The organism is Nocardia sp. NPDC050408, assembly GCF_044458905.1.
In the GTDB taxonomy this organism is placed as follows: domain Bacteria; phylum Actinomycetota; class Actinomycetes; order Mycobacteriales; family Mycobacteriaceae; genus Nocardia.
On record NZ_JBITIL010000016.1, the window covers coordinates 112,259 to 169,339 of the forward strand.

Genomic DNA, 57,081 nt, shown 5'->3' on the forward strand with positions numbered 1-57,081 from the left:
TCGAGGACCGCCGGTCTCGGGTGCTGGCGTATTCGAGGCCGCAGCAGCACCTCGACCCCGCACGGGTCGAGACGATCCTGAGCCGGGAAATGCCGCAGTGGTTGCGGGACTTGTTCGACGCGCGTGGTGTCTTCGCACATTTGGCGGCCTCGGAGGAACCGTTGTTCGTTCCCGCGCAGGAAGAACATAGTGTGACGGGGCGGATGGTCGTGGCCGTGCGCGTGGGCCGGCAATTGCTGGGCTCGGTATGGGTGTCGTGCCCGGCACCGTTGCACGGGGCTCGACGGATCGCCTTGGCCGACGGCGCGCACACGGTGGCCCTGCATCTGTTGCGGTCGCGGGCCAGCGCGGACCTGGAACGTCAGGTGGAATCCGAACTGGTGATCAGTTTGCTGGAGGGCGCCGCGGACGCGGCGACGGTGGCCAGCAGGCTGGGGTTGGCGCCGGAGACTTTACGGGCGATCGCGCTGCGCGCACGAATCGCCGACGAGCAGCACGCCGCGCTGCTCCAGGTTTTCGAGCGAGCGACAACCGGATTCGGCTGGTCCCGTTCGAGCCGCAGCGCCTTGGTCGGTGACACCATCTACACCGTGCTGCCCGCCGATCAGGCGGCGACCGCACGACGCTGGATAAGCGAGCTACAGGCGGCGCTGCCTGCGCAGATAACGGTTCTGGCCGGCATCAGTGGTGTCGCCCGGGCCACGGAATTGGCGTTGGCACGCCGAGAGGCCGACGAATGTCTGGCGCTGCACGAGGCCCGCTCAGCGGATGCGGTGCCCCCCGCCTATGACGAGTCGTGGGACGAGATCCTGCTGCAACGGTTGCGCGCCGCGGGGCTTTCTGAACGTATCCCCGCACGGGGGCCGGTGTCGCAGTTGCGCCGCCACGACCGCGCAAACTCCACCGAGTACGTGGCAACGCTGCGCGCCTGGTTGCATGCCCAAGGCGACCCCGCCCAGGCGGGCGCGCAGCTCGGCGTGCACGAGAACACTGTCCGTAACCGTCTGCGCAAGATGGCAGAGGTGACCAACCTCGGCTTGGACGACCCCCGCAAACGACTCGCCATGATGATCGAACTCGCCGTCACCGACAACGACTGACCGTGCTGTGCCATCGCCACAAATCTCGACCCCGCGATTGTCGGATCAGCGCAACTGATCGCCTCGACAACCACGCCATCATGGAGTTGACAGGAACGCCGCAGGTAGCAGGAGCGACATGGTGAGCATCGATCGGCCCGATAACCGACCATAAGCCAGCCAGTCGCCGAAGACGCAGCTACGGACCGGACACGCCGCGCGAATCGATTCGGCACGAGCACCGCGAGAGCCGTGGATCCCGGGACTCAGACCCGGCCCGACATCAGGGCCTGCGCGTTGTCAGGGGCGGCACCGCCGCCTTGGCCCGCCCCTGACGACAAACTCCAACCCGTCTTATAAGGAAGGACACAAACACGTGACCAGCACCGCAGCTGTCTGGATGACATCTCGAGCCCGTAATCGGCTTCAGACCGAATTGCAGGAACTGCTCGCCCGACGCGACATCGAGCCCGATGGGGACAGTGACGATTACGCACGCAACCAGGCTCTACAGTCCGCGCGCCAGGCACGCATCGGCCGGATCCACCATCTGCTCAGCAACGCCCTCATCGGTCGCAACCCGCCCGACGACGGTATCGCCGAGCCCGGCATGGTCTTGACCGTCCGCTACGACGACACCAAACAGGTCGAGACGTTCCTGCTCGCAGTACGCGAAGCCGAAGACAACGAAATGGAGGTCTACTCCACGCAATCGCCACTGGGCAGTGCCATCGCCGGAGCGCGACCGGGCGAACGCCGTATCTACGACACACCCAGCGGCGCGACCATCGCGGTGACGCTGCTACACGCGGTCCCCTACGGACTGACGAACCCAGCCCCGGAAAACACGAGAACAGTCCAGCGAAGGATCTGCCCTGTCGTGCCCAACCGGTAGCTAGCCCTGAACGGAGTTGAACGGAATGAAGAACATGCGGGTATGCGAGGTCATGCAACGACCGATCATCGCGGTGCGGCACAACAACACGGCACGCGAGGCGGCGCTGATGCTCGCCGAACTGGGCTACGCTGCGTTGCCCGTTCTCGACCAGGACGATCGCCTCATCGGGGTAGTGACCAGCGGTGACCTCTTGCGGGCCGGCGAACTCAACGACCCGGTCAGTGCGGTGATGACCACACCAGCGATCTCGGTCCCCGATAACGCGGCACTGGCCGAGGTCATGGGCAGGCTGGTAACGCACGGACTGCGCAGTGTGCCAGTCGTTGATGCCGAGGGCCGCGTGATCGGCATGTTCAGCCGTGGCGACGCGTTGCGAATCATGCTCACCCCCGATGACGCACTCGCCGCCGGTGCACAAAACCTCCTCGATCAATACACCGGCGCACGGCGCTGGCACGTCACCGTCGATGAAGGCGACGCCACCATCTCCGGCCGGTTCGCCGACGAATCCGAACGGCGAATCACCGTCGCCCTCACCCGCACGGTGCCCGGCATCCGCACCGCGACCATCGCGACCAAACCGGTTGCCGCGGCCGCCGCAGCCGTGCACTAACCCGCAACCGCAACAGTCCGAATCCAACCTTGACGCAAACGACGTGACGCCACATTGATGGATTCAGGACTGCAGCACCGAACGTGGACAGATTGTGGCACTACGCCATCCGCGCCGGGCTCATCGAACCCTGACCACCACACCAGCCCGCACAGGATCAGGTTGTCGGCACCTTTCGCCGGTCGGCCCACACCATGATCGGCTCCACCACTCGCGCTGCGATCGGACCGAGCACCGCCATCAACAACACATACGTGGTCGCCATCGCTGCGAACTCGGCTGGTAGCGCGCCGGCGGTGACAGCGAGACCGGCGATCACGATCGAGAACTCACCGTGGGCGACCAGCGCGGTTCCCGCGCGTGCCCGCCCGTACCTGGCTACCCCGGCCTGCTTGGCCGCCCACCATCCGGTCGCGATCTTCGTCGCCACCGTCGCCACCGCCAGCACACACGCCCAGCCCAGCACCGGAGGGATACTGGCAGGATCGGTACTCAACCCGAAGAGCACGAAGAACAACGCCGCGAATAGGTCCCGCAGTGGTTCGAGGAGTTTGGTGGCGTTGTGGGCGGTCGAGCCCGAGATCGCGATTCCGAGCAAGAACGCACCCACCGCCGCGGACACCTGCACCGCGGAGGCGACACCGGCCACCAGTAGCGCGGAGCCGAGGAGTTGCAGCAGGAAGATCTCGCGGTCCTCACTGTCGACCAGCATCGACACGTATCTGCCGTACCGCAATGCGACGATGAGTACGATCATGACCGCTGCCAGTGCGATACCCAGGGTCTCGAGTCCGGCGAGGAATCCGAGTCCGGCCAGGACCGCGGTCAGCACTGGCAGATATCCGGCCATCACCAAGTCTTCGAACACCAGGATCGACAGGATCGTCGGGGTTTCCCGGTTACCGAGGCGACCGAGATCGTTGAGAACTTTCGCGACGATGCCGGAGGAGGAGATGTAGGTGACACCGGCCATGGCGATCGCGCCGGTGATACCCCATCCGAGCATCAGGGCGACCATCACACCAGGGGTGGCGTTGAGCACGATGTCGAGAACACCGGCGGCCCAGGATCTTCGCATGCCGGTGACCAGTTCGGCGGCACTGTATTCGAGGCCGAGTAGCAGCAACAGCAGTACTACGCCGATCTCGCTACCCAGGTGGATGAACTCATCGATTTGCCGCAGCTCGACCAGCCCACCGGAGCCGAACACCAGCCCCCCGACCAGATACAGGGGAATCGGTGACAAACCGATCCGTGCGGCGACGCGGCCCAGCAGACCCAAACCGAAAATTACCGCGCCCAGCTGAATCAACGCGAGCGCGGTTTCGTGTGCCACCATCGGATCAGCCGTCGGTCAGAATTCTGGCGGCGGCGTCTAGCCCCTCCGCGGTACCGACAATAACCAGCAGGTCCGCCGCAGTGAAAACGAAATCGGGGCCGGGCGAAGGTAACGGGTTCCCAGCCCGCATCACCGCCACGATGGATGCCTTTGTGCGCGTCCGCATCTCGGTATCACCGAGGCGACGCCCGTCGTAGGGGGAACCTTTGCGGACCGGCAACTGCCGGGTAGTCACTCCATCGAATTCCCGATGCTCCTCCCGCAACTGCGCCACCAACTGCGGGGCCCCCAGGAGGTTCGCCAGTGCCGCGGCTTCCTCGGCGGCAAGCGGAATCTGTTCGGTTGCTTCGGAGTTGTCGGCCTTGCTCACGATCAGATCGATCGAGCCGTCTTTGTGGTCGATGATTCCTATCCGGCGGCGCCCCCCTCTGAGCGGAAAATCTTTGCGTATACCGATACCCGGCAAGGGAGTCACCTCAACGTTCACCCGAACCACCCTAGCTTCCACTAGGACAGAAGTTTGTCCGGTTTGTCCGGTCCTGTGTGGGGGCCGAATGGACGACGGGTTTGTCAGTTCGGTCTATCGCCTTTCAGCTATGAGTCGCGGAAGTTCCCGCCGAACCCTGTCGTTCGCGGTGAATGCGTTCAGGGCTTCCACAAGGCGGGGTGATACTCGGGGCAATGCCGCGCTTACGGCTTGATCGGCATGGGCGCCGCACTGGGCGGCGATCCATCGTGTTCGAGCACCAATGACCCGCCGCCGGCTCGTCGAACGGATCGACGTCGCCCGCGTGGTACGGGAACGAGCCTGGTGCGCCTGGCTGCTGCAACCTACGGGAGGAACGGAAATGACCTCACCAAACCTCGTCGCAAAGGTGGGCGCCCGCGCCCTGCAGACCCGATGGCTGGCGCGCGCACCCATCTGGCTCTACCGAGCCGGGCTCGGGTTCCTGTTCGGCACACGGATGCTCATGCTGCAACACATCGGGCGCACATCCGGCGAACGCCGATTCGTCGTACTCGAGGTCGTCGACCGGCCCGCGCCGGACGAGTTCGTCATCGTCTCCGGGTTCGGCACGAAAGCCCAGTGGTACCGCAATATTCAGGCTCATCCACAAGTCCGGCTCTCCACCGGCCTGCGGCGCAACATCGCCGCGATCGCGACTCCGATGACCGACGACGAGTCAGCGACCGCGCTCGAGCGTTACGTCGACCACCATCCCGGCGCTTGGGACAAGCTGCGCGAGACCATCGAACATGCAACCGGCAGGCCGGTCGCCACGCTGCCGATGGTTCGGCTGAATGTATTGACCGCCGCGTCCTGATCACGAGGCGGATGATCAACCGCGTTGGCGATCACGGTTCCCTGGGCAGCTCACCACCCCGGCCGGCAAGACACCACGCTGCGGAGCGCAACGACTCCGACGGCTGCGCCGCAAAGCCCAACGCGTAGTCCAGGTACTCGGGGTTCCGGACTGGCAGGGCCCGGTATTCAAATAGGCGGAATTCGGACTCGTTGGGTCTGGCTACATCGGTGAACCGTGACGGTCGTTCATCGGAGAATCTCGACGGCGGTGTCGGCGGGCAACGTCACGATCGGACTTGACAGTCGTCGGTGGCCGTTTCGAACCGCGCACTATGCGGCTAGTTAGAGACTGGTGTCGGTGCATTCCTCCGGAATTTCGCCGTTCGGGGTGCTCCCCTGTCAGCGTGGGATCGTGAGGAGGACGCGGCCGCGGCTGCCAGCATCTACGCGGTCGTGGGCTTTGGCGATGTCGGTGAGCGGGTAGCGGTCGCCGACATCGACGGTGAGAGCGCCGACGGCGGCCGCAGAGGTCAGGTCGCGGGCGGCCAGTCGCTTGGCGGCGGTGGGGAAGTCGTCGCTGCCCATCAGGCGCAGGGTGACGTTGTTGAACAGCAAGGTCCAGAAGGGGATTTCAGTGCGGTCGGCGCGAGTTGCGTACGCGGCGATGGTTGCACCGTTCGCAGCGACGGCGTTGTCCAGGTCGGCGTTGTCAGACAGGGACACCTCGATGATCCGGTCCACTCCCCCGGGGGCGTGGGCGCGGATCCCGGTGGCGGGATCGTCAGCGTCGAGGGCGACGGCGTGGGGGACGACCGACGGATCGACCCGGTCCAATTCGGTGGCGCGGCGGACGGTGCCGATGACGGTGGCCCCGCCCCAGGCGGCGAGTTGAGCGGCCAGTGACCCGACCCCGCCGAGGACACCGTTGACCAGAACGACCTTCCCGTCGACCGGGCCGTCTGCGAACACGGTGCGGTGCGCGGTGATGCCGGGGATGCCCAGGCTTGCGCCCAGATCGTCGCAGACATGGTCGGGCAGCAGGACAGCCAGGTCCGCGGGTACGACGGCGTACTGGGCGGCGGTACCGAAGGGCCGGTAGGACTGGGCGCCGTAGATCCACACACGCTGCCCGGTACGGCGCGCCTCGACGCCGGCGCCGACCGCGTCGACAACGCCGGCGGCGTCACTGTGCGGGATCACCCGCGGGTAGGGCATACCTGACCCTGTCCAGCCAGCGCGCTTCTTGGTGTCGCCGGGGTTGACACCTGAGACGGCGACGCGGACGCGGACCTCCCCGGGGCCGGGAGCGGGGTCGGGCACCTCACCGACCTGCAGTACCTCAGCGGCGGGGCCCTGTTCGTCGTACCAGGAAGCAAGCATGGTGGTGCCTTTCGTTGTCTGCAGCTCGCCGATCCGCTCAGCGGCGAGGAGATCGTGTGGGTTGGCCCTAAGGGTCTGGCTGGGGATTGCCATCGCCGAGGACCTCGCGGATCCAGATGCGTTCAGCTTGGCTGGTGGCGCGGGCGGTGAGCAGCATGCCGCGCCGGTAGGGGTCACTGACATCCTCGGCGCGCAGCGGCCTGTCACCGTCGTAGAAGAAGCTCGCCGATTCCTCCAAGAAGGCCAGCCGACGTCGGAGTACCGCGTGCTGGTCGGCGACATCGGGCAACAGGGACAGGAACGCCAGGATCGTGAACCAGCGGGAGAAGTCGGTGAGCTCATGCGCGGCCGGCTCGCGCAGGCGCCGAAGCATGTCCTCGTGGCCCGCGTCGGTCAGATTCAGCACATACCGGCCGGCCCCTGCTTCCGGCGCGGGTCGCCGCTCGATCAGTCCCGCCTTGACCAGGCGGTTGACCGCCGGGTAGAGGGTGCCGTCGCTGACCGGCCGACTGTATCCGGTGAGCTGCGTAATGCGACGGCGCAGCTCGTGTCCCAGAAGGGGGCCGGCGGCCAGGAATCCGAGGAGGGAGAGTTCCAACACTCCTCCAGTGTCGCACATCGATTCGATGTGTACATCGAATCGATGTTATCGTGGCGATGGTCCTGCCGGGTTCGTTTCGAACACCACATCGCAGGCGGGGAGAGAGAAGTGCTAAATGTCGTCGAAATCTGTTGAATCAGTGATGCATCGCTTCGTCGAGTTCATCAACACAGCCGATGAGGATCTTGCCCGGGAGGTCATCGCTCCCGACGCGGTGTTTCATGCACCCAGTCACGCCGAACCCCTGCGCGGCCCTGCGGGCTATCTGGAGATCATCGCGATGATGCGCGGCGCGTTTCCTGATGTGCGGTGGACGCTGGACGAGAGCGTCACCGAGGGAAGCACAGTGGCCGCGCGGTTCACCATGCGCGGAACCCATGAAGGCGAGTTCTTAGGGGTCCCTGCCACGGGCAACAAGATCGCGGTCCAGGCCATGAACTTCTACTACCTCGCCAACGGCCGGATCGTCAAAGAGCGGGGCCTGCCCGATCTGCTCGGGGTCATGCAACAGATCGGCGCCGTACCAGCGCCGTGAGGAAGCTTCAAGCGCGGAGGGCTTACTCGGTGTCAGGCGGTACCGCTTCACCTGCGACAGATCCTCAACCCCTGCGTACGAACGCATCACGTATTTGATATGCACGTGCCATCAAAAATCGATGCAGCGACACCGCCCGGAGAGGGCACGATCATCGGCAGAAGAGTGCGTTCGACAGCCGCGCCGAACGATCAGGACATGCCAACTGGCGACGTCAATTTTAGTCGATACCAACGGATCCCGACTGTGCTGCGCGACGTCACAGTTGGCCGATGATCGACGTCCGATCTCACCAGCACAGCCATTGGGTCGGTAACGATCAGCGAATGTGGTCGCCTGGTGCGTAGCGGTTCCAGGTGCCGCCGACGTGGTCTCGGTGGCGGTGGGCGGTCGTGTAGTGGATGCCGAGGGCGTCGGCGATGACAGGTGCGGGTACTTGCAGGACGAGCTGCCGCAGGGCGGAGACCGTGTAGAGCGAAGTCGTGGACGCGTGCTCGTGGCCGACCTGTTCCTGGACGAACCGCGGGTCCCAGTTGTCCTCGATCAGATGGGTGACATAGGAGCGACGCAGCGAGTGGAAATCGAGCGCCGGGTCCAGCCCGACCGCGTCACGATAGGCGGCTAAGCGGGTGTTCATCCGAGTGAACCCGATCCGGGCGCTGCGTTCGGATGGCCAGCATGCGCCCTGGGCTGCAGTGGTCAGCAGTGGCCAGACCTCCTCCTTCCACTGCTCAAGGATCTCGGCCGACCAGGGCCAGACCGTCAACACGCTGCGTCGTTTCGGCGGGGAGCCCTTCTTGGCCTTGCCGTGGCGGACATAGACGACGCCGTAGTCGCCGAACTCCGCGCCCTCGGGGTTGCGCCCGAAAGTCGACCGCGTCGAGCATGCGAGTTTCGTTGCGGCGCAACCCGAATGCGTAGGCGGTCTTGAACAGCACCGCGTCCCGGAACGCCGGAAGCCAGCCCTTGCGGCCGCGGCCGCGGACCTCGTCGATCTGGGCGTCGGCATGGTCGAAGAACGCCTGCAACTCGTCTCGGGTGAACGCTCGCTTCCCGGCATCGGCCTCGGCCTCCTGGACGTGCACGGCGGTATTCCATTCGTGGACAACCTGAATCGGATGTGTGCCGAAGCGCTGCTCGCACTCGCCAGCCCATTGATAGGCGGGATCGATCAGGTAGGCGCAGAACAGGCTGATCGAGTTCTGGTAGTTCCGCAGTGTCGACCGCTTCAGATTCCGCAGCGCCCGCAGGTCACCGAGCCATTCGTCGGCTATCTGCGAACGGATGGCACCCCGGTGCACTACCCGCGTGACGCCCGTGCAGCCGCGCGATGTCTGTGGGCAGGCTGAGCTGGAGGACCGCGCACGGTGCGCTCAGTGGGAGTCCGATCTGGGGATGCGGATACCGGCAGCGCGGAGCTTGGTCTCGAACAGCGCGGCCGCCCGTGTCGTGGCCGACGTCTGCTCTTCGCCGTGGCGGGCGATCAGCGTGTACCGGGTCGCGGCCTCGGTGCGGGCTTGCAGGGCGGTGACGATTTTCAGGTGAGCGGGGTTGGCGAGGTAGTGGTCGGCCATCGCAGTGGCGAGCTCGGCGATGCGAGGGTCGTCCGGTTCCCAGGCCGCGGCCTGGGCGGCGCGCTTGATCAAGGCGACGTAGCGGGGATCCTCAAGGGCGTGCTCGAGATGGGTGAGGTAGTCGTCGAAGCCTTCCGGGACCAGGGCCTTGGCCAGCACCCAGCCCTCCCGGGCGGTCGCGATCTCGTCCGCGGGGAGGCCGAGGCCGGCCATCCGTTTCAGCAGCGCCACGGCGCGGTCGCCCAGCAGCGCCCGGTCCCCGTCGGTGAGCCGGTGCAGGGTGTCACGCCGCGCGATCATCTCCTCGATCCGTTCAGTGAGCTGACGCTCGACGTCGGCGAGCGCGGTCGCGAACGACACGGCGTCGGCGGCGAGCAGGGGCCCGATCTCGGCCAGCGGCACCCCGGCGGCGGCCAGCGTCCGGACCTGCACCAGCCGCGACAACTCGGCCGATCCGTACCGCCGGAAACCGGAGCTGTCGCGTTCGGGCTCCGCAACCAGGCCGAGCTTGTGGTAGTGCCGCACCGTCTTCACCGTGACACCGACGAAGGCCGCCGCCTGCCCGATCGTGACTCCGTTCCTCATCTGCTCAGCCTTCCTTGTGCTCGCAACCCCTGCGCCACTAGATGAGGTTCAGCGCAACCGCGATGGTGCCGAGCGTCGCCACTATGGAGGTCACGCCGACGTGCATCCCAATCGACAGCCGGATGTCCTTGTGCCGCCAGGCGAGCCAGTATCCCGGGAACGTGAAGATCACCCGCGACACGAACACCCACGGCGACCAGAAGTGGTACAGCGCGAACAAGACCGTGCTGAGGACCGGCGCCCAGCTGCCCAGATGGGCGATGCGGGGGAGCAGGAAACCGCGGAAGTACAGCTCCTCGATGAGCGGGAGGGAGATTCCGGTCAGCGGCAGGCAGATCACCATTGTGGTGAGCAGCGTCGAGTGCGAGTATCCGTCGAGGTCGAGGTAGGTGTTGTTGCCGCTGCCGCCGGTGTCCGCGTACGGGAGCCATGAGAGGAATTCGAAGACGAAGTTGTTCAACGGTGCCAGCGCGAACCCGAGCGCCATCATCCACAAGATGAGCGGGATGACCATCGCCACAAGCTTCCCGCGCGGGACCGGCTTGTCGGTGTAGTGCAGCACGCCGTGCATCGAGAAGTGGCCGTTGTGCGTGTGGCCCAGCCACAGCAGCCCCACCTGGAGCGGTATCAGAACCAGGCACAGGGCGACCGCCCAGCCCGCGAAGGCCGGATAACCGATGACGGTGACGAATGGCTCGCCGATGAGCAGGTAGGCGGCAACGATCAGGGCGCCCGGGACAAGATGCAACACGATGGACATCGGCAGGGGGTGTCGGTCGCCCAGCAGTCGCTTGACTATTCCGTTCGGTCGGGTGTCTTCGAAGGCGCGCATGGCAAGAATTCCTCGAGCAGTTTGTGAATGGGTACGTGAAGTCGGAAACTGCCCGCCCAGCCGGGCAGGTGGAACAAGACATGTGAACGGGGGCACGCCGATTGAGTTCGGCGTGCCCCGGTTCGCGTGCTACTGAGCCAGATCGGCCTGTCCGCCGCCGAACACCTCGGCGAGGAGCCTGTGCTGTGCGTTCTGAAACAGCACCGCCACAGACATTGCGGAGTCGTCAACGCAGGTCAGCGCGGCGGTCATGGTCTTGCTGCCGTCGGGCGTGCTGTACATCAGCGTCGCGTAGCCCGCATGGCCGCCGTTGTGGGTGATGACGATGCCGCCGTCCGGGGCCAGGTCTCGCACGAACACTCCCAGGCCGTAGTCCATGGTCGGGATGCCCGTCGGATGCGGCGTGCACATCTCGGCTAGCAGCTCGGCCGGTAGGAGCTTGCCACTGAGCAGCGCGGAGATGAATGTGTGCAGATCCCGGGTGGTCGAGATCATGTCACCGCCGCAGGGGTTCCAGGAGGGGTTGTGGCGGGTAACGTCGACGGTCTTCTCCTCGCCGTCCTCCTCGTACCGGTAGTAGGCGTGGGGGTGCGGCTCGGGAATCTCCGGGGAAGCGTCCGGCACCACGGTGCCCGACAGCCCGAGCGGCCCCAGGATCAGCCGCTGCATCTCCTCGGCGAACGATCGGCCAGTGACCTTCTCGATCAGCAGCCGGGCCAGCACGTAGTTGGTGTTGGAATAGCTCCAGCCCGTCCCCGGCTCGAACCGCGCGGGCTTGGACAACGCCAGCTCCACCAGCTCCTGCGGGCGGTAGGTGTGGAATCGGTTGTCCACCCACTCTTTACCCAAGGGGGTACCCGGCGCGGGGATCCCCAGCACGATCGTCCCGTCCTCGTACATTTCGCCGGTGAAGTTGAACACTCCACTGGTGTGCTGCAACAGCATTCGCACCGTGATCTGCTCGTCCAGCCCGAACTCGGGCAGGTAGTCCGCCGCCGGGGTGTCCAGCTCGATCTTGCCCTCGGCCACCAGCCGCAGCACCAGGGTCGCGGTGAAGGTCTTGGTATTGCTGGCGATCCGGACGTGCCCGTCGATCGGCGGCTTCGCGGTCCCGCCCAGCTCGGCCACCCCGGCGCTGCCGACCCACTCGCCCCGCTCATCGTGCACGCGCAGCGACACCCCGAGGAAACCGGATTCGACGATCTCCTCGATCGCCTTTTGCAGCGCCGGGCGATCCTGTCCGACAGCGGTATTCGGCACGGCGGCCCCGCTGTCCGCGGTGGTTACCCCAGTGGCGTCGAGGGCGGCCGTGATCTTGCGGGCCATCTCGGCTGTCGTGGGGCTGGGCTGGCTCTGGTGGGTCTGGGCTGCTTCGATGGCGACGAGGACGGTGGTGCGGAAGTTGTCGGCCTCGGCCGGATCCTGCTGCTCGAGCAGGTTCATGGATTCGGTCAGGGCCGGCAGCACCTGGTCGGCGAGTTCGGCCACCGACTTGCCCGTCACGTCGATGTCCTTTGATTTTGCGGCGAGTACGTGCCCGACCGGGCCGGTCGCGGTATACAGGGCGAGGGAGCCTTCTGTGGCGATCTTGTGGGGCTTGCTGGCGGCACCGGCGGCGGCGATCAGCGAGACGGCGCCGTACGCGGCAGTCCGCAGAGTGCTCTTGTCCTGGTCGGAAAGGGTGATCGACATGGTGGTTGCTCCATCGAATCTGTTATGTCCCGGTCGGCGTCGTGCCGCTGCGACGAGCTTCCACCCTGACCTAAGGTCAACTGCAATCGTGATCTAGCTCATAGCTACACCCTTTGGGGTTTGGGACAGCTTCGGAAGCAGGACGCCGTTCTGTCGGGCGGCAGTCGCATCTCACACGGGCCGATGGTGTTCCGTAAGGCGATCCGCCACCGGTACACCCCGTCGCACGGCTCGGAACCCAGGTCACGGGTGTTCCGGAGAGGTGTTCCGTGAATCGTCCCGGTCAACCCCCGGTATCCGGAACCCTGGCGCGCATGGGTGAGCCATTTCGTGTGGGGTACTGCCGCTGTTCAACCGACGAACAGGACGTCGAGATCCAGACCGAGCAACTACTCGTGCTCGGAGTACCTCGCGAACGGGTCTTCATCGACAAAAGGCTTCTCCGGCACCACCCGCCCACCGCGCCACGTACCAGGTGACACGTTCTTACCGGCACCCCATCGCCGCTGGTCAAGCCATTGTCGTTGTTTTCCGCACGATTACTACTGGGACCGCTAGCTGCCACGACAGTGACCGAAGCCAACCCGCCTTCGAGTCGAATCTTGTTGAAGCGCTTCTTGATTCGGCCTCGGTCAGCGCCCGGTCAGCTGCCGCCAAGTCCGCACCAGTTGGCTGAACTCCTTGACCTGCACGAGCACGTGTTCACGGGCGGCGTTCTCCGCGGCTTCGGAGTCTCCGGAAGCGATGGCGTCGGCGATCTCACGGTGTTCGGCCAAGGATCTGCGCATGCGGTCCGGTACTCGCAGCTGTAGCCGCCGGTACGGCTGTAGGGCTCGTTTGAGAGTAAGGGCCTGCTGCCGCAGATACTCGTTGCCGCAGGAGTCGTAGACGACGCCGTGGAACCGGGCGTTGGCGTAGTAGTAGCCGTCGGCATCGCCGGTCGTCGCGTGGTTTTCGCACTCCTTCAGCGCGCGTTCGAGTTCATCCAGCTCCGCCCGTTCGATGCGGCGTGCGCAGAGCCGTGCCGCCATCCCTTCGAGTTCGGCCATGACCTCGAAGCGTTCGGCCAGCTCGGAGATGCTGAGCTCGGTGACGTAGGTGCCCTGTTTGGGGCGGATCTGCACCAGTCCGGAGCGCTCCAGGGCCAGCAGGGCTTCTCGGATCGGCGTGCGCGAGCATCCGAACTGCTGCTCGAGCTGTAGGGCATCCAGGCGTTCGCCAGGTCGGTAACGGCCGTGGACGACGGCGTCCTCGAGCGCGTCGCGTACCCGCTGGGATTCCGGGACTCGAGCCATGTACACCTCCGAGAGCAGATTACTCGACCGCCAGGGGTGGCGCGCCTCACATTTATACCCTATCGTCTCTGTTGTATACATCACGGCCTCTAATGCATACCGAGGCCGTGGGAAGGAAATCGCGATGGGGCAACAAGATGGCTGGCTGCTGACCGACCTGTTCCGAGCTCTCGGGCGACAGCACGACAGCGATCCGGCGGACAGACATTCGCTGGTATCCCCGCTGGACCAGCTGCTCGCCGCCTGCGAGGTGCTGATGAGCGATATGGGCGAGGCCTCGATGCGCGCGGTCGCGACTCGGGCCCTCGCCGCCTACGCCGAGCTGGGCGATAGCGACAAACTCGGCTTCTTCACCCACATCACCACGACCTACGACGTCGACGGCGATCAGGTCCGGGCCGCCTTCCGGCGGTGGGATGACGCACGCAACGCCGGATCCCGGAGCGAGGAGGAGCTGGTCCGGCTCTTCGACGTAGTCGAACCGGCCCGCCAGCAATTGCTCCGCCGGATGAACCACGCCCCCGACGCCACCCTGGCCCTGGTCGAGATGCGCGCGGACCTGCGACGGCTGTTGCGCCGTCACCCGGAGTTGCGGCCCCTCGACCACGACTTCCACCATCTGCTCACCTCCTGGTTCAATCGCGGCTTCCTCCGTATGGAGCAACTCACCTGGGATTCACCGCAGGAGCTGCACCAGCATCTCCTGCACTACGAGAAGGTCCACCCGATGGCGAGCGCGGCCGAACTCCGCCGCCGTCTCGAGCCCCAGGATCGCCGCGTCTACGCCTTCTTCCATCCAGCGACCGCAGACGTGCCACTGATATTCGTCGAGGTCGCCCTGGTGCGCGGCATACCGGACACGATCACCCCATTGCTGGAGCCCGGCCCGGAGCTGAACCCCTCGGCAGCGGATACGGCGGCGCTGTACTCGATCAACAATGCCCTGGACGGATTGGCTGGAGTGTCTTTCGGCAGTTTCCTCATCAAGCAGGTCATCGAGCAGATCGGGGAGCAATTGCCACATCTGACGCAATTCGTCACGCTCTCCCCCATCCCCGGATTCCGGCGCTGGCTCGACAGGCAGGCCGAACAGGATAAGAATCTGCGGCTGATCGTCCGGGAGTTGGCGGACATGGCGGCGCCGACGGATCTGGGGGCGGCGGACATCGAGCAGATCCATTCCCGGCTCTGCCACGCGCTGGCCCACTACATCGCCGGCGAGCGGGATAACGACGGACGACCTCTCGACCCGGTGGCGCGATTCCACTTGGGCAACGGCGCCACGGCCTGGCGGCTGAACTGGCCGGCAAACACCTCACCGGAGGCCTGGCGGCAGTCCTACGGCGCGATGATCAACTACCGCTATGAACCGGCGAAGCTGGAGCGCCAGCACGAGGACTTCGTTCGCCGCCGCATCGTGGCACTCGACGGGCCACTGCGGGACATGTTCACCGATTCTCCGGCAGCATCCCAGCTTCGAGATACCGCCATCACCACAGACGACGAGAGAGGAACATCCCCGATGTCGCCCTTCCCGACCATCTACCGATCCTTCGCCGAGCAGGCGCGGCGGCGGCCGGACAAGACACTGTTCGAACTGCCCGACAACCGGTGCATCACCTACCGCGAGACCGCGGAGACTGCGCGACGGATTGCCGCCCGACTCGTCGCCGACGGCGTCACCCCCGGCGACCGGGTCGCAATGCAGGTGGACAAATCTCCGGAGGCCATCGCGCTGTACCTCGCCACCCTGCGGATCGGAGCCGTCTTCCTGCCACTGAACACCGCCTACACCGGGGCGGAGATGGATTATTTCCTCGGCGATGCACAGCCGCGCGTGCTCGTCTGCTCCCCGGATCGCCGAACCGACCACGCCCACCGCGACGGAGAAGGGCTCATTGTCGAGACCCTCGGCGTCTCCGGCGACGGCACCCTCCTCGAGGGCGACGACCGCTACGAAGAGGTCTACGACGCCACAGCCGAAGACCCGGCGGCCATCCTCTATACCTCCGGCACTACAGGTCGTTCCAAGGGTGCGGTGCTCACCCACGGCAACCTCGCCTCCAATTGCCGTGCGCTACTGGAGACCTGGCAGTACACCGCCGAGGACCGGCTGATCCATGCCCTGCCGATCTTCCACGTCCATGGGCTGTTCGTCGCGGCGAACATGACTCTGGCGGCGGGTGCCAGCATGTACTACCTACCCAAGTTCGACTCCGAGGCGATCATCGATCTGCTGCCCCGGGCCACTGTGCTCATGGGTGTGCCCACCTTCTACACCCGCCTGCTGAAAGACGACCGGCTCACCCCGCAGACCTGCGCCTCGATGCGGCTGTTCGTCTCCGGCTCCGCCCCGCTGCTCGCGAGCGACCACGAGGCCTTCGAAACCCGTACCGGCCACGCCATCCTGGAGCGTTATGGCATGACGGAGACCGGCATGAACACCACCAACCCCTACGAAGGCGGGCCGCGCAAACCCGGCACCGTCGGAAAACCGTTCCCCGGCACCGAGATTCGAGTAGTAGACCGCGAGAGCGGTCAGGCACTGCCGGACGGCGAGGTCGGCGTCGTGGAGGTCCGCGGCCCCAATGTCTTCGCCGGTTATTGGCAGATGCCCGAGAAGACCGCAGCCGAGGTTCGTGCGGACGGTTTCTTCATCACCGGCGATCTGGGCCGTATCGACGAGGACGGCTATTTGTGCATCGTCGGCCGCGACAAGGACCTCGTCATCTCCGGGGGCTACAACGTATACCCCAAGGAGATCGAGGAGCTGCTCGACACCCACCCCGACGTGCTGGAATCCGCCGTGATCGGAGTCCCCCACCCGGACTTCGGGGAGACCGTGGTCGCCGTCGTCGTCCCAGCTCCGGGCCGGGCGCCCCAGGCCGGGGAGTTGCTGGAATTCATCGCCGGCGACCTCGCCCGATTCAAGCAGCCCCGTGCGGTCCGCGTCGTAGAGTCGCTGCCCCGCAATGTCATGGGGAAGGTGCAGAAAGCCGAACTGCGGAAGCGCTACGCCGACCTGTTCGCCGGCGTGGGTACGTGATTCGAGGGCAGTCGGACTGGCCGCCCGACTCCTCTCTCCTCTCGGTCAGGAGAAGACAATGCGCCAGTTTCTGGTCCGGATCGACACCGCGAGCTGACCCGGCAGCTTACCGAATGTCCCTGCGCCCCAGGGCTATCTCCAGTTCCACCTGCGAATCGAGAATACAGTGCAGATCAACGACGATCCCATACAGACCACCACCGCCGACGACCCCGTCCGGCTCACCTCCACCCAGCGTCGCGCCTTCTGGGGCTCTTTCGGCGGCTGGGCCATGGACGGATTCAACTGGACTGTCTTCGGACTCGTCCTCGCCCCAACCATGACCGCCCTGCTGCCACGCGCCGGCATCGAGCCCACCGCCGCCAACATCGGCTGGTACGGCCAGATCAGCGCCGCCCTGTTCCTCCTCGGCTGGGGTTGCTCGGCAATCTGGGGCCCGATCGCCGACCGCTTCGGCCGCAAACCCGCGATGACACTGTCCATCCTGATATACGGCGTATTCACCGCACTGGCAGGCCTCGCCACCAACATCTGGGAATGGAACGCCTTCCGCTTCCTGGCCGCCATCGGCGTCGGCGGCGAATGGGCCATGGCCGGAACTCTGCTGGCCGAGGTGCTCCCCGAACGCGTGCGTGCCCGCTTCGGCGGCGCCATGCATTCGGCCGCCTATGTCGGCGTGCTCGCGGTATCGACGCTGTACCTGCTGGCCGGGCCGGAGCTCGGCTGGCGCGGCATGTTCCTCATCGGCGGACTGCCTGCGCTGGCGGTATTCCTTATCCGCAAAACGACCCCGGAACCTGAACGCTGGCAACAGGAATCGACCGAGAACACCCGCCGATCGTTCTGGCAGCCGGTCATCGAGGTCCTCACTCCCCCGTATCGGGCACGCACCCTCGGCAACCTGTCTCTGCTGGTGGTCTGTGTCATCGGCCTGTGGGCCGGATCCACCTACGTACCCACCGCCGTAACCGAGCTCGCCCAGCACGCCGGATGGACCAAAGAGGCGACCGTCCGCCTTGCCGGCGTGTCCTCCATGACTGTTGCCGCGTTCACTATTCTCGGCTGCTTCCTCGTCCCCGGCATCGCCAATCGGTACGGCCGCCGGGCCACCCTGGCCGGGCTGTACGTTCTGATGATCATCGGCGCTGTCGGTGCGTATGCCGTCGCGTACCCGCTCCACTCGATCCCACTGATCTTCGTGTTCCTGCCGATCCTCGGCCTGGGCGGAGCGAACTTCGCGGTCTTCACCATCTGGCTGCCCGAGCAATACCCCACTCGGATGCGCGCCACCGCATTCGCCTTCACCACTACGTTCTCTCGCTGGTTCGCCGCCGCCGGCACGTTCCTCATCGGCTATGGCATCCACGAAACCGGATCTCTCACCATCCCTTTGAGCGCAACCGCGCTGGTATTCGTGCTGGGCATCGGCCTGGTCCGCGCCGCGCCCGAAACCCGCGGCGTAACACTGCCCGACTGAGATGGGGCACCACCATGGCAGCGCCGAAACCGACCCGAACCCTGCGGCTCGACCACATCCTGTCGTGTGCCACCGATCTCGCCTGTACCAGCGGACACTCCAGGGTCCGCGAGGAACATGTCATCCTGGCCGTCCTGCGCGATCCGCAACTACGTAGACGGCATGCCGTTGATCGGTTCGGAGTCGTCTCGTCCGTTAGTGCCTGAAGGGCGCGGCCGACCGGAAATGCCACCCTCCGGTCGGCCGACGCCACTGATCAGTGGACGTTTTCTACGCGGGGTTGCGGCCGATGAAGAAGTCCCGGAACGGGTCCATGCTCGGCTCCAGGCCGGAATCGATCAGGCCCTTGCGCAGCGCGGCCATCTGGTTGTCATGGATGCGCATGGTGGGCATGCGCAGCGGCCCGCCGTTGTAGCCCTGGAGCCACCCCTGGAATTTCCACGCCTGGCGGTTCAGCACGGAGCCGCCGTGCACTGCGCCGAACAGGCCGGCCTTGACTTTGCGGGCCGGGTGCAGCTGCCAATAGATCTCGGTGGCCTCGTCGTACTTGCCGTCCCGCAGCAACTGCATGACCCGGGGAATCATCGGGCCGAAGAACTCGTGATCGCTGGTGGCCGACAGCTGAATGGGCATGACCTGCGAGAGTGGGATGAGCTCACCCTCGATCGGGTTCGAGATAACGACTTCCTTGCCGAACAGCCGCGTGCATTCGATGACGCTCTGGATGCTCGGGAATCCGCCCTCGGCTTTGATCACCGCGACATTGGGAATCTCGTCGATCATGCGGCGGATGAGCCGGGTGGGGATATCGGATGGGTGGATCCGGCTGCTGAAGCCCCAGGACACCATCGGGAACAGAATGATGGCGAGATTCGTCGCATCGGCCACCGCCTTGGTGTAGTCGAAGATCTCCTGCTCGGACTCGGGATAGAAGTTCGGTGGGTACGACAGCAGCACCAGGTCGGCGCCGACTTCCTCCGCTCGCTTCACCGCCTCGATGTTCTGCTCGAGGTCGTTCCAGCTCGCGTGGTGGACGATGTAGAAGTCATTACTGCCCTCATCCTTGGCGATCCGCAGGAAATTCACGTATTCCGGCAGCGTGATGCTGACTTCGGAAATCCCCAGGCTGCCGATGAAGCCGTGCTCCTTCGCCAGCCGGATGTCGTGGCGGATGCCCTTCTCGTTGATGTCGCGTAGGTCGTTGGTGAACGACGGAATGGTGCAGTTGATCGCACCGACAAGCTTTTCCCGAGCCCAGTCCCGGACTTCAGAAAGGTTGTACTCGGCCATGTGGGCCTCCTTGCCGCTGTTTCGATAGATGGGGGCGACTTCTCGAGCGGCCGCGATCAGAGCGCTCCGCTGCCCGCCCATGCCAGGTACTTCATCTCCAGGTATTCGTCGATGCCGTAGATCGATCCCTCCCGGCCGAGGCCGGACTGTTTGATGCCGCCGAAGGGCGCGGTCTCGTTGGAGATCAGGCCGGAGTTGATGCCGACCATGCCGGCTTCGAGGGCCGCCGCGACGCGCCAGATCCGCTCCGCATCGCGACTGAAAAGGTAAGCGGCCAAACCGAATTCGGTGTCGTTCGCCTGCCGGATCACATCGGCCTCGTCGGTGAACGGAATCAGCGGAGTGATCGGGCCGAAGGTCTCCTCGCGGGTGATCTTCATGCCCGCGGCGACATCGGCAAGCACGGTCGGCTGATAGAACAGGTTGCCGCGCTCGTGCCTCGCGCCGCCGCACACCACCCGCGCACCGTGCTCGACGGCGTCGCCGACGTGCTCCTCGACTTTGGCGATCGCCGCACGATCGATCATGGGGCCTTGCGCGACACCGGGTTCGAAGCCGTCGCCGACCGTCAGCTCGGCGACTCGCGCGGCCAGCCGCGCGGTGAAGCGCTCGTAGATGCCCGACTGCACATACACGCGGTTCGCACTGATGCACGCTTGGCCGGTGTTGCGGTACTTCGCCGCGAGCACACCGGAGACGGCGACTTCGAGGTCCGCGTCGTCGAAGACGATCGCTGGCGCGTTACCGCCCAGCTCCATCGACGCCTTCTTGACAGTCGCCGCGCACTGCTCGAGCAGCAGCCGCCCGACCTCCGTCGAACCCGTGAAACTCACCTTCCGGACCAGCGGATTGCCGGTGAGTTCCGGACCGATCTCGCGCGCATTGCCCAGCACCACGTTGAACACACCGGCCGGCACTCCGGCACACCGGGCCAGCTCCGCGAGCGCCAGCGCCGTCAGTGGCGTCTGCTCCGCGGGCTTGACCACCATCGTGCACCCTGCGGCCAGCGCTGGCGCCGCCTTGCGGGTGATCATGGCGGCGGGAAAGTTCCACGGCGTGATCGCGACACAAACACCCACGGGTTCTTTGAGCACCAGAACTCGGTTCGCGGGATCCGGCGCCGGGAAGATGTCACCGCGCACCCGCTTGGCCTCTTCGGCGAACCACTCGATGAACGACGCGGCATAGGCGACCTCGCCCTGTGCCTCGGACATCGGCTTGCCCTCTTCGACGACGATCAGCCGGGCCAGGTCCTCGGCATGCTCGGTCACGAGGTCGAACCACCTCCGCAGAATCTGGGCGCGCTCCTTCGCGGACCTGGCCCGCCACCCAGGCAGCGCCCGGTGCGCGGCATCGATGGCACCGGCCACCTGGGCCCGGCTCAGGGACGGAAGCTCGGCCAATTGTTCTCCCGTCGAAGGGTTTTCGACGGTAAAGCTGCCGGAGTCGCCGTGTTCGACCCACTCGCCGTCGATATAGGCCGCGCTGCGTGAGAGCGGGGCGTCGGCGAGCGTCGGCTTATCGGTGAGAGGAATTCCCATGGTGCGTCCCTACTTTCGAACGGGCTGGATCCGGATCGGCAGTTCAGACCCGAGCCCTGCTTTGCGGGCGGCATCCGCGCACACGGCGGCGACGGCCAGGTCCTGGACAGCGGAGCCCACGGACTTGTACACAACGATCTGCTCCGCGGTCGTGCGGCCGGGGTGCCGCCCGGACACCAGGTCCGACAGTGCGGCGATCCGGTCGGTCACGTCGATTCCCGCTGCGGCCGCGGCGATGAGGTCGCCGCTGTCGTGCAGCACTTCCTCGAGTACGTCGGCAATGACGACATCAGCGCGCGCGATCACCTCTGGATCGACTTCGCGCTGTTCCCGCACGGTGGAGCCGATCGAGACGACTGTCGTGCCCGGTTGGAGCCACTCACCGAGCAGGATCGGCGACTCGTCATAGGAGCGTGCCGCGCAGATCACCAGATTCGCGCCCGCCAAGGCCGCCTGCGGCGACTCTGCCAGAACGATCGAGGTGTCCAGATCCGCCAATTCCTCGGCGAAGTGTGCGCGGCTCTGCGCGCGCGGGCTGAACACGCGCACGGCATCGAGCTCGCGTACGGCGGCGAGTGCGCGAACGTGTTTTTTCGCCTCGAAGCCCGAACCGATGACGCCTACGGTCACCGGTCCGGGTACGGCCAGCAGGTCGGCCGCGAGCGCGGAGGTGGCCGCGGTGCGGAAGCCGGTGATCGAGTTGCCGTCGAGCAGCGCCACCAGTTCCGCGGACTGCTGATCGAACAGGGAGATGAGATAGGAGAACTGACGCACGCCGATCGCACCGGCGATGGTCTTCGAGCCCATCAGTCCACCGCTGCCCGGCACACCGCTCATCGTCCGCAGCATCGAGGTGCCGCCGCGTGCGATCGTCCGCTCCGGGAAGCGCGAATCTTCGGACGCCGCTCCGTACGCCTCACTCAGCGCGGCGATCGCCGTCTTCCAGTCGAAGACCGACTGCACCGTGGTGTCATCCAGCAGGAGCGTCAATCGTCTCCCCTTCCTCTCCAAGCGGTAGCGATACTAAACGGATCGTATCGGATGCGGATATGATGCACCATAGCGTTGGACATTGGATATTGGATCTGCTGGACAGCCACGAGCTGGCGACAGCACAGGGAGTGGTGAATATGGATTCGATCCATCGACGGGTCGCGGACAAAGTCTGCGATCGACTGCGTGAACGGATCGTCGGTGGCGAACTGGCTCCCGGAGACCGCATCGACCCGACCGAAGTCGCCGAATCCCTCGGCGTCAGCCGCACCCCGGTGCGCGAGGCACTCCTGCAACTGGAGGCGCAAGGGCTGATCGAGCGACTCCCCTACCGGGGCGTGGTGGTGACCGGCATCGATCTGGCCGAGGCGGAGGACATCGCCGCGCTGCGCATCCATCTGGAGACGTTCGCCACCCGCATCGCGGTGCCTCGTCTGCGCCCGGAGAACCTGGACCGCATGCGGGAGGCCAATGCGGAACTGACCCGGGCCATGGCCGGCCCGACTGCCGCGCAGACCTCCTTCGGACGGTTCAACTGCGCGTTTCATCAGGCGCTGTACCAAGCGGGCGGCTCAAAGACGCTGTCGCGCATGACGAGCGACCTGTCCTCGCAGGCCGAGCGCATCCGAATGCACTTCGACCTCCGGCGAGGCAATGCCGTGGCCGAGCACGAACGCATACTCGGCGCGTGTGCGGCAGGCGAAGTCGAGGAGGCGATGGCGGCGACCCGTGATCACCTGCTCGCGGTCCACCTGCGGGTGATGCCGGACGGCTACCGGATTTCGCCGGGTTCGGCACTCGAAGTCGCCCTGCTCGAAACCGGTTGGGAACCAACGGTATCGGCGTGACGTCGCGCGGCTACGGAGCGAGTCCGGCCCGTATGCCGATCGCCGCAGCCTCTCCACGCGAGGACACCGCGAGCTTCCTGAGCAGCGCCGTGACATGAAACTTGACCGTGCTCTCGGCAACACCCAGCTGCACCGCTATGGCCTTGTTGCGCTTACCTTCCGCGACCAGCGCGAGCACCTCTCGCTCGCGGGCATTCAAGCGCGCCAGTTCCGGCTGGTCGGGCTGTGACGGCGGTGGGTCGAGCGGAAGCCGGATCAGCACCCGGCTCCCCCAGTCCGGCACGGACTCGATCTCCAGATCCGCGCGCAGTGTATGCACCCGGCCTTCGAGGTTGCGTCGCAACGTGTTCGAGTTCCAGCGGCCCGCGGCACGATCTCGGATATCGACGACGAGCGCACCCGATTCACATCCCCAGGCGATGCGCAGGCGGTCGAGATCGGGTTGAGTGGCCAGGGCGAACACTGCGGCCTGCGTCATCGCGCGGGCGCCGACAGCGACCTCACCTGGAATCGGTCGTCCGTCCAGTGGTGGCGCGACGAATTCCGTTTGTATCTGCCGGTGACGCACTAGGGATCCGATTTCGCGCTGCATCCGCTCGAACGCCGCGACCGGCGGTTCCTCGGCGAATGCCCGATCAGTGGCCTGCCGGGACCGCAGTGCGATCAGCGCATCCGAGGCGGCGCCCGTCGCTACTGTCCGGGCCTGATGGTCGTCCAGGCCCGACGATCGCAGGGCCACGAGAATGCCCGCCAGTGCTGCTTCATGTGAGGCGGTCAGTTCCGTGGTGGTGCGAGCCCTCGCGTCCGACGCCGCACGCGATTCGGCAAGGTACTCCGGGCTCGCATGGATCACCTGTTGCCGAATCGATGTCGCGACGATCCCGAATGCCGCCGCCAACTCCGCCTGGTCGGGTAGCTCCCCTGGCGTGCGCGGGACCAGCACCAGCAAGGTGTTCGAGGTGTCCCGAATCGCCCAGACCCACCGGCCCTCGCCGTTCAGGGTGGCCGACCCCGCATAGGAGCCACCCGGTGCGACCGCCGATTTCAGCTCCTCGAGCTCAGCGATGGTGATTCGATCGATGATGTCGGCGGCACCGGCGAGCTTGCGTGGACGGCCGGTGCATTCCCGGGTGAAGATCACCAGTGCGCGATGCGGCCACTGTTCGGCGAGGAAGCGCGAGAGTCGGCGGGCGATGTCGGCGAGTGGACCATCGACCACTTCCCGCAGCCCTTCGAGGGTGCACACTCGCTCCACAGGAGGCAAGGCTACCGGAGTTCTCACGTCGTCGATTGCAAAACGAAACGGTCCGTATAGAATGAGTCGAGCGCGAGTCAGCCCGCCAAAGGGATAGGTCGCACTATCCGTCCGGCCAGGTCCTCGATCGGATCGCCCGGAGCTAGCGTCGCTGCCTAAGCATGCGCGTGAACGCATGGCTCGATCATTCATCGGAGGAACAGCCAGTTATGCCGCAGCAGGTTCGTGGAGTCATCGCCCGTAAGCCGGGGGCACCGGTCGAGTTGACCGACATCATCATCCCCGACCCCGGGCCGGGCGAGGTCGTCGTCGCCGTCGCCGCGTGCGGCGTGTGCCATACCGACCTCACCTATCGGGAGGGCGGTATCAACGACGAATTTCCCTTCCTGCTCGGCCACGAAGCGTCGGGCACGGTCGAAAGCGTCGGCGCGGGAGTCGATTCCGTCGAGGTCGGGGATTTCGTGATTCTGAATTGGCGGGCCGTGTGTGGCAGCTGCCGGGCCTGCCGGCGGGGCCGTCCGCAGTACTGTTTCGACACCTTCAACGCCACGCAGAAGATGACGCTGACCGACGGAACCGAACTCACCCCAGCGCTCGGTATCGGCGCGTTCACCGAGAAGACCCTCGTCCATGCCGGCCAATGCACCAAGGTCGACCCTGCCGCCGATCCGGCGGTCGCCGGCTTGATCGGCTGCGGCGTCATGGCCGGCCTCGGCGCCGCGGTCAATACCGGGAATGTCGGCCGTGGGGATTCGGTGGCGGTGATCGGCTGTGGCGGAGTCGGGGATGCCGCCATCGTCGGTGCACGGCTGGCTGGAGCGTCCACGATCATCGCCGTGGATCGCGACGAGCGGAAATTGGCGTGGGCTGCCGACCTCGGCGCCACCCACACCGTCAATGCCGCCACCACCGACACGGTAGCCGCCGTCCAAGAGCTCACCGGCGGGTTCGGTGCCGACGTGGTCATCGATGCCGTGGGCCGCCCCGAAACCTGGCGGCAGGCGTTCTATGCCCGCGATCTGGCCGGCACCGTGGTGCTGGTAGGCGTACCAACCCCTGAAATGCGGCTGGAGATGCCGCTGATCGACTTCTTCTCCCGCGGCGGCGCGCTGAAATCTTCGTGGTACGGCGACTGTCTGCCGGACCGGGATTTCCCGATGCTGATCGACCTGTACCAGCAGGGACGCCTGCCCTTGGACAAGTTCGTCACCGAACGCATCACCCTCGACGAGGTGGAGCAGGCATTCCACACCATGCACCAGGGCAAGGTGCTGCGGTCGGTGGTCGTGCTGTGAGTGGCCGGCTCCGCATCGAGCGGGTGGTGACTTCCGGAGTCTTCGAACTCGATGGCGGTTCCTGGGAGGTCGACAACAATGTCTGGGTGGTCGGTGACGACGACGAGGTCATTGTCGTGGACGCGGCCCATGACGCCAAACCCATCTTGGAGGCCATCGGCGACCGCAATGTCATCGCCGTCGTATGCACCCATGGGCACAACGATCACGTCACCTTTGCCCCGCAACTCGCCGCAGACGTCTACGCACCGGTCCTGGTACACCCGGGAGACGACGCACTCTGGCAGCTGACACACCCGAGTGAGTCGTACTGGCCGCTCACCGACGAACAGCGCATTGCCATAGCCGGGACGGAAATGCACGTCATCCACGCGCCGGGCCATTCGCCGGGTTCGGTGTGCCTGTATCTCCCCGAAGCCGACACGCTCTTCTCGGGCGACACCCTGTTCGCGGGCGGACCGGGAGCCACCGGACGGTCGTTCTCGGACTTCCCCACCATTATCGGTTCGATCCGCGATCGCCTGCTCACGCTCCCGGAGCACACCCGTGTCTACACCGGCCACGGTGACGGCACGACCATCGGCGCCGAAGCACCCCACCTGGCGGAGTGGATCGCCCGCGGGTTCTGATCTGCCCAGCGCCCCTTCGCATTTCGAAAGAGAGAGTGAATTCCCGCCATGAACCGCAACGCGCCGACACGGGACTTCGACGAGTCCGAGCTCTCCGTCACCGCCCCGAAAACCCAGGCGGCGGGCGTGACAGCGGTGACGGTGGCCTTGGACCGTGCCGTCGCGGAGATGGGTGTGCTCCGCACGGCGCGCACCCTGACCCGCGTCAACCAGCGACACGGCTTCGACTGCCCGGGCTGCGCATGGCCGGAGCCTGCCGGGCACCGCCGCCCGGCCGAGTTCTGCGAGAACGGAGCGAAGGCCGTCGCGGAAGAGGCGACGCTGCGCACCGTCGGACCGGAATTCTTCGCCCGGCATTCGGTGCGGGAGCTTGCGGAGAAGACCGGGTACTGGCTCGGCCAGCAGGGACGCCTGACCCATCCAATGGCCTTGCGGCCCGGCGACACTCACTACTCCCCCATCGACTGGGCCGACGCCTACCGATTGATCGCGGCCGAGTTGCGCGACCTCGCCACTCCTGACGAGGCGTTGTTCTACACCTCCGGCCGCACCGCCAACGAGACCGCGTTCCTCTATCAACTGCTCGTGCGTAGCTTCGGCACCAACAACCTGCCGGACTGCTCGAACATGTGCCACGAATCCTCCGGCACCGCGTTGACCGGCTCCATCGGTATCGGCAAGGGCTCGGTGTCGATCGACGACTTCGAGAAGGCCGATCTGATCGTGGTGGCTGGACAGAATCCCGGCACCAACCATCCACGCATGCTGTCGGCGTTGCAGAAGGCCAAGGCGGCGGGGGCGAAGATCATCGCGATCAATCCGCTGCCCGAGACCGGGCTGATCGGCTTCCGTGATCCACAGACGGTCAAGGGCCTCACCACCGGCGTCACCATCGCCGATGAATTCCTGCAAATCCGCCTCGGCGGCGATATGGCACTGTTCCAAGGGCTGGGCAGATTGCTGTTCGAGGCCGAGGACCGCGCGCCTGGCACCGTGGTCGACCGGGAGTTCGTCGACACTCGGACCGCCGGCTTCGCCTCATACGAAAAGCACATGCGCGCAGTCGATCTCGCCCTCGTCGAGGAAGCGACCGGCTTGACACGCGAACAGCTGGAACAGGCTGCCGCACTGTTGGCCGGGTCGAAGGCGACCATTCTGTGCTGGGCCATGGGCCTCACCCAACAGCGCCACGGGGTAGCCACCATCGAGGAGGGCACGAACCTGCTGCTGCTACGCGGAATGATCGGCAAACCGGGTGCGGGCGTGTGTCCGGTCCGCGGGCACTCGAACGTACAGGGCGATCGCACCATGGGCATCTGGGAGAAGATGCCCGAAACCTTCCTCTCCGCACTGGATTCCGAATTCGGCATCACCAGCCCGCGCCGCCACGGCTATGACGCTGTCGACGCCATTCGCGCCATGCGGGACGGGCGCGCCACGGTGTTCTTCGGAATGGGCGGCAATTTCGTGTCCGCCGCTCCCGATACGAACGCCACCGAGTCCGCGCTGCGGAATTGTGCGCTGACCGTCCACGTCTCGACGAAACTCAACCGCAGCCACGTCGTGCACGGCAGCACAGCGCTCATCCTGCCCACTCTCGGCCGCAGCGACCTCGACCTCTCCGCCACCGGAGTCGAACAGCAAGTGTCGGTGGAGGATTCGATGTCGATGGTGCATCTGTCCACCGGACGGCTGCGACCGGTCGGCGATCATATGCGCAGCGAGGTCGCCATCGTGTGCGAACTGGCCGAGGAACTCCTCGGCTCCGACCACCCCGTCCCCTGGGCGGAATTCCAGCACGACTACGACGCCATCCGCGACGCCATCGCCCGCGTGGTGCCCGGCTGCGCCGACTACAATAAGAAAGTGCGTCACCGCGACGGCTTCCAGCTTCCGCACCCACCCCGCGACAACCGCGAGTTCCACACCGCCACCGGCAAGGCCAATTTCGCGGTCAACGACCTGCACTGGCTGCCAGTCCCCGAGGGCCGTCTCATCCTGCAGACCTTGCGCAGCCACGACCAGTACAACACCACCATCTACGGACTCGACGACCGCTATCGCGGAATCCACAACGGGCGCAAGGTCGTTCTGGTGCATCCGGACGATATCGCCGCCCTTGGTTTCGCCGAGGACGACCTCGTGGACTTGGTGTCGGAGTGGACCGACGGCATCGAACGCCGAATCACCGATTTTCGGCTGGTCCCCTATTCCACCCCGCGCGGCAATGCCGCCGCCTACTACCCCGAAACCAATCCGCTGGTCCCGCTGGACCACGTCGCCGAACGGTCCAATACACCGGTCTCCAAAGCCGTCACGATCCGGCTGGAAGCCAGCGGTCAGGTGCGAGCATGAGTCGAATCACGACCCGTCGCAAGGTGATTCGGATAACCCACGCCGGGGAAGTCCGCCGCCCCGACACCCTCGCCGTCGAAGAACCCCTCGAACTGCGCATCGCCGGCGAACCATTGACCGTCACCATGCGCACCCCGGGCAGCGATATCGACCTGGCGTACGGATTCCTGTTCAGCGAGAACATCATCGACTCGGTCGATGACATCGCCTCCGCCCGTTACTGCGCCGGAACCGACGCCGACGGCCACAACACGTACAACGTTCTCGATATCCGGTTGCGCACTCCCACACCGCTGCCGAGCCGACGGTTCATCACCAACAGCGCGTGCGGCCTCTGCGGCAAGACCTCGCTCGACGAGGTCCGAACCCGCACCCGATTCCGGCCGCGCTACGGCGATTTCACGATCGATTCGACGGTCCTGTACGCCCTGCCCGATGAGCTCCGGTCACAGCAGGCGGCCTTCGCCGTCACCGGTGGACTGCACGCGGCGGGTTTGTTCACGCGGGACGGCACCGCCCTCGTGGTCCGCGAGGATGTCGGGCGGCACAATGCGGTCGACAAGGTGATCGGCTGGGCTGTGCGCAAAAACCGGATCCCCGCAGCGGATCTCGCCCTCATCGTGAGTAGCCGCGCCTCGTTCGAGCTGGTGCAGAAGGCGGTGCTGGCGGGCATTCCCGTGCTGGGCGCGGTCTCGGCCCCCAGCTCACTGGCGGTGGACTTGGCCGCTGACGCCGGGATCACTCTTGTGGGCTTCCTGCGCGGCGAGACCATGAACATCTACACCGATGCGCAGCGCATCGACATCGACAAGGGCGTCGTGGCGCTGTGACATCCGGTCAGCGGGCCGGGGCAGGGCCGGTGCGCAGCAGTTCACGAGCCAGGTCCGCGAAAGCCCGTGCCCGTCGAGTCATCCGCGCGGTGGAGTTCATGACGAGCAGGACCTCGACCGGCGCTCCCATCCCCTCGAGATCGATCGAGGCGACCTCGCTGCCGTCGTAACTGCGCTCGGTCCCCGGGCGGTGCAGCAGCACAGCCCATCCCATGCCGCGGCCTACGAACGTGCGCACCGTCTCGACGCTTCTGGTCCGGAAGCGGATATCTGGGGTATAGCCCGCCTCGGTTATTCGGCCGGTGAAGAACTCCAAGCTGGGCGGCATATCGATCATCACCATCGGCTCGTCGATCAGTTCGGACAGCGCCACAGTGCGTCGCGTGGCGAATCGATGCCCGGCGGGCAGCACCGCGTAGGGCGGGCAGGAGTACAGCGGCAGCGTCGTGACATCGCTGCCCAAGCCGATGTCGTACATGATCGCCAGATCGCACAGTCCGTCGGCGAGCCGCCCCTGCAGGCCCTCGACGGTGTCCTCGACGAGATCGATCTCCAGTTCCGGATAGCGGATCGGCACCTCCTCGAGAATCCTGCCCATGACGAACGGGGTGATCGTCGGGAAGCAGCCGATGGCAAGCTGTCCCGAAATGTCCTGTCCGATGGTGCGCACGGCGCTTTCGAGCTCACCCGCATGGCCCAGCACCTGCCGGGCATCGACGAGCAACTGCCGTCCCGCGGCCGTGAGCGCAGGCGCTTTGGCAGGTCGGCGGACCAGCACCTGAACGCCGAGCGCTTTCTCGAGCTGACTGATGGCCAATGACACCGCGGTCTGCGAAACGTGGAACTCCGCAGCCGCCGCGCTCAATGTTCCGCGTTCAACGGTGGCCACGAAGAATTCGAGCTGGCGCAAGGTGACGTCGAGCGACTTCATAAGAATAACTTAGGTCAAATGCCCGATATATGTGCTTTTCATACGAGATGGCGCGGATCACACTCATGAGGGTGCAACACCCTCGATGAGGAGGAATTCGGTGCCGACACCGCAAATCGATCTCGACCTCGACGCCATGATGGTCGACCCCTTTCCCACCTTCGCCACCCTGCGCGAGGCCGAACGCTGGACCTGGTCCGAAACCATGAAAATGTGGCTGGTCAGCCGTTTCGATGACGTCGTCTTCGTGGACTCGCATCCGGAGATCTTCTCGACCGAGATTCCGGGCGCGCTGCTCACTCGCACCCTCGGGCAGACCATGATCCGCAGTGAAGGAGACCTCCACCGACGCCTCCGTGGCTCCGGTGACGAGCCGCTCAAGCGCCGCTCGATCCAACGCGCCTGGCCCGAGGTCATCGACGACCTCGCCCGGCAGTACCTCGAGCCACTTCGCGGTCGTGACCAGGCCGAGCTGGCGGCCGATTTCGCCAATGGCTTCACCGGGGCCTGCCTGCGGGAGGTGCTCGGTCTCCTCGACGCCACACCCGAGGACATCCACCGCTGGTCCGACGCCTACATCGGCGGATTCATCAACAACACCGACGACCCCGATGTGTGGAAGGTCGTCGAGAACGCGCGCGCCGAGAACACCGAAGCGGTCCGGCTGGCCATCGAACGTGTTCGCCGCGAGCCCGACGCTACGGTGGTCTCGGCCATGGTCCACGCTAGCCCGGACGAGCCGCTGTCGCTCGAGGAGATCGCGGCTAATATCCAGCTCATGATCGCCGGCGGTTTCAATGACGCCCGTGACGCGATCGCTACCCTGCCGTGGCTGCTGATGACCCACCCCGAGACCCGCCAGCGGGTTCGCGAGGACAGTGCGGCATTCGAACGCGCCATTGACGAATCCGTGCGGTGGCTGACACCGGTCGGCAGTTACCCGCGCCTTCTGATTCAGGACTTCTCCGGCCCCGCAGCGGATTTGAAGGCCGGCGACACCGTTCTGGTGCTGGCCATGTCCGCTGACTACGACGAGCGGAAGTTCGCCGATCCGGAGAAGTTCGACATCGACCGCCCGGCACTCGAGGATCACCTCGGCTTCTCCGTAGGCGCGCACTTCTGCCTCGGCAGCCACCTGGTGCGCGCGATGATGCGCGCCGCCGTCCCCTTGATCCTCGACCTGCCCGGTATTCGGCCGGCCGCCGAACCACGGTTCATCGGCTGGCAGTTCCGGGGTCCGGCATCCGTGCCGGTGTTGTTCGACCAGATGGAGAAGTAATGAGCGACACCATGATTCGAATCAAACTGTGCGACCGCGCGGACGTCCCCGCGAACGGCATCATCCGCGTCACCGATGTGCCGGGCATCGACACCCCGCTGGCCGTGGCCGAGTCCGATGGCGAGATCTTCTGTATCGCCGACACCTGTAGCCATCAGACGGCCGCACTGTCCGACGGCTGGGTCGAGGACGGATGCGTCGAGTGCCCGCTGCACGAATCGCGCTTCGATCTGGCGACAGGGGCACCCGATGTCCCCCCGGCCCGTGAGCCGATCGCCACCTTCCCGGTGGTGGTCGAGAATGGCGAAGTCTTCCTCCTCGAGGAGCGATCGTGACTCATATCGCCGTGGTGGGCGCGTCGCTGGCCGGCCTTCGCGCCGCCGAAACCCTGCGTGCGGAGGGGTACGACGGCGAAATGACGATCATCGGCGACGAATCCCATCCACCCTACGATCGACCGCCCCTGTCCAAGGACTTCCTTCTCGGCAAGATCGAGACCGTCGATATCGCGTTGGCGGACAGCGCTGCCCGCGAGTCCCTTGCGGCACGATGGGTGCTCGGCTGGGCGGCGACGAGCCTGCGGCCGGGGCAGGTGACCATCGGCGACGGCGAAACCCTGGCCGTCGACGGTATCGTCATCGCCACCGGCGCGCGGGCCCGGCGAATTCCGAAGGGCGACAAGCTGACCGGAATTCACGTCCTGCGCACCCTCGACGACGCCGTCTCGCTCAGGGGGGCGATGGAGTCCGCGCAGCAGGTTGTCATCGTGGGCGCTGGCTTCATCGGTGCCGAAGTCGCCTCCACAGCAGGCGCTCTGGGTAAACGGGTGACCGTAGTCGAAGCCGCGGAACAGCCCTTCCACGCCCATCTGGGTCGAGTGGCCTCCGATCTGCTTCGCCGGACCATGAGCGATCACACCGTCGAGATGATCACCGGTCACACCGTCGCCGAATTCGATGGCGCACAGCGGGTCTCGGCAGTCGTACTGGACGACGGTACACGGCTGCCCGCCGACCTGGTCCTGGTCGGAATCGGTGCGATCCCCAATACCGAGTGGCTCGAGGGCTCCGGTGTGCTCTGCGACAACGGCGTGCTGACCGATCCCTGGGGCAGAACCAATATCGCGGGCGTCGTGGCCGCTGGCGACGTGGCGCGTTTCCAGCGCGGCGACCGCCAGATCCGAATCGAGCACTGGACGACAGCTTCGGGCATGGCGGCCACCGCGGCGCGGACATTGCTCGCTGACCTCACGGGCGGATCGCCTTGTGCCCCGCATCTCGACGCACCCTACTTCTGGTCCGACCAGTTCGGCCATCGGATTCAAATGGTCGGCCGAATCGAGGCGGATCTTCCGGTCGACATCGTCGAGGGGGCTGTCGACGATGCCCGGTTCGTGGCGGTCCAGCGCCGTGACGATGCCGTCACCGCGGTGCTGGGTTGGAGCATGCCCCGCGAATTCACGCAGTGGCGGCGCCGGAACAACGATTCCCTCCGGGCGGCGGCCCACTGACGGTGTGCAGAAATTGCCCAACGTGAACCTGATCTCCGCCGAGCCGGTAGTGAACTAGACGTATCGTTCAGAATAAGGACCATGCGTCATCCGGTGACTCAGAAAGGTAGATCCTTATGACTGTCCGACTGCACCAGTCGGTGTTCGTCCACCCGCCGCTGTATGTCGTGGCCGACCAACTCGGCTTCCTTACGGAAGCCGGGGTCGAGGTCGACACCACGCTCACCCGATCCTCGGACCAACAGCGCGCCCAGCTCGTCGGCGGCGACTGCGACCTGGCCGTGACCGCCATCGACAATCTGATCGTCTGGAATGCGACCGGAGCCGAGGTCCGGCTGCTCGCACAGTTGGAGCGGACCACACCGCTGCAGTTGGTGGGGCGCAAGGGATTCGGCACGATCGATTCGCTACGGGGGGCTGAATTGGGCGTGGACGCCGTCGACAACGGGTTCGCCGTCGTACTGCGGCACGTCCTGCGGTCGCACGGGCTCAACTTCGACGATTATCTCCTGATCCCGGTGGGCGGGGTGCGCGAACGTTACGACGCCCTGCTCGCCGGCGACATCGCGGCAACCCTGCTCGGCCCGCCCCTGGACGAACTGGCCCGAGCCGAGGGCTTGCCGGTTCTGCTGGCGGTTGGCGACGAAGTGCCCGACTATCCGGGGCAGGGTCTGGTGGCCGGCACCGCCGGGCTGGCATCCACCGAAGCGATCAGCAAATACCTGTCCTGCCTGGACCGTGCCCGGCGCTGGCTCGCCACGGCCGAGGCCGGGCAAGCGATCGATGTTCTCGTCCGGGGCGGATACACCGAACCCTCGGCACGCGCGAGCCTCCACGCCACCCCGGAGTCGCTCACCCCGGCACCCTCCGGGCTGCGCCGCCTCTACTCGATCCGCGCTGAGCTGGAGATGATGCCACCCGGCGAACCCGGAGCCGGCGAACTTTTCGAGCCCGCTCCGCTGGCCGCCGTGGTGTCCGTGTGAACGCCGCCATCGACGACATCGACAACGGCCGCGTGGTCGACACGGTGCGCGCACTGCTGGATGCCGATCAGGTCTCGAGAATGCTCGGCATCGAGATCCTGTCCGCCGATCGGGGCAGCGCGCTGGCACGCATGCCGGTCCGCCCGGACATGGTCAATGGACACCGGATCCTGCACGGCGGCCTGGTATTCACACTGGCCGACACGGTATTCGCGTGTGCGGCGAATAGTTTCGGACCCGCGGTGACGGCGGCCGCCGACATCCAGTACCTGCGCCCGGCATACCTCGGTGACGTCCTGACCGCCGAGGCGGCCGTTCGCTCTCGCTCCGGGCGGACGCTGGTCTGTGACGTAACCATCCGACGTAGCGACGAGGTGATCGCCGAATTCCGGGCGCGCGGCAGCCTGCTCGGTGAGCGGAGTGCGGGGCAATAGTCCCAGCGGCCTGCACGAATTCGAATCGACACCAAGGGATTGTGATCCGCGCCGCACCGACGTACAGTTGTGATTCGATACGATACGTTTAGTACACAAGGGAGTGATGGTGTCGTACCACTACGAAGTTGCTGTCGTCGGTTGCGGACCGGTAGGGGCAATCGCTCTCGCCATGCTGGGACGTGCGGGCATCTCCGCGATCGGAATCGAGCGCGAAGCCACAACCTGGCCGCATGCCCGGGCCGTGCATTTCGACGGCGAAACGCTGCGGACACTGCAGGCATTGGGTATCGGTGAGCTGGCCTGCGCGCTCTGCGAGCCGATGACCGAATTCCGCATGGAGAACGAGGCGGGTGAGCTCCTGTTCGAGCTGCCCACCGGTCAGTTCGGCCCCCAGGCATGGCATGACGATCTCATGTTCCATCAGCCCGATATGGAAACACTTGTGCGCGGCGAACTCGAGCGATACCCGAACGTGCGGCTGTGTTCGGGTGTCACGCTCCTCGACTTCACACAGGACATCGACGGCGTGCGATGCCGAGTCGAGAATGCCAATGGCACAACAGAGTTCATCAGCGTCCGTTGGGTGATCGCGTGCGACGGCGCCAACTCCCAGGTTCGGCGCCAGCTCGGTATCGAGACCGAGAAACTGGGTTCCGACGACCCGTGGCTGGTCGTCGACGGACTGCTGCGCGACAGCCCGGGCCTGCCCGGCACGATGGCTTTCCTCGGACACCATTCCCGGCCGGGACTGTGGGTTCGACTGCCCGGCGAACGCGTCCGGATGGAATTCAAGGTCATGCCGGACGACGACCTCGAGGAGATCGTGACTCGTCCGGCGATCGAGCGCATCAGCCGCGGTGTGCTGCCGGTCGCCGATTTCGAGCCGGACCGGATCGCCGTCTACACCTTCCGCGCTCGAGTCGCCGAACAGTGGCGCGTCGGAAACGTCTTCCTCGCGGGCGACGCCGCCCACCAGGCGCCGCCACTGTTCGGCCAAGGTCTCTGTGCCGGTATGCGTGATGTCACCAACCTGGTCTGGAAGCTGAAGGCGGTGGCACGCGGCACCGCTGCGCCGGAACTACTCGACACCTACCAGAGCGAACGGCTACCCCATGCGCGCTACTGGGTGGAGAAGGCCGCCACCATGGCGCATCTGGTCCAGACAACCGATCCGGCGACAGCGGCCGGTCGCGATGCGCATATCCGCAGCCATCCCCAGGACGTCTATCCGCCGCTTCCGGCACTCGGCCCGGGACTGCACACCGGTCCCGGCGACCCGAATGCGGGACACCTCTCGCAGCAACCCATGCTGGCCGACGGGACTCGCCTCGACGACATCGTGGGCGTGCGCTTTCTGCTCGCGACCACTGCCGAGATATTCGCCGGACTCCCCGAGAATACGCGGATCGAAGTCGAGACCAATCCCGAGATCGTCGTTCTGACCGGCACGGAACAGGTCGCAGAGCTCCTCGCCTCAGTCGACTCGAAGGCCATTGTCGTGCGGCCGGACCGCTACGTGCTCGGCACCGCCGATACGGCAGCGCGACTGGCGGAACTGCTCACCATAATCCCCGCCCTTACCGCCGCGCCCCGGGTGGCCGCCGCACCCGTTGTGGCCTCGTAGCCGGCGGACCGAATTTCGAAGGAGAAATGAATGTCGTTCAGTCCGATCACCCATCTGCGTCACGTCGACATCGCCGTGCCCGACTACGACAAACAAGTCGAGTTCTATGCGAAACACTGGGGTTTGGCCAGCACAGGTGGCGAGCGTGACGTGAGCTACTTCGCCGCCGAAGGCTCACCCGAGCAGTACATCGTGCGGGTCCGGAAGGCTGCGGAGAAACGCCTCGACCTGATCTCGCTCGGCGCGGCCGACCGCGCGACCGTCGATGGACTCGCCGCCCGTCTCGGCAGGGAGGGCGTGCAGCTGATCAATGAGCCGGATATCCTCCAAACCCCCGGTGGCGGTTACGGTTTCCGGTTCTTCGACCTCGAGGGCCGCACCATCGAGGTGTCGTCGGATGTGGAGACCCGCAAGCATCGCAAGATCGAGGAGAAGGAAGACATTCCGGTGCGCCTGTCGCACGTGGTGTTCAATTCGCCCGAGCCGGAGAAGATGACGGCGTGGTACGAGAAGCATCTGAACTTCCGGCTGTCCGACACGAATACCCATCCCCGGATGGGCGGGCTGTTCTGGTTCCTGCGCTGCAGCGACCAGCACCACAGCATCGCGGTCTCCCGCGGTCCGCATACCGCGCTGAACCATGTCTCGTTCGAACTGCGCGGCCTGGACGAATACCTCTATGGCAGCGGGCGTCTCATGCGCGCCGGAGTCCCCAAGATCTGGGGCCCCGGCCGGCATCGCGCCGGTGACAACACCTTCACGTACTTCCACGACCCCAACGGCAACACTATGGAGTACACCACCGAGCTCGCCACCATCGACGAGGACACCTGGCACCCCAGCATCTACGACGTCTCCGATCCGGCAACCTCCGATATGTGGGGGATCGCGGAGACCGCGGACGAGTGGATCAGCAAGCAGATGTTCAACGACCCCGACAAGGGCCAGTTCGTCGCACCGCCTATGTGAGATATCGGGCTCGGTCAGCGGGCGGGAGGCAGCGAATTTCCCGCTGCCCCCGCCCTTTTCGGATCCCGGGGCGTTACGACAAGTTTCATGATCACCTCGAGCAGCCCGAGGGTTTCCCGAGACGGATCGAGCAGGGATTGGATGCGCAGGCCGTCCATCATCGCGAGCACCCGGGTAGCCTTCTCGTCCGCCGATAGGTACGCGCTGTCCATCGAGGGGGTAGCGCACTGCTGCTGAAGCGCGTGCGGATGCGCTAGCGCCGATGAAGAACTCGACGCGCGGGATGTGGGGTCTGTGGCCGCTCGGTATTCCCGACGACATCGCCCGCGTCGTCCTCTGCTGCGCATCGGATCTGTCGGCCTTCATGACGGGCAGCACGCTGCTCGGCGACGGCGGCAGCACCGTCTGACCAAACCTTCTTCGGTTGCCGCATTGGAAGATTCGGTGCCGCCGGGGGCCGAGCACTGGATGCCCCGGCGGCATCGACCGAGGGCCCGACCGCGGTGGTACTGCGGTCGGGCCCTCGGTGCGCTCGCCCCCGATCAGCCCTGGGTGGAGGCCGATCGACAGACGGTGCGCTGCTTTCCGAGGCCGGTGATCTCGGCCTCCATCACGTCCCCCGCGCGCAGGAACCGCCCATGGTGTGAGCCGTTGCCCGCAGGCGAACCGGTGATGACCATGTCGCCCGGCTCGAGCGTGGTGTAGCGGGAGATATAGGAGATCAGCTGCGCGGGGCCGAACAGCATGTCGCTCGTCGATCCCTTCTGCATCAGGTCGCCGTTGAGGTGCAGGGTGATCTCCAGATCGAGCGGGTCCGACACGAATTTCGCCGGGGTGAGATACGGCCCGGTCGGATAGAAGGTGGGCGCGTTCTTCGCCCGCATCCAATCGGTGCCCATCATCGGAATATCGCTGCGGGGCACCAGACTCCGCGTGGTCAGGTCGTTGCAGATGGTGTATCCGGCGACCGAGTCGATGGCCTCGGCCACGCCGACATCGCGAGTCCGGCGTCCGATGATCACGCCGAGTTCCAGTTCCCAGTCGTGGTTTTCGCCCACGGACGGCAGGATCACGTCGTCATAGGCACCGCTGATGGCTGTCGGCACGCCGACCCAGACATAGGGGTCGCCATGGGCGGCCCGCTCGTCGGTCTCCCGGGCTGCCTGCTCACGCAGTTCCGCCTCGGACGCGCCGGGGGTTCCGATGCGGTGGGCGACCGTGATCTGGATGATGTGCTCGCGGTAGTTGGCGCCCGCCGCGAAGATCTGCCCCGGCTGCTGCACCGGCGCGAGCACGCGCAATTCCTCCACCGGGCGGCCGTCGCCGGTCACCGTATTCGTGAAGTCCTGCAAGGACCGTAGGACGGGCTCCCAGTCGCGAAGCATCGCCGCCGTCGACGTATGTGGCAGGACTGTGCGCGTGTCGTACACGCGCCCGGCCACGACGATTCCCGGATACGGCGGCTGGTCTCCGTCTGCGAAGGTGCCGATGTGAAAGCTGACGTCGTTGCTCATACTGTCTCCAGAGTGTGTCGTCGGTGTGCGAAGTCCTCGTATTCCCGCAGCAGGCCGCTGTCGTCCACCGCGCCCAGGTCCACCACATCCGTCAGGGCCGCGCCCTGGAGCATGCGCTTGACGGGGACCTCCAGCTTCTTCCCGGTCCGCGTATGCGGGATGGCGCGCATGAACACAATGTCGTCGGGTACATGCCGCGGCGACAGCAAGGTACGCAGCGCTTCCGCGATCCGGGGCCGCAGCGCGTCGTGATCCACACCGTCGATCGCCGCCACGAACAACACCATGTCGTAGTCGTCGGCGCCGAGTTCGGCTCCCACGACCAGGGATTCCCGCACTTCGGGGAAATCCTCGACGACACGGTAGATCTCCGCCGATCCGATCCGGATGCCCTGGCGGTTCAATGTGGAATCCGAACGCCCATGGATCACCGAACTGCCGTCAGCGTCGAATTCGATGAAATCGCCGTGGCGCCAGATGCCGGGGAACATCTCGAAGTAGCTGGCCAGGTAACGCCTGTTGTCCGGGTCGTTCCAGAATCGCAGCGGCATAGACGGCATCGGCTTGGTGATGACCAGTTCGCCCTGCTCCCCCGCCACCGGATTACCGTCAGCGTCCCATGCGGCGACCGCGACACCGAGCGCCGGTGCCTGTAGTCGCGGCTTGCGAACCGGCAGTTCCGGGACGCCGCCGACGAAGATGGAACAGATGTCGGTGCCACCGCTCATCGATGACAGCCACATATCGTCGAAATGCTCGTAGACCCAATCGAATCCGGCTTCCGACAGGGGTGATCCGGTCACCTGGAGCGTGCGCAACCGGCTTCGGGGCGGCTGCACGCCGGCCTTCAGGCAGGCGTGGATATAGCCAGCGCTGAGTCCCATGATGTCGACGTCGTGTTCGGCCGCGACCTGCCAGACGCGGCCCAGTTCGGGCCGGACCGGGCTACCGTCGAGCAGCACCACCGTCGCGCCGACGCCAAGGCCGGAGATCAGCATGTTCCAGACCACCCAGGCCGTGCTGGCGACATTCATATAGTGATCGCCCGCCCGCACATCGCTGTGGATGCGCAGCATCTTCAGATGCTCCAACAGCACACCGCCGTGGCCGTGCACGATGCCCTTGGGGATTCCCGTTGTGCCGGAAGAGAACAGCACCCACAGCGGATGCTCGAATGGCAGATCGGTGCATTGAAGTTCGATGTCTGCGTCGGTGACGGCAGCCCAGGTTCGCACCGGAACATCGAAGGCGGGCCGTTGCCCCGGACGCAGATCATCCACCCAGATCACGTGCTCGAGATCCGGCAATTCGGCTGCCACCTCGGTCATTTCGGCGGCTCGCTCGTGCTCGCGCCCACCGTGCCGGTAGCCGTCCGCGGCGATGAGTACCCGCGGGCTCAGTTGAGCGAAGCGGGAGACGATTGCACTGGTGCCGAATTCCGGCGAACACACCGACCAGATGGCACCGACCGCCGCACACGCGAGCAGCGCGACGACGGCCTCGGATCGGTTGGGCAGTACCGCGGCCACCCGGTCACCGGGCAGCACGCCCATCGACCGCAGCGCCGCGGCCAGGGCCGCGACCTGCCGGTGCAGCTCGGCGCGCGACACGGCATGCGACCGGTTGTCGTCGTCCACAATGATCAGCGCAGTCTCGGGGGCCTTGCGCAGCATGTGCTCGGCGTAGTTGACGGTGCGGCCCGGAAACCAAGCGCCACCGATCATTTCGTCCGGAGCGACCGGACCGGTCGGTGCGCCGCCCAGCCGGACATCCTCGAAGTCGGCGATGGCCAGCCAGAACCGGTCCGGATGTTCGGTCGACCAGCGCCACAGATCCAGGTATTCGGCATCCCGGAGTTCGGGGGGCAAACCCGCCCGGAAGCGGGTCACCTCCGCGGCGGCCACACGCTCCGAGCTGGGCCGCCACACCACATCACTGGTCACGGCCGCGCCTCGTCGAACAGCGGCAGCGAACCGAGCAGGATGAACGCCATCCGGCACGGCTTGTCGCTGCGGTTGGACCACGAATGGCTGGTGCCACGCTGGACGACGACGTCGCCGGGTTTCATCAAGCACTCACCCTCGTCGGTCATCAGCCAGATCTCACCGTCGAGCACGATGCCGTAGTCGAGGGAGTCGGTGCGGTGGAACCAGAAGTGCCGGGAATCCTCCTGCGCCGCAGCGCGCGCGTGCTCGCCACCGAATTCGCTGAACATCGTCTTCGCCGCGCGGTCGCTGTATGCGGCATCCGGCGGGAAGGTGGCTATCCGGAAGATGCTGCCGCCCACCTTGGGGTACATGGGCACCTGCGTGTCGGCGGTGGCCGTGTCCTCGTTGCCGGCATTGGAGATATCGCCGGGTTCGGTGAGCCAGGCGACACTCGCACCGAATCCCGGAATATCCTCGGATACAAAGATATTCGGGCAATCGCCGACGCTGACGATGATCGATCGGCCGTTCTCGTCGTGGCCCGTCACGATCCGGCGAACGGGCGCGATCACGGTGTTTTCGGTCATTGGGCGTTTCCTCTCAGACTGTGGCCGTGCCGAAGGGGTACGGACGGGGCTCCGGCCACCACGGCGCGGTCGCGGGTTCGGCACTCAGCCGGTTGCGCAACACGCCGACGCCACTGATCTCGAGTTCGACGACATCGCCCGGCCGCAGCTTCTTGTCGATTTCGAGGCCGGAGCCGTTGGGTAGCGTGCCCGAGCCGATGAGGTCACCCGGCTGCAGGTTGTCGCCGATGGAGACGTAGGCCAGCAGTTCGGCGGGGGTGTAGATCATGCCGTCGGCCTTGGTGCTGGTCCACTCCTCGCCATTGACATGGACGGAGCCGGTGATGGCGTCGAAGTCCTGGAACTCGTCCATGGTCGTGATCCACGGGCCGATACCGTAGGCGAAGTCCTTGCACTTCTGCGGGCCCATACCCATCCCCATTTCGGAGCCCTGCACATCGCGGGCGCTGAAGTCGTTGAAGATGGTGAGACCGAACAACTTGGACTGCGCCTCGTCGGGCGTGAGGTTGCTGCCGTAGCCTCCGACGATCAATCCGATTTCGAGTTCGTAATCGACGAATTCGGAGTAGCCCGGGTAGGGCACCTCCTGGTCGTGCCCGTAGACCACACCCGTGGACCCCTTGAAGTAGCCGGGAGTCTTGAATAGCTGCGGGTTCGGCAGACCGCCGCCGACCTTCTCGTGGAACTGCTTCATATGCAGCGGGAAGGTCAGGCCGTCGCGGATCACCGGCGGATCGACAGCGGGCTGCCAGTCGACCTCGCCGATCGGCAGCGACGCATCGTCACCCGCCTGATCCACCGCCCAATGCGCGGCCTCGAGGAATACCGGACCGGCCGCGATCGCGGCGGCCATGCTCGACGGGAAGTACGCGGCCGCGAGCCGCCGTGCGGCCGCGTCGGACGCCGACCCGCGCTGACGGCCGATGCGGTACGCCTGGGCCAGATCCACCACTCGGTCTCGGTCCGGTTCGACCGCTACGAGCCTGGTTTGGTCGCCGTCCGGCGTCGAACGGGAGATTCGGCTGAGCTTCATTGCTAACCACCCTTTATGTCATCCGAAACGTTTCGTATCGTATATGGATATAGAACCATGCCAATACCGTGTTTGACAATGGATTCGGGATAACATCCACTTGTGGCTGTACGAAGCGAATCGAGTCGACAGGCGATCCTGGACGCAACCATGGACCTACTGGTCCGGGATCGGAGACGGGCGACAACCGTCCAGAAGCTGACCATCGAGATGATCGCCAAGCGGGCGAAGGTCAGCAAGGCGACCATCTATCGGTGGTGGCCCAACAAGGCCGCCGTGGTCATAGACGCCTTCATGGAGGGGCATCTGCCACAGGTCCGCATCCCGGAGGATCTTCCGGTCCGCAAGGCCCTCGAAACCCATGTGAAGTCACTGGTCGCGCGGTACGCCGGACCGCAAGGGCGGCTGATCGCCCAGATCATTGCCGAGGGACAGTACGACCCGGCGACCCTCGCCGATTTCAAGACCCGGTTCTGGAACGACCGATACGCCGCGGTGGACAAGCTGATTCGCCGAGGGGTCGACGAGGGCGTGTTCCGTTCCGACATCGAACCGGGCGATGCGGCCGAGATGATCTACGCGCCGATCTACTTTCACTTGCTCTTCGGTACCGGCCCGCTAGACGATTCGCTTGCGGAGCGGCTCGTCGACCAGGCTATCCGTGGACTCGCGGCATCAGCGGCGGGTACTCCGGACTGACTCGCGATACTGGCCGTCGCACAGAACAATGCGTCAGGAACCCGCCGCTTCCGGCGGTTGAATGCGGGCGGTGACCTCGCCGAGGCTGATCAGCGCACCGGAAGGACCGGGGGCGGATCCGCTCAGCGTCACGATATCGCCATCTTCCAGGAAGGTGCGGGTGCCGCCATCGGGCAGGTGCACCGGCTCGGTTCCGTTCCAGGTGAGTTCGATCAGCGAACCGCGCTGATCCACAGCCGGTCCGGACACCGTGCCCGAAGCGAACAGATCACCCGTACGCAGGCTCGCACCGTTGATCGTCATGTGCGCGAGCATCTGCGCCGGAGACCAATACATCTGCGCGTACGGCGGCCGAGACACCGTGTGCCCGTTCAGCGCGAATTCCAGCCGCAGATTCAGTCCCCATGGCTCCGACTCCGCGAGATACGGCAACGGTTTCGGATCCTGTGGCGGCGTCGGTACCCGCGCGGCGGCCAGTGCTTCCAACGGAACGATCCATGGCGAGATCGAGGTGGCGAACGACTTGCCGAGGAACGGCCCGAGCGGTACGTATTCCCAGGCTTGGATATCGCGGGCCGACCAGTCGTTGACCAGGCACACCCCGAAAACATGGTCGGCGAAATCCTCGGTGGACACCGGCTTTCCCAGTTTGCTCGGTGCGCCGACCACATAGCCCACCTCGACTTCGATATCGAGGCGCGCTGACGGCCCGAACATCGGCACCGGATCCGACGGAGCCTTGCGCTGCCCCCGGGGACGAATCACCGAAACGCCGGAGGCGATGACCGTGCCCGCCCGGCCGTGGTAGCCGACCGGTAGATGCTTCCAATTCGGCAGCAGCGCAGCCGAATCCGGGCGAAACATGGTGCCCAGGTTGGTGGCATGGTGCTCGCTGGCATAGAAGTCGACGTAATCGGCTACCTCTATCGGTAGGTGCAGTCCGACCTGGTCCACCGGATGTAATATCTCGGCCGCGCGGGCTCGTTGCATCGGGTCGGTGAGCAAGTCGATGATCCGACGGCGGGTTGCTGTCCAGAATTCCCGCCCACAAGCCATGAAGTCGTTCAACGAAGCACTTTCGAACACCTGGTCGCCCAGAGCGGCCCGTAGATCGAGCACGTGATCGCCGATCCGGACGCCGACGCGGGCAACTTCGCCCGATGGCGAGAAGACTCCGTAGGGCAGGTTGTCGATTCCGAAGCCGGAGCCCTCGGGTACCGGCGCCCAAGTGGTGGTCATTGTGAAACCCTTTCCGTGTCAATAAGTCCGAAGGCCTGGGCCTCGGCCACCGGGATGGTCGTGCTGCACGATCCGTAGCTGGTGAGCAGGCTGCGTGTGGCCATGATGGCCGCGCCATCCAGGGTGGTGGCGGTGCGCACCAACCGCAGGGAGTCGTCGGTCAGCAAGGTGGCCTCGATCGCTTCCGCGTCCGTGCCCCCCGCAGCGGCCGCGGCGGCGAGCACCAGATTCAGGAATCCGTGGTGGGTGAATCCGGTCCGCTCATCGGTGTAACGAACCGCGTGATGCAAACCAGCGGTGGCTTTCACGGGAACGCCCGCTCCAGCAGCGGCGACCAGTGCCTGCGCCAGTGCGGGCGCCGAGGGGAACAATTCCGACCGAATGCCGCCGCAACGGAGCTTCAGGCCGACGCCGAGCCGTGCCAGTTCGGGGGCGAGGTCGGCGATGTCGGAGTAGGCCGCGGGCTCGACGAAAATCGGCACGCGGTCCGGCAGCTGGGCGACCGCCTCCGCCACCGGCGCGTTCGCCGCGGCGAGTGGGAACTCGATCAGCACCAAATCGAGAGCCGGATCGGCTGCTATGTCCGACAGCACGGTGGCCAGTCCGGACACGCCTTTGTCCGCGATCAGGCCGACGCGAATGCGGTCGTCGATTTCGAGTTGGGCGCGAAGTTCGCCGATACGGCTCGCCGGGCACAGGAATCGGTGCGTCAGTACCGGATTGGTCGCAAGGCTGTCGGCCCGGTGCCGCGCGACCGCTTCGGGCATGCTCAATGCGGTCGGCGGGAACAGTCCGGCATCGTCGACCAGGCCGTCCAGCAGTCCGGTCATGAGTTCGCCCGCGACCAGCTGCCGACGTAGACGCCGTCATCGCAGGCCATTGCGCCCTCGCCGAGCTGCAGCGGCCGGAAGGTGTCGACCATGACGGCGAGTTCGTCGAAGAATTCCTTACCCAGGCTGCGCTCGACCGCTCCGGGCTGTGGGCCGTGCGCGTGCCCGCCCGGGTGTAGCGATATTGATCCCTGCCCGATTCCGGTGCCCTTGCGCGCCTCGTAGTCGCCGCCGCAATAGAACATCACTTCGTCGGAGTCGACATTCGAGTGGTAGTACGGCACCGGCACCGATAGCGGGTGGTAGTCCACCTTGCGCGGCACAAAGTTACAGATGACGAATTTGTCCCCCTCGAACACCTGATGCACCGGCGGCGGCTGGTGCACCCGGCCGGTGATCGGCTCGAAGTCGGAGATATTGAAGGTATACGGGTAGAGGCAGCCGTCCCAGCCGACAACGTCGAATGGGTGGTGCGGAACCAGATAGCGCGTACCGGTGATCCCGTTGGGTCCCCGGTGTTTGACGAGGACTTCGACGTCGGTCTTCTCCGACAGCAGCGGCTCAGCGGGGCCGTGCAGATCGCGTTCACAGTACGGGGCGTGTTCGAGTAGCTGGCCGAAGCGCGACAGGTAGCGCTTGGGCGGCGCGATATGACTGTTCGCCTCGATAACATAGGCGCGCAACGGTTTTCCTGATTCCGGCAGCCATCGGTGCGTGGTCGCCCGGGGCAGGACGACGTAGTCGCCCTCCCGCACCGGCAGCGCTCCGAACACGGTCTCCACGAGGCCCGCGCCCGACTCGACGTACACACACTCGTCGCCGATGGCGTTGCGGTACAACGGTGATTCCGCACCGGCGACGACATAGGAGATACGGACGTCGTCGTTGCCGAGTGCCAGTCGACGACCCGTCACCACGTCGATCGACTTCCACTCCTCACCTGCAAACAGCGCGGGCAACAGCAAATGCCGCGGGATGAGCGGATGGTTGGGAGTCAGCGAAAGGTCTCCGGGCTCCCATGTCGCCGCTTCCCGGATCGCCGAGGGGATATGCCGGTGGTACAGCAGCGACGAGTCACTGGAGAAGCCCTCCTCCCCTATCAATTCCTCGTAGTACAGCGCACCGCCGCCGGTGCGGAACTGGGTGTGTCGTTTGGGTGGGATCTGTCCCACCTGGCGGTAGTACGCCATGTCAATCTCCTCGGTTATAGTCAAAGCATTGACCGTTTAGGTGGTCGGCCATGCTGAAACGAAGCCCTCGAAGGTCGCGCTGTCAGGCCACCACGGCGACCTCGGCCGGCGCACCGCCGGCCCGCCGGATCGCACCGGTCAGTTCCTCGACAGTCGGTTCGACCAGTGCCGCGGCAATGTAGGCGTCGGGCCGCACCAGCCAGACTTCACCGGGTTCGGATCGCAGTGCGGCAGTAAGGGTCCCGTCGCGGTCGATCGCCGCGATCTCCAGCACCCGGATCGGCGCGAGCGTGGCGGTGGTCGCGCACCGCGCCAGGGTCTGCACATCCACACCCGGTCCGGCCAGCAGCAGCAAGCCGTCGCGAGCGAACTCCCGTAGCCGCCCGTGCCCGCCATCGGGCAGGGTGACCGGCGCGTCGGGCACGATGATGCCCGGGGCAGTGGGAGCAACGGTGCCACGGGGCGGCCGACCATGGAAGGGACGGCCGGGATCCGGGGTGGTCAGCGGCGAATCGACATACCAGAACGGCTCTGACAGCCGACCTGAGTCGACCGCCGCACTGGTAGCGGGATCCACCGCCGCGCGTTCGAGGGTGTCGCGGCGCACCCGGCGCTGCTGGTCATCGCGCGGCACCAGGAAGTTCATGGTGTCGGTGGTGACCTCGATATTCTCCAGAGCGGCCGCGTGCCTCTCGACGTGGTAGCTCTCCAGCAGTTCCGCCGGCGCCCAGCCGTTGAGCACGAAAGCCAGCTTCCACGCGGCGTTCTCGGCGTCCGCGACGCCGGAGTTCAATCCACGCGCGCCGAATGGCGACACCAGGTGGGCGCAGTCGCCGGCCAGCAGTACCCGGCCTACGCGCATGCGGTCGACGACGCGAGAGTGGAAGCGGTACACCGAGTTCCACACGATCTCGTAGTCCGCGTCGCCGATGATCCGGCGAATCCGCGCGTCCAGCGCGCCGCTGGCTCGCTCCGCGTCGAGGTCGTAGTCGCCGGGCACCTGCCAGTCGATGCGGAACGTCGAGTCCGGGCAGGGATGAATGAGCACCTGCCGCCCGGGATTCCACTCCGGGTCGAAGTAGAAGCGGCGTTCGGTGGCCCAGTCCGGCAGATCGACCCGGATATCGCAGATCAGGAACCGATCATCGAAGGATTCACCGCCGAAGTCGACGCCGAGCTCACCGCGCAGGTCATCGCTGCGCGGGCCGCCGCACGCGACAGCGTACGCAGCCGTGACGGTCGCCTCCCCCGCCGGAGTGGCGCAGTGCAGGCGGACACCGGTGTCGTCTTGCGCGATTCCGGTGACGGTATGGTCCCAGCGCACGTCGATCAGTTCGGACGCCGCGATGGCTTCGTCGAGGATCTGCTCAGTGCGGGTCTGCGAAATATTGACGAACGCCGGGAACGCCGACTTGCCGTAATCCGGCAGGTCATAGGAGAACAGTTCGCGATTACGGTAGAAGGTGCGGGCCGTGGTCCAGGTGACACCTTCCTTCGCGATCCGGCGTCCAGCACCGATGGATTCCCACACATCGAGCACGTCACGCTGCTGACAGATGGCCTTGGAGCCGATCTCGTCGCGCTGCGGCCGGGCGTCCAGCACGATCACGGGGATACCCCAGCGGGCCAGCAGCAGCGCGGTGGTCTGACCGACCGGCCCATTGCCGACGACGGCGACCGTCTTATCGGTTGTCATGTCGAATTCCTCAGTCCTGCAGCCGGTTCCAGACTTCACGGTCACGATCGGCGGTCCAGATGACGGGCCGCTCGATACCGGACAATTCGTCCCACACGCGGGAGACATCGAACGGCAGGCAGTGTTCGAAAATCGGCCAGCGCCCGTAGCGGTCGAACAGCGCCACATGCGTGGCCTCGAACGCCTCCTTCAGGGTTCCGCCACGCTGGTGCACCGTGCCCACCTCGGTCAGCATGACCCGCAGGAAGTGCCGGGTCTGCTCGATCGCGGCCTCGCACGCATCGCGCCCCCGGGCCACCGCGCCGCGGCCACCGATGAGCTGTTCGGCGCCCAGTGCTTTGACGGCGTCGAGGGTGCCGGTGGCCCATTCTCGATGGAAGGCGTCGCCGGTGTACAGGGCGGCCTCGGCCTCGACCAGGTCCCCGGCGAACAGGATCTTGTGCTGGGGCAGCCAGGCCACGATGTCGCCCTCGGTGTGTCCGCGGCCCAGGAACTTCAGCTGTAGGTCGCCGCGGCTGCCACCGAGGTCGATGGTGACCGAGTCGGAGAAGGTCTGAGTGGGCCAGGCCAGTCCGGGAATGGTGTCGGGCTCTTTGAAAAGCCGCGGCATGCGCCCATACTCGGAATCCCAATCCTGTTGTCCGCGTTCGGCGATGAGTTTGCGCGTGTTGTCGTGCGCGATGACCACTTCCGCGTCGTAGGCGCTGGCGCCGAGTGTGCGCACCGCGTGGTAGTGCGACAGGATCAGGTATTTGACCGGCTTGTCGGTGTGCTCGCGCAGCTTCGCCAGCCACTGCCGCGCCGCGACCGGCGTGGCCAGTGCCTCGAAGCAGACGACGAAATCCTCACCCTCGATCGCGCCGATATTCGGATCCCCCTCGGCGGTCAGCGCGTACACGCCGTCGGCGAGCACCTCGAGCGTCTGCACCTTCTCGCCGAGATCCGCCGAAGAGGCGAAAGCCTTCGTGGTCATCAGCCCTCCATTAGTAAATGGTTTGATTAATTCAGCCGAGTGTAGCTTGAACCACACCATTGGCAAGACCCGTTCCCCGTCACTCCCGCCGGCTGCGCGGACGTCATTACGCTGTGCTCATGACCACGGCTCCGGAGTCACCCCGCAACCTCGACTACCTGACCTTCGTCGACTACGCGGTGAACAAGGCCAATCGCGAACTCCCCCAAGTCGATCCCACGGCCATGCGGATGGTGCTGACCCTGCACCGGGTCACCAGCGCACTCGTCTACGACCTCGAAGCGTCGGTCCACCGCCCCCATGGTTGGAGCTGGCCCGGTTTCCGCATCCTCTTCGTCCTGTGGCTGGCCGGGCCGCTGGAGGCCAAGCGAATCGCCGAACTGTCCGGCAATAGCCGAGCCACGGTGTCAGCCCTGGTCAACACCCTGGAACGCGACGGCCTGGTCACGAGGGAACGCGCCGAGCGCGACCGCCGCGCGGTGCGGATCGCCTTGACGGAAGGGGGTCATGACGCCATCGCGGACGCTTTCCGTCAGCACAACGAGCGCGAGCAGGCGTGGGCCAACGCCCTCACTAAACCAGAACAGACGATCTTCATCGGCCTGCTCGAGAAACTCATGTACGGCATGGCCGACGTCGCTGAGAAACGCCGCAGCTGAGTCCGACCCGCGGGCCCTCTGCTCGACAGCGATGTCACATCGAGCAGCCGACCTATCGTCGTCTCACCTTCTACGCGGGCAACCGTGCGCCGACGCAGGCGTGGACACCGCGTAGCCCCGCAGCGTCGAACGGCGAAGTGTGTGTTCGAAACGGTTCGTGTCATATCGGAGCGTCGTGGCACCTGTTGATTGCTCGTTCCGAACAGAATTGGCGATACCATCCTGATGTGGCTGTACGAACCGAATCGAGTCGCCAAGCGATCTTGGATGCGACTCATGGTCGACCAGGCCATCCGCGGGCTTGCGGCACGCCCGGCGAAACCGACAGTGACCGCGAAGTAGGCACAAAACCGTGACTGCCGATCGGGACGTCGAACCTCGCCGCAAACGGGCGGATGCGGTTCGCAACCGTCAGCGCATCCTGACCGCCGCGGAACAGTTGCTGGCCGAGCGCGGGATGGAAATTACGCTCGACGCCGTTGCCGGCGCGGCAGGTATCGGCGTTGGCACCGTCTACCGCCAGTTCTCGAACAAGCGGGAGCTGATCAACGAGTTGTTCGAGGGATACCTTCGGCAGATCATCGACTCGGCCCAAGCGGCAACTCGCGACCCCGACCCCTGGCGAGGGCTCACGCGATTTCTGGAAGCCACCTGCGAAATCATCGCGGGCAATCGCGGATTCGCCACCGCGATGAGCGAGTTGCAAAATGACGCAGGCCTTTTCGAAATCCATCGCGGCGAGCTCATGCTCCCGATCGCGGTGCTACTCGACCGCGCGAAAAAGGCCGGCGTGGTCGTACAAGGCATGGAACCGGTCGATGTTCTCGCAATCATCGGCATGATCCACTTCGTCGCGGCAATCACCGAACCGGTCGATCCGGAGAACTGGCGGCGGTATCTTGCCGTGCAGCTCAACGGCTTCCGAACCGACGCTGCCCCAGAGTTGCCACTGCGCCCCGCCGCATTGTCATCGGATCAGCTGAACCGCGCCCGCTCGGCGGCGGCCGCGCGCCGCAAGCAGCCCTGAGCCGCCGACGCACCGGACACAGGGTGTACGCGGGGTCCCCGACCTCAACCGAATCACCTTCGAAACCTACGGCGGCCCATCCCGGGGCATGACCCGAAGTCGGGGCGGCACATTACTCGATGATCACCTGTCTCCGCTGGCGGAAGACTGTGCGAAGTGGTCGACCCCCTCCGGACACAGCGGACGGATCCGCGCTATCTTCTCGGAGTACATCCACTCGGCTCGGTTGTCCATCGGCGCATCGCCGACCAGGAGCGCGGTACCCAGGTGCTGCCACGCCACCGCTAGCGGGCGGGCTGCCGCAATCCCCAAGCAGCGTCGCGAACGGGCGATCCCTCAGGAACCTCACGCTGACGGGTTCGGATTACGTTGCGGCACGACGTGATTCATTGAGGCTCTCGCGATCGATACAGCAGCACTACCGTTCAGATCGGTGTCGGGAACTCTGTTGTTCGGTTTCGTTCACGATCCACGCCGCGATTTGTGTGCGTGAGGTGAATCCGAGTTTGGCCAGGATGTGTTCGACGTGGCCTTGTGCGGTGCGTTGCGAGATCACCAGTTTGGCGGCGATCTGCTTGTTGCTGAGTCCTTGGGCGACAAGCTCGGCGACCTGCCGCTCCCGCTTGGTCAATCTCGCGGACCCATCGGACGCGGGCACCTTGTCGGTGGACTGTTCCCCGAGCGCGTACGCGACAGCAGCGCCCAAGCTCATCCCCCGGCCCTGCCGCAAGGCCGCATCGAATCCGCGAGCGCCGAGGGCACGACGCGTCAATTGCACACATTCCTCGTGAAAGCGCGACATACTCCGCAAGACGGCCCGCACGCTGCTGCCCACCAGCCAGTTGCCCTGCGCGGCTCCCATCAGAACGGCCGCGCGCTCGACGTCGCCGTGATCGGCGACAGTCCAAGCCAGCGCCTCGAGACTGAACGCGGCGATTACCGGGCTGCTCGGCCGTCGGTTGACGCGCAAAGCCTCCTCGAGCAACTGTCGGGCACGGTCGGGCTCGCCGTGTCGCCAGGCGGCAACGCCCAAGCCGCGCAGCGCAGTCGAACGATAGAGCAGTTCGCCTTGCGCTTCGGTGATGGAAAATACCCGGCTGTAAAGCTCGCTCGCCCGGGTCATGTCGCCGCGCAGTTCGTATGACCAAGCCAGGATGGCTAGCGCGCTGACGTAGAGCTCTCCCACCTGGTTCGAGCTGAGCATTTCGACCGCGCGTTCGAGACAGGTGGATGCTTCGTCGGCTTTACCGCTCGCGAGTGCGACAATGCCGGCGGCGTAGGCGAGCTGTCCCTGAATCGTGGGGGTTGAGGTTTGTGCGGCAAGCACGCGTCCCTCCGCCAGAAAGGCGGCGGCAGACTGGAAATCTCCCTGTGGCGCGGCAACCTCACAAGCGGCGCGTAGCGCAGCGATACGGTCGGGTGTCGATTGCGCGCCGGGATGGGCGAGAACCCGGTCGAGCCATAATCGGCCTTCCCCGTACAGACCGCGAAAGCTCCAGAACTCGTGCATCGCCGCGGCTATGCGTAACCCTGCTTCAGCCGCCGCCGGAGTGTTCTCGGATAGATAAGACTCGAGCGCTTCACGCAGATTGGGTTGCTCACGTTCGAGCCGGACGATCCAATCCAGCTGCCGGGGGCTGATCCATTCGGCCTCGGCGTCCAGCGCCAATTGTTGATACCAGGCGCGGTGTCGTCGGCGCAGCTCGGCGTCTTCACCGGACGCACGCAGCTTTTCCCGACCGTAGTCGCGGACCGTCTCGAGCATCCAGAAACGCACGACGGCATGCGATTCATTCCGAACCACGATCGACTTGTCGACCAGGGCGGACAGCACATCGAGCGGACTGTGCCCGGCAGCGTCGAGTTCCGAGCCGAGGTCGGTGCCGCATATTTGTTCGACGGCGTCGAGTTCGAAGCTGCTTGCGAACACCGACAGCCGGGCCCACAACCGCTGTTCGACCGGGGTGCACAACCCGTAGCTCCAGTCGATACACCACCGCAGCGTCTGTTGCCGTGTCGGGGCTGTACGACTGCCACGGGTGAGCAGCGCGTACCGATCGGTGAGCCGCGCCAGGATCTGCTCCGGTGACATCGCGCGCATCCGAGCCGCGGCCAACTCGATCGCCAATGGCAAACCATCCAGCCGGGCACAAATCCGGGACACGGCGACCTTGTTGTCCTCGTCGAGTTCGAAGCCCGGCACCGCCGCTGCCGCGCGGTCGGCAAACAATGTCACCGCGTCGAAACCGGGCAGCCCACCGAGCGTCGGCTCCCGGTCGGGATCCGGGACCGTCAGCGGCGACACGCGTAGCACCGCTTCCCCTGCGATATCCAACGGTTCACGACTGGTACACAGCACCCGCACCCCGGGGCAGGTCCGCAGCAGCGTCTCGACCAGCTTTGCCACGGCCGCCACCACTTGCTCGCAATTGTCGAGCACGAGCAGTGTTTCCCGCGAGCTCAGAAATCGGGCAAGAATCGACGAACTCGCCGCCGCGTCCCGCATGCCGAGGGTGGCCGCCACCACATCGACCAGCAAGGCTGGGTCGGACACATCGGCCAGCTCGACCAACCACACCCCGTCGGGGAAATCGCGGCGCACCTGCGATGCCGCCCGCAGCGCCAGCCGCGTCTTCCCAACACCTCCGATCCCGGTCAACGTCACCAGCCGCGACGCCACCAGCGAATTCTTCAGTTCGGACATCTCGGTGCGCCGACCAACAAAGCTGGTCAGCTCGAGCGGCAGATTACCTTCACCATCAGCACCGCTCACCGCTGGCGAGTGCGGTTTCCGCGCTGGTGGCTGCTGGTCTGGGCCGTCGTGAATCGGTTCGCCCCACAACGCCATCTCGCCCACCGGGAATCCGAGGCGGCGCTGCACCTGCCGAAGCCTCTCCCCCAGAGCCACGGCCGAGGGCCGCTCATGGAGATCGCGGCTCATCGCGGCTTCCACCACTACCGACACCTCGTCCGCGACGCCGCTGTCCCGCAGGTCCGGAACCGGCTCGGTGGTAATCCGCAAAAACTGCGTCACCACGTCCTCCCCGCTGCGACGTTCGAAAGCGGCATGCCCGGTGAGCGCACAAAACAGCGTGGCTCCGAGCCCGTACACATCCACGGCCGACGTCGGAGTGTCTCCTTCGAGTACCTCCGGTGCGGTGAACGTCGGCGACCTGGTCAACGTGCCCGCAGCGGTCTGGAACCCGCTGGCCATGTGCGCGATACCGAAATCGGTCAACACCGGTTCGCCGTACTCGGTGAGCAGGATGTTTCCTGGGTTCATGTCCCGATGCACGATATCGAGACGATGCGCGCTGGCGAGCGCGCCGGCGACCTTCACCCCGATCGACAACACCTGCTCCACCGGAAGTGGGCCATGCCGGCGGATCCGCGCATCCAGGGAATCCAGGGGGTAATACGGCATCACCAGGTAGCGGCGGCCACTTTCGGTGGCGCTGGTTTCCAGCACGGTGACAATGTTCGGGTGCCCGGTCAGCCGCCCCATCGCCCGCTGCTCGCGAACGAATCGCGCTTGATTGTCGGTGTCCAACTGCACTGTCAACACCTTCACCGCCACTGTCCGGTGCAACGACACCTGACAGCAGCGATACACCACCCCGAAACCGCCGCGTCCGATCTCCACGGCATCCTCGAAGCCAGCAGCGGCCAGCTCCGCCGTGACCGGCGTAATCACCTCACGACGGGTGCGCGGCGAATCATTATCGGTCATCGGTAGGGGCAATCCGAAGAGACATTCTCCGGCAACCAGGCAACATGCGCTCACCTTTCGCCAACCCCAGCGTATGCCGAAAACAGCAAAGGAAGGGATGCTGAGCTGGGAAGGCATACAGTGCGAAACCGACGGTCCAAAACCCCGATGGCTGGCAGCACATTTGCGAGATCGGCGTATACGGAGCTATCCCTCGTCGGAGACCGAACGCAGAAGTCGCCGCAACAGATAGAAACCGTCGCGCGGCGAACCGGCCTCGACGATCGGCACGTCGCCCAGCGTGCAGATGCGGACCGCGTCCGCCCCGGCCAGCCGGACGCGCAGGCCGGGTTTGCCGGAACGCGGGATATATCCTGACGCTCCGGGTGGCGCCGTTGAGCCGGGGCAACAGCACGGCTGCGAACCGGTCGGCCTCTTCGCCACCTTCCACGTACTGGAATCTGCTTGCCGCGCAAGCCTATTGGTTCATCAGCGTGATGTTGCGCGCGGTCGCTTCCGAAAACGAATCCTGCTGAGCGACTGAACGATCCAACGCGAGAGAATCATCGAATCCCTCGTGAAAGCGGAGAAAAGTATGCCCGATGCTGTCGAGCAGAGCCGGCAACGAACCCAGCAAGCACACGAAATTCTCGCGAGACTCCGGCTCCTGGAGCACTGGCGGGCATTCGGAACACCAGTCCTGGTAGGAGCCTTGGCCTACGAACTGGCCATGGCACCCGATATCGATATCGAAATCTACTGCGACGAACCGCGCATCGAAGACGGCTTCGCCGTGCTGCGCGAGTGCGCGCTGCACCCTGATGTCCGCAACGCGCGGTTCGGCAACCATCTCACCGACGCCGACGAGGGCCTGTACTGGCGGCTCGGCTATCACGCCGACGACGGCACCGAATGGAAAATCGACATGTGGTCGCTACGCCGTGATCATCCCGGTCCCCGCTCCGCCGACTTGATCGACCCCATTCGAGCAGCACTGACACCCGAGGCCAGGCGCACGATCCTGGAACTGAAAGCACTGATCCAAGCCGGTTCGATTCCACAACGCCCTTCCATCGACATCTACCGCGCCGTCATCGACGGCGGAATCCGTTCCAGCACGGAACTTTCCCCCTGGCTCGAAGCCCACCACCGTGACGGCTTGGTCTTCTGGAAGCCAGCACCGGCCCCGACCGATCACTGATCGCGCAAAGGGTGCTAGATCCGTTGTTCAGGTGCTGTCGAAATGTCGAAACGAGCCCCTCGTTGGGCCTGAGCATCCGGGACCGGTCCGTATTCGGTTGTGGCAATGGCGTTTCCGCTGCGCTTTCGTCCACCCGCGGAGTACGGTGAGCTGCTGTGAGGAGAAGGCGGATGGCGTGGTGGCTGCTCACCGCATCTACGGCGGCGACCGTCACCGGTTGTGGCTCCGAACAGTCGGCCCCGCCTGGGACGACCAGCCCCAGCGCGGACTCGGCGCTGCATGCGGTTTCGCCGCCGTCGACCGCGCCGCCACCGGCCGCGCGTACTTCGGATGCCGTTGCCACGCAATGTCGGACGTCGGATCTCGCGGCCGGTCTCGGACCGGAAACCGCGGCCGCCGGAACCGTCGCCTTCCCGATCGTGTTCACCAACAACGGGTCCGGTCCGTGCGTACTCGACGGATTCCCGGGTGTCTCCTACGTTATCGGCCCGGACAGCGCACCCGTAGGCGCGCCCGCCACGCGTGACGGTGCCTCGTCCGGCCCAGTCCAGTTGGCGCCCGGTGGGCAGGCGTCGGCGCTGGTGTTCGCAATCAACGTGCACAACGTTCCGCCCGAGCAATGTCAACCGGTGTCGGTGCCGGGGCTGCGAATCTACCCGCCCGACAACACCGTATCGCTCTACCTCGAACGCGCCGGGACAGCATGCAGTCTCGCGCAGGCGACCACGACCCAACTGAGGATCCACACCGTCGTAGCGGGCACCAGCGGCCGCTGACCCGGAGGCGGCGACCAGGCTTCGTTGCGGCATCGCCGATTACGACGCGGTCACAGTAGTTCACTACTGCTGACGTCGCGGCCGCGGGGCCGGAAAATCGGTAGCTACCACTCGATTCCGGTCCCACGGGTCCGGTCGACCTTCTCGGAGGGTAGTCATGGTTGATTCCCTTTTCGCCGACGTGTCCGAGTTCCAAGTACCGGTCGACGACTCTTACCCGTACCAAATCTTTTCGTTCAGATCCAACGATGGCACGTACCGGGACCACAACTTTTTCACGAACTATGCGTGGGCCGCCGACGCAGCCGACGCCGGACGAATTTCCTGCTTCATCGTCTACTTCTACTGGCGACCGAACTGGCTCGACACCGCCGACACCCACAGGAGCATGGTCGGCCAGGCGGGCGGTCCGCACCCGAGGATGATCTCCATGATCGATGTGGAATCGGGCGGCAATCCCGGCGGCGACCAGTCCGACGGCATCAATCGCGCCTATTGGCGGCTGGCCGACTGGCTCGGCTCGACGCGCCGGATCATCGGCTACGCCAACCGGTCCGACTTCAACAGCATGTGGCCGGTGCGCCCGGACGGGCTCAACATGATCGGCGCCGGCTACGGCAGCAACCCGAACCTGCCCGGCCAGATCGCCCACCAGTACACCGACGGCCAAGGCTACGGCGGCGGCCTCCCCGAGGGCGCCTCGCCTTTCGGCAACTGCGATATGAACTCCGCCGACGGATTCTCGCCGGAGGACTTCGCCAACCAGTGTGGCGTCGGGGTGGTCGCGCCGGATCCGGTCACCGACATGTGGATTCAGTTCATGGGCATCGGTGGCAACGGCTGGCCCCAACTTGCCGGCCGCACCCTCGTCGACGGCGTTGCGACTGTCGGCCAAGCCCTCGGTCTCCCCGGGTTTGCGCCACCCTCGGGGCCCACTCAGGTGCCGCTGCCCCGCGATACCGACGGCCGCATCCGCGACGAGTGGATCCAGATGCGCGG

The 57,081-nt window shown here is 65.6% G+C and carries 54 protein-coding genes (2 of these 54 only partly in view); 27 read left to right on the forward strand and 27 right to left on the reverse strand.

Features of this window, described 5'->3' with window-relative positions; all coding sequences use genetic code 11:
* From ACIBJI_RS32945 to ACIBJI_RS32955, 3 genes are all read left to right on the forward strand, one after another.
* Positions 1-1,100, forward strand: partial view of a helix-turn-helix domain-containing protein gene (locus ACIBJI_RS32945; protein WP_364352758.1) — the 3' portion only. 424 nt of this gene lie to the left of the window's left edge; only the last 1,100 of its 1,524 coding nucleotides appear in the window; the start codon falls outside the window, past its left edge; its stop codon occupies positions 1,098-1,100.
* A 355-nt stretch (positions 1,101-1,455) separates the two neighbouring features.
* Complete coding sequence (locus ACIBJI_RS32950; RefSeq protein ID WP_364352755.1) at positions 1,456-1,974, forward strand: GreA/GreB family elongation factor; 519 nt, start codon at positions 1,456-1,458, stop codon at positions 1,972-1,974.
* A gap of 25 nt (positions 1,975-1,999) precedes the next feature.
* Positions 2,000-2,590 carry a CBS domain-containing protein gene (locus ACIBJI_RS32955; protein ID WP_364352752.1) on the forward strand — a complete coding sequence of 197 codons (591 nt, stop codon included), beginning with the start codon at positions 2,000-2,002 and terminating at the stop codon, positions 2,588-2,590.
* A gap of 157 nt (positions 2,591-2,747) precedes the next feature.
* Here the strand turns inward: ACIBJI_RS32955 and ACIBJI_RS32960 are convergent, their stop codons facing one another.
* Positions 2,748-3,929, reverse strand: a complete 1,182-nt coding sequence (locus ACIBJI_RS32960) for a cation:proton antiporter (RefSeq protein WP_364352749.1) — start codon at positions 3,927-3,929, stop codon at positions 2,748-2,750.
* A 4-nt stretch (positions 3,930-3,933) separates the two neighbouring features.
* The gene (locus tag ACIBJI_RS32965; RefSeq protein WP_364352746.1) at positions 3,934-4,416 is read right to left on the reverse strand and encodes a TrkA C-terminal domain-containing protein; all 483 of its coding nucleotides are present in this window, start codon (positions 4,414-4,416) and stop codon (positions 3,934-3,936) included.
* A 361-nt stretch (positions 4,417-4,777) separates the two neighbouring features.
* Between ACIBJI_RS32965 and ACIBJI_RS32970 the strand changes: the two genes are divergently transcribed.
* Positions 4,778-5,254 carry a nitroreductase family deazaflavin-dependent oxidoreductase gene (locus ACIBJI_RS32970; protein ID WP_364352743.1) on the forward strand — a complete coding sequence of 159 codons (477 nt, stop codon included), beginning with the start codon at positions 4,778-4,780 and terminating at the stop codon, positions 5,252-5,254.
* Between the two features lie 380 nt (positions 5,255-5,634).
* Here the strand turns inward: ACIBJI_RS32970 and ACIBJI_RS32975 are convergent, their stop codons facing one another.
* Together ACIBJI_RS32975 and ACIBJI_RS32980 are read right to left on the reverse strand one after the other, a co-directional pair.
* Positions 5,635-6,708: an NADPH:quinone reductase gene (locus ACIBJI_RS32975; protein ID WP_364352740.1), complete on the reverse strand. Its 1,074-nt coding sequence runs from the start codon at positions 6,706-6,708 to the stop codon at positions 5,635-5,637.
* Positions 6,683-7,216, reverse strand: coding sequence for a PadR family transcriptional regulator (locus ACIBJI_RS32980; RefSeq protein ID WP_364352737.1), 534 nt, complete (start codon positions 7,214-7,216; stop codon positions 6,683-6,685). The genes ACIBJI_RS32975 and ACIBJI_RS32980 overlap by 26 nt, the downstream gene beginning before the upstream one ends.
* 115 nt (positions 7,217-7,331) lie before the next feature.
* On the opposite strand from ACIBJI_RS32980, the gene ACIBJI_RS32985 reads away from it, so the two are divergent.
* Complete coding sequence (locus ACIBJI_RS32985) at positions 7,332-7,751, forward strand: ester cyclase (protein WP_364352734.1); 420 nt, start codon at positions 7,332-7,334, stop codon at positions 7,749-7,751.
* Between the two features lie 319 nt (positions 7,752-8,070).
* Here the strand turns inward: ACIBJI_RS32985 and ACIBJI_RS32990 are convergent, their stop codons facing one another.
* The 6 genes from ACIBJI_RS32990 to ACIBJI_RS33015 form a co-directional block, all read right to left on the reverse strand.
* On the reverse strand, positions 8,071-8,520 hold the full coding sequence (locus ACIBJI_RS32990; protein ID WP_364352731.1) for a tyrosine-type recombinase/integrase: 450 nt from the start codon (positions 8,518-8,520) through the stop codon (positions 8,071-8,073).
* The gene (locus ACIBJI_RS32995) at positions 8,483-9,052 is read right to left on the reverse strand and encodes a hypothetical protein (RefSeq protein ID WP_364352728.1); all 570 of its coding nucleotides are present in this window, start codon (positions 9,050-9,052) and stop codon (positions 8,483-8,485) included. Before ACIBJI_RS32995 ends, ACIBJI_RS32990 begins: the two co-directional genes overlap by 38 nt.
* Positions 9,053-9,124: 72 nt before the next feature.
* Positions 9,125-9,910, reverse strand: coding sequence for a MerR family transcriptional regulator (locus tag ACIBJI_RS33000; RefSeq protein WP_364352725.1), 786 nt, complete (start codon positions 9,908-9,910; stop codon positions 9,125-9,127).
* A 37-nt stretch (positions 9,911-9,947) separates the two neighbouring features.
* A complete protein-coding gene (locus ACIBJI_RS33005) occupies positions 9,948-10,742 on the reverse strand; it encodes a CPBP family intramembrane glutamic endopeptidase (protein WP_364352722.1) in 795 nt (264 codons plus the stop codon).
* A 129-nt stretch (positions 10,743-10,871) separates the two neighbouring features.
* Positions 10,872-12,434: a serine hydrolase domain-containing protein gene (locus ACIBJI_RS33010; RefSeq protein WP_364352719.1), complete on the reverse strand. Its 1,563-nt coding sequence runs from the start codon at positions 12,432-12,434 to the stop codon at positions 10,872-10,874.
* Positions 12,435-13,066: 632 nt separating this feature from the next.
* Positions 13,067-13,729: a GntR family transcriptional regulator gene (locus ACIBJI_RS33015; RefSeq protein WP_364352716.1), complete on the reverse strand. Its 663-nt coding sequence runs from the start codon at positions 13,727-13,729 to the stop codon at positions 13,067-13,069.
* A gap of 124 nt (positions 13,730-13,853) precedes the next feature.
* Here ACIBJI_RS33015 and ACIBJI_RS33020 point away from each other — a divergent pair, with 124 nt between their 5' ends.
* From ACIBJI_RS33020 to ACIBJI_RS33030, 3 genes are all read left to right on the forward strand, one after another.
* Positions 13,854-16,775: an AMP-binding protein gene (locus tag ACIBJI_RS33020; RefSeq protein ID WP_397087220.1), complete on the forward strand. Its 2,922-nt coding sequence runs from the start codon at positions 13,854-13,856 to the stop codon at positions 16,773-16,775.
* A 166-nt stretch (positions 16,776-16,941) separates the two neighbouring features.
* Positions 16,942-18,252, forward strand: coding sequence for an MFS transporter (locus tag ACIBJI_RS33025; protein ID WP_364352710.1), 1,311 nt, complete (start codon positions 16,942-16,944; stop codon positions 18,250-18,252).
* A gap of 14 nt (positions 18,253-18,266) precedes the next feature.
* Positions 18,267-18,458 carry a hypothetical protein gene (locus tag ACIBJI_RS33030; protein ID WP_396956905.1) on the forward strand — a complete coding sequence of 64 codons (192 nt, stop codon included), beginning with the start codon at positions 18,267-18,269 and terminating at the stop codon, positions 18,456-18,458.
* Between the two features lie 64 nt (positions 18,459-18,522).
* On the opposite strand, the gene ACIBJI_RS33035 is transcribed toward ACIBJI_RS33030, so the two are convergent.
* The 3 genes from ACIBJI_RS33035 to ACIBJI_RS33045 are packed head-to-tail and all read right to left on the reverse strand — an operon-like array spanning position 18,523 to position 22,073.
* Complete coding sequence (locus ACIBJI_RS33035) at positions 18,523-19,542, reverse strand: dihydrodipicolinate synthase family protein (RefSeq protein ID WP_364352707.1); 1,020 nt, start codon at positions 19,540-19,542, stop codon at positions 18,523-18,525.
* A gap of 56 nt (positions 19,543-19,598) precedes the next feature.
* Positions 19,599-21,083 carry an NAD-dependent succinate-semialdehyde dehydrogenase gene (locus ACIBJI_RS33040; protein WP_364352704.1) on the reverse strand — a complete coding sequence of 495 codons (1,485 nt, stop codon included), beginning with the start codon at positions 21,081-21,083 and terminating at the stop codon, positions 19,599-19,601.
* 9 nt (positions 21,084-21,092) lie between these two features.
* On the reverse strand, positions 21,093-22,073 hold the full coding sequence (locus ACIBJI_RS33045) for an ornithine cyclodeaminase family protein (RefSeq protein ID WP_364352701.1): 981 nt from the start codon (positions 22,071-22,073) through the stop codon (positions 21,093-21,095).
* 59 nt (positions 22,074-22,132) lie between these two features.
* On the opposite strand from ACIBJI_RS33045, the gene ACIBJI_RS33050 reads away from it, so the two are divergent.
* Positions 22,133-22,924 (forward strand): GntR family transcriptional regulator, encoded by a 792-nt coding sequence (locus ACIBJI_RS33050; protein ID WP_364352698.1) that lies wholly within the window; start codon positions 22,133-22,135, stop codon positions 22,922-22,924.
* A 10-nt stretch (positions 22,925-22,934) separates the two neighbouring features.
* Here the strand turns inward: ACIBJI_RS33050 and ACIBJI_RS33055 are convergent, their stop codons facing one another.
* On the reverse strand, positions 22,935-24,206 hold the full coding sequence (locus tag ACIBJI_RS33055; protein ID WP_364352695.1) for a helix-turn-helix transcriptional regulator: 1,272 nt from the start codon (positions 24,204-24,206) through the stop codon (positions 22,935-22,937).
* 182 nt (positions 24,207-24,388) lie between these two features.
* On the opposite strand from ACIBJI_RS33055, the gene ACIBJI_RS33060 reads away from it, so the two are divergent.
* From ACIBJI_RS33060 to fdhD, 4 genes are read left to right on the forward strand one after another with little or no spacing between them, the layout of a single operon-like run.
* Positions 24,389-25,474, forward strand: a complete 1,086-nt coding sequence (locus ACIBJI_RS33060; RefSeq protein WP_364352692.1) for an S-(hydroxymethyl)mycothiol dehydrogenase — start codon at positions 24,389-24,391, stop codon at positions 25,472-25,474.
* A complete protein-coding gene (locus tag ACIBJI_RS33065; protein WP_364352689.1) occupies positions 25,471-26,103 on the forward strand; it encodes an MBL fold metallo-hydrolase in 633 nt (210 codons plus the stop codon). Before ACIBJI_RS33060 ends, ACIBJI_RS33065 begins: the two co-directional genes overlap by 4 nt.
* A gap of 48 nt (positions 26,104-26,151) precedes the next feature.
* Positions 26,152-28,458, forward strand: coding sequence for an FdhF/YdeP family oxidoreductase (locus ACIBJI_RS33070; protein ID WP_364352686.1), 2,307 nt, complete (start codon positions 26,152-26,154; stop codon positions 28,456-28,458).
* Positions 28,455-29,288 carry a formate dehydrogenase accessory sulfurtransferase FdhD gene (gene fdhD / locus ACIBJI_RS33075; RefSeq protein WP_397087224.1) on the forward strand — a complete coding sequence of 278 codons (834 nt, stop codon included), beginning with the start codon at positions 28,455-28,457 and terminating at the stop codon, positions 29,286-29,288. Before ACIBJI_RS33070 ends, fdhD begins: the two co-directional genes overlap by 4 nt.
* A gap of 7 nt (positions 29,289-29,295) precedes the next feature.
* Here the strand turns inward: fdhD and ACIBJI_RS33080 are convergent, their stop codons facing one another.
* Positions 29,296-30,219, reverse strand: a complete 924-nt coding sequence (locus ACIBJI_RS33080) for a LysR family transcriptional regulator (protein WP_364352679.1) — start codon at positions 30,217-30,219, stop codon at positions 29,296-29,298.
* 100 nt (positions 30,220-30,319) lie between these two features.
* Here ACIBJI_RS33080 and ACIBJI_RS33085 point away from each other — a divergent pair, with 100 nt between their 5' ends.
* From ACIBJI_RS33085 to ACIBJI_RS33115, 7 genes are all read left to right on the forward strand, one after another.
* The gene (locus tag ACIBJI_RS33085) at positions 30,320-31,498 is read left to right on the forward strand and encodes a cytochrome P450 (protein ID WP_364352676.1); all 1,179 of its coding nucleotides are present in this window, start codon (positions 30,320-30,322) and stop codon (positions 31,496-31,498) included.
* Positions 31,498-31,833 carry a non-heme iron oxygenase ferredoxin subunit gene (locus ACIBJI_RS33090; protein ID WP_364352673.1) on the forward strand — a complete coding sequence of 112 codons (336 nt, stop codon included), beginning with the start codon at positions 31,498-31,500 and terminating at the stop codon, positions 31,831-31,833. Before ACIBJI_RS33085 ends, ACIBJI_RS33090 begins: the two co-directional genes overlap by 1 nt.
* Positions 31,830-33,008, forward strand: coding sequence for an FAD-dependent oxidoreductase (locus ACIBJI_RS33095; RefSeq protein WP_364352670.1), 1,179 nt, complete (start codon positions 31,830-31,832; stop codon positions 33,006-33,008). Before ACIBJI_RS33090 ends, ACIBJI_RS33095 begins: the two co-directional genes overlap by 4 nt.
* A gap of 116 nt (positions 33,009-33,124) precedes the next feature.
* On the forward strand, positions 33,125-33,991 hold the full coding sequence (locus ACIBJI_RS33100) for an ABC transporter substrate-binding protein (RefSeq protein ID WP_364352667.1): 867 nt from the start codon (positions 33,125-33,127) through the stop codon (positions 33,989-33,991).
* Complete coding sequence (locus ACIBJI_RS33105; RefSeq protein ID WP_396956893.1) at positions 33,988-34,425, forward strand: PaaI family thioesterase; 438 nt, start codon at positions 33,988-33,990, stop codon at positions 34,423-34,425. The genes ACIBJI_RS33100 and ACIBJI_RS33105 overlap by 4 nt, the downstream gene beginning before the upstream one ends.
* A gap of 109 nt (positions 34,426-34,534) precedes the next feature.
* Positions 34,535-36,052 (forward strand): bifunctional 3-(3-hydroxy-phenyl)propionate/3-hydroxycinnamic acid hydroxylase, encoded by a 1,518-nt coding sequence (locus ACIBJI_RS33110; protein ID WP_364352664.1) that lies wholly within the window; start codon positions 34,535-34,537, stop codon positions 36,050-36,052.
* A gap of 30 nt (positions 36,053-36,082) precedes the next feature.
* A complete protein-coding gene (locus tag ACIBJI_RS33115) occupies positions 36,083-37,021 on the forward strand; it encodes a VOC family protein (protein ID WP_364352661.1) in 939 nt (312 codons plus the stop codon).
* A 14-nt stretch (positions 37,022-37,035) separates the two neighbouring features.
* Here ACIBJI_RS33115 and ACIBJI_RS33120 read toward each other — a convergent pair whose 3' ends face one another.
* A complete protein-coding gene (locus ACIBJI_RS33120; RefSeq protein ID WP_364352658.1) occupies positions 37,036-37,233 on the reverse strand; it encodes a hypothetical protein in 198 nt (65 codons plus the stop codon).
* A gap of 50 nt (positions 37,234-37,283) precedes the next feature.
* On the opposite strand from ACIBJI_RS33120, the gene ACIBJI_RS33125 reads away from it, so the two are divergent.
* The gene (locus ACIBJI_RS33125; RefSeq protein ID WP_364352655.1) at positions 37,284-37,430 is read left to right on the forward strand and encodes a hypothetical protein; all 147 of its coding nucleotides are present in this window, start codon (positions 37,284-37,286) and stop codon (positions 37,428-37,430) included.
* A 133-nt stretch (positions 37,431-37,563) separates the two neighbouring features.
* Here the strand turns inward: ACIBJI_RS33125 and ACIBJI_RS33130 are convergent, their stop codons facing one another.
* Genes ACIBJI_RS33130 through ACIBJI_RS33145 form a run of 4 tightly spaced genes read right to left on the reverse strand, consistent with a single transcriptional unit; the run spans position 37,564 to position 42,083 of the window.
* Positions 37,564-38,535 (reverse strand): fumarylacetoacetate hydrolase family protein, encoded by a 972-nt coding sequence (locus ACIBJI_RS33130; protein WP_364352652.1) that lies wholly within the window; start codon positions 38,533-38,535, stop codon positions 37,564-37,566.
* The gene (locus ACIBJI_RS33135; protein WP_364352649.1) at positions 38,532-40,478 is read right to left on the reverse strand and encodes an acetoacetate--CoA ligase; all 1,947 of its coding nucleotides are present in this window, start codon (positions 40,476-40,478) and stop codon (positions 38,532-38,534) included. Before ACIBJI_RS33135 ends, ACIBJI_RS33130 begins: the two co-directional genes overlap by 4 nt.
* The gene (locus ACIBJI_RS33140; RefSeq protein WP_364352646.1) at positions 40,475-41,050 is read right to left on the reverse strand and encodes a cupin domain-containing protein; all 576 of its coding nucleotides are present in this window, start codon (positions 41,048-41,050) and stop codon (positions 40,475-40,477) included. The genes ACIBJI_RS33135 and ACIBJI_RS33140 overlap by 4 nt, the downstream gene beginning before the upstream one ends.
* Before the next feature lie 13 nt (positions 41,051-41,063).
* Positions 41,064-42,083 (reverse strand): fumarylacetoacetate hydrolase family protein, encoded by a 1,020-nt coding sequence (locus tag ACIBJI_RS33145; protein ID WP_364352643.1) that lies wholly within the window; start codon positions 42,081-42,083, stop codon positions 41,064-41,066.
* Positions 42,084-42,185: 102 nt separating this feature from the next.
* On the opposite strand from ACIBJI_RS33145, the gene ACIBJI_RS33150 reads away from it, so the two are divergent.
* Entirely contained in the window at positions 42,186-42,782 is a 597-nt protein-coding gene (locus ACIBJI_RS33150; protein WP_364352640.1) for a TetR/AcrR family transcriptional regulator, read from the forward strand.
* A gap of 33 nt (positions 42,783-42,815) precedes the next feature.
* Here the strand turns inward: ACIBJI_RS33150 and fahA are convergent, their stop codons facing one another.
* The 5 genes from fahA to ACIBJI_RS33175 form a co-directional block, all read right to left on the reverse strand.
* Positions 42,816-44,021, reverse strand: coding sequence for a fumarylacetoacetase (fahA, locus tag ACIBJI_RS33155; RefSeq protein WP_364352637.1), 1,206 nt, complete (start codon positions 44,019-44,021; stop codon positions 42,816-42,818).
* Entirely contained in the window at positions 44,018-44,851 is an 834-nt protein-coding gene (locus ACIBJI_RS33160; protein WP_364352634.1) for a hypothetical protein, read from the reverse strand. The genes fahA and ACIBJI_RS33160 overlap by 4 nt, the downstream gene beginning before the upstream one ends.
* Positions 44,848-46,041: a homogentisate 1,2-dioxygenase gene (locus ACIBJI_RS33165; RefSeq protein ID WP_364352631.1), complete on the reverse strand. Its 1,194-nt coding sequence runs from the start codon at positions 46,039-46,041 to the stop codon at positions 44,848-44,850. Before ACIBJI_RS33165 ends, ACIBJI_RS33160 begins: the two co-directional genes overlap by 4 nt.
* 82 nt (positions 46,042-46,123) lie before the next feature.
* Positions 46,124-47,737, reverse strand: coding sequence for an FAD-dependent monooxygenase (locus tag ACIBJI_RS33170; protein ID WP_364352628.1), 1,614 nt, complete (start codon positions 47,735-47,737; stop codon positions 46,124-46,126).
* 10 nt (positions 47,738-47,747) lie between these two features.
* Positions 47,748-48,710 carry an MBL fold metallo-hydrolase gene (locus ACIBJI_RS33175; RefSeq protein WP_364352625.1) on the reverse strand — a complete coding sequence of 321 codons (963 nt, stop codon included), beginning with the start codon at positions 48,708-48,710 and terminating at the stop codon, positions 47,748-47,750.
* A gap of 119 nt (positions 48,711-48,829) precedes the next feature.
* Here ACIBJI_RS33175 and ACIBJI_RS33180 point away from each other — a divergent pair, with 119 nt between their 5' ends.
* Both ACIBJI_RS33180 and ACIBJI_RS33185 read left to right on the forward strand, forming a co-directional pair.
* Entirely contained in the window at positions 48,830-49,369 is a 540-nt protein-coding gene (locus ACIBJI_RS33180; protein ID WP_364352622.1) for a MarR family transcriptional regulator, read from the forward strand.
* Positions 49,370-49,721: 352 nt separating this feature from the next.
* The gene (locus tag ACIBJI_RS33185; RefSeq protein ID WP_364352619.1) at positions 49,722-50,396 is read left to right on the forward strand and encodes a TetR/AcrR family transcriptional regulator; all 675 of its coding nucleotides are present in this window, start codon (positions 49,722-49,724) and stop codon (positions 50,394-50,396) included.
* A 418-nt stretch (positions 50,397-50,814) separates the two neighbouring features.
* Here ACIBJI_RS33185 and ACIBJI_RS33190 read toward each other — a convergent pair whose 3' ends face one another.
* A complete protein-coding gene (locus ACIBJI_RS33190; protein WP_397087227.1) occupies positions 50,815-54,126 on the reverse strand; it encodes a protein kinase in 3,312 nt (1,103 codons plus the stop codon).
* A 186-nt stretch (positions 54,127-54,312) separates the two neighbouring features.
* Entirely contained in the window at positions 54,313-54,549 is a 237-nt protein-coding gene (locus ACIBJI_RS33195) for a hypothetical protein (RefSeq protein WP_364352613.1), read from the reverse strand.
* 151 nt (positions 54,550-54,700) lie between these two features.
* On the opposite strand from ACIBJI_RS33195, the gene ACIBJI_RS33200 reads away from it, so the two are divergent.
* The 3 genes from ACIBJI_RS33200 to ACIBJI_RS33210 form a co-directional block, all read left to right on the forward strand.
* On the forward strand, positions 54,701-55,306 hold the full coding sequence (locus ACIBJI_RS33200; protein ID WP_364352610.1) for a hypothetical protein: 606 nt from the start codon (positions 54,701-54,703) through the stop codon (positions 55,304-55,306).
* A 170-nt stretch (positions 55,307-55,476) separates the two neighbouring features.
* Positions 55,477-56,082 carry a DUF4232 domain-containing protein gene (locus tag ACIBJI_RS33205; protein ID WP_364352607.1) on the forward strand — a complete coding sequence of 202 codons (606 nt, stop codon included), beginning with the start codon at positions 55,477-55,479 and terminating at the stop codon, positions 56,080-56,082.
* Between the two features lie 157 nt (positions 56,083-56,239).
* Positions 56,240-57,081 carry the 5' portion of a hypothetical protein gene (locus tag ACIBJI_RS33210; RefSeq protein WP_396956876.1) on the forward strand. It continues 109 nt past the right edge of the window, so 842 of the gene's 951 nt are visible here — the first part of the coding sequence; the start codon lies at positions 56,240-56,242; the stop codon falls past the right edge of the window.

What these genes read in the sequence shown, in the direction of transcription:
- ACIBJI_RS32955 (WP_364352752.1), top strand. Translation starts at nt 2,000, where the DNA reads ATGAAGAACATGCGGGTATGCGAGGTCATGCAACGACCGATCATCGCG.
- ACIBJI_RS32960 (WP_364352749.1), bottom strand. Translation starts at nt 3,929, where the DNA reads ATGGTGGCACACGAAACCGCGCTCGCGTTGATTCAGCTGGGCGCGGTA.
- ACIBJI_RS32970 (WP_364352743.1), top strand. Translation starts at nt 4,778, where the DNA reads ATGACCTCACCAAACCTCGTCGCAAAGGTGGGCGCCCGCGCCCTGCAG.
- ACIBJI_RS32975 (WP_364352740.1), bottom strand. Translation starts at nt 6,708, where the DNA reads ATGGCAATCCCCAGCCAGACCCTTAGGGCCAACCCACACGATCTCCTC.
- ACIBJI_RS32985 (WP_364352734.1), top strand. Translation starts at nt 7,332, where the DNA reads ATGTCGTCGAAATCTGTTGAATCAGTGATGCATCGCTTCGTCGAGTTC.
- ACIBJI_RS33000 (WP_364352725.1), bottom strand. Translation starts at nt 9,910, where the DNA reads ATGAGGAACGGAGTCACGATCGGGCAGGCGGCGGCCTTCGTCGGTGTC.
- ACIBJI_RS33005 (WP_364352722.1), bottom strand. Translation starts at nt 10,742, where the DNA reads ATGCGCGCCTTCGAAGACACCCGACCGAACGGAATAGTCAAGCGACTG.
- ACIBJI_RS33010 (WP_364352719.1), bottom strand. Translation starts at nt 12,434, where the DNA reads ATGTCGATCACCCTTTCCGACCAGGACAAGAGCACTCTGCGGACTGCC.
- ACIBJI_RS33015 (WP_364352716.1), bottom strand. Translation starts at nt 13,729, where the DNA reads ATGGCTCGAGTCCCGGAATCCCAGCGGGTACGCGACGCGCTCGAGGAC.
- ACIBJI_RS33020 (WP_397087220.1), top strand. Translation starts at nt 13,854, where the DNA reads ATGGGGCAACAAGATGGCTGGCTGCTGACCGACCTGTTCCGAGCTCTC.
- ACIBJI_RS33030 (WP_396956905.1), top strand. Translation starts at nt 18,267, where the DNA reads ATGGCAGCGCCGAAACCGACCCGAACCCTGCGGCTCGACCACATCCTG.
- ACIBJI_RS33035 (WP_364352707.1), bottom strand. Translation starts at nt 19,542, where the DNA reads ATGGCCGAGTACAACCTTTCTGAAGTCCGGGACTGGGCTCGGGAAAAG.
- ACIBJI_RS33040 (WP_364352704.1), bottom strand. Translation starts at nt 21,083, where the DNA reads ATGGGAATTCCTCTCACCGATAAGCCGACGCTCGCCGACGCCCCGCTC.
- ACIBJI_RS33050 (WP_364352698.1), top strand. Translation starts at nt 22,133, where the DNA reads ATGATGCACCATAGCGTTGGACATTGGATATTGGATCTGCTGGACAGC.
- ACIBJI_RS33060 (WP_364352692.1), top strand. Translation starts at nt 24,389, where the DNA reads ATGCCGCAGCAGGTTCGTGGAGTCATCGCCCGTAAGCCGGGGGCACCG.
- ACIBJI_RS33070 (WP_364352686.1), top strand. Translation starts at nt 26,152, where the DNA reads ATGAACCGCAACGCGCCGACACGGGACTTCGACGAGTCCGAGCTCTCC.
- fdhD (WP_397087224.1), top strand. Translation starts at nt 28,455, where the DNA reads ATGAGTCGAATCACGACCCGTCGCAAGGTGATTCGGATAACCCACGCC.
- ACIBJI_RS33080 (WP_364352679.1), bottom strand. Translation starts at nt 30,219, where the DNA reads ATGAAGTCGCTCGACGTCACCTTGCGCCAGCTCGAATTCTTCGTGGCC.
- ACIBJI_RS33090 (WP_364352673.1), top strand. Translation starts at nt 31,498, where the DNA reads ATGAGCGACACCATGATTCGAATCAAACTGTGCGACCGCGCGGACGTC.
- ACIBJI_RS33100 (WP_364352667.1), top strand. Translation starts at nt 33,125, where the DNA reads ATGACTGTCCGACTGCACCAGTCGGTGTTCGTCCACCCGCCGCTGTAT.
- ACIBJI_RS33115 (WP_364352661.1), top strand. Translation starts at nt 36,083, where the DNA reads ATGTCGTTCAGTCCGATCACCCATCTGCGTCACGTCGACATCGCCGTG.
- ACIBJI_RS33120 (WP_364352658.1), bottom strand. Translation starts at nt 37,233, where the DNA reads ATGGACAGCGCGTACCTATCGGCGGACGAGAAGGCTACCCGGGTGCTC.
- ACIBJI_RS33125 (WP_364352655.1), top strand. Translation starts at nt 37,284, where the DNA reads ATGAAGAACTCGACGCGCGGGATGTGGGGTCTGTGGCCGCTCGGTATT.
- ACIBJI_RS33130 (WP_364352652.1), bottom strand. Translation starts at nt 38,535, where the DNA reads ATGAGCAACGACGTCAGCTTTCACATCGGCACCTTCGCAGACGGAGAC.
- ACIBJI_RS33140 (WP_364352646.1), bottom strand. Translation starts at nt 41,050, where the DNA reads ATGACCGAAAACACCGTGATCGCGCCCGTTCGCCGGATCGTGACGGGC.
- ACIBJI_RS33145 (WP_364352643.1), bottom strand. Translation starts at nt 42,083, where the DNA reads ATGAAGCTCAGCCGAATCTCCCGTTCGACGCCGGACGGCGACCAAACC.
- fahA (WP_364352637.1), bottom strand. Translation starts at nt 44,021, where the DNA reads ATGACCACCACTTGGGCGCCGGTACCCGAGGGCTCCGGCTTCGGAATC.
- ACIBJI_RS33160 (WP_364352634.1), bottom strand. Translation starts at nt 44,851, where the DNA reads ATGACCGGACTGCTGGACGGCCTGGTCGACGATGCCGGACTGTTCCCG.
- ACIBJI_RS33165 (WP_364352631.1), bottom strand. Translation starts at nt 46,041, where the DNA reads ATGGCGTACTACCGCCAGGTGGGACAGATCCCACCCAAACGACACACC.
- ACIBJI_RS33170 (WP_364352628.1), bottom strand. Translation starts at nt 47,737, where the DNA reads ATGACAACCGATAAGACGGTCGCCGTCGTCGGCAATGGGCCGGTCGGT.
- ACIBJI_RS33175 (WP_364352625.1), bottom strand. Translation starts at nt 48,710, where the DNA reads ATGACCACGAAGGCTTTCGCCTCTTCGGCGGATCTCGGCGAGAAGGTG.
- ACIBJI_RS33180 (WP_364352622.1), top strand. Translation starts at nt 48,830, where the DNA reads ATGACCACGGCTCCGGAGTCACCCCGCAACCTCGACTACCTGACCTTC.
- ACIBJI_RS33190 (WP_397087227.1), bottom strand. Translation starts at nt 54,126, where the DNA reads ATGACCGATAATGATTCGCCGCGCACCCGTCGTGAGGTGATTACGCCG.
- ACIBJI_RS33200 (WP_364352610.1), top strand. Translation starts at nt 54,701, where the DNA reads ATGCCCGATGCTGTCGAGCAGAGCCGGCAACGAACCCAGCAAGCACAC.
- ACIBJI_RS33205 (WP_364352607.1), top strand. Translation starts at nt 55,477, where the DNA reads ATGGCGTGGTGGCTGCTCACCGCATCTACGGCGGCGACCGTCACCGGT.